Here is a 56,741-nt window from a genome sequence, read left to right as displayed (position 1 = left end):
TGGAACAGTTTTTTGCTCGTTTCGTCTGGCTGAGCTCTCGACAGGTTCTTGATATTGAGGGATTAGGCGATTCGAACTGGCGGCTATTACATCAAGCACACCATTTTGAACACATTTTCTCCTGGCTGGCGTTAACCAAAGAGCAGCTCCAGAGTACGCCAGGATTTAATTCTGCACGCGGTTTACAGCTATGGCACCGCTTTGAGTTCGCACGCCAGCAGCCGTTTACGCGATGGATGAGTGCGTTCGGGGTGCCACTGCCGACAACTGCTATAAAAGCGCTTAATGAACGTTCCTGGCGAGAATTACGCGATAAAGATGCGGGAAGCTGGCATCAGCTTCCCGGTATCGGCCCGGAAAAAGCGCAAAGGCTGGTCGCGTTTTTTCATGATCCCGTGATCGTGAACCTTGCGGTATGGCTAGGTGAGCAAGGCGTTAAGGGATTTTAGAGCGACCCTGTTTTGGCCTTTCGCCAAGGGGTGTTTTTATCCGCTGAGCTAAACGTTTCACGCAGTTGGTCGTAATCGAAAATATGGCGACCGCCATCCATAACCGGGAGCAATGTGGGTTCCTGGTAGCAGGTTTCCAGCACAGAACTGCAGTTTTCAACGCCTGTGGAGATGCCAAGCCAGCTGAGCATTAGCCCATAGTTATTTGCTGTGGACCAGAAGCCTGGAACCCACCCTAACTGGCGTTTTTGGCTGGCGAGAGCAGGCTGACTATACCAAATATACTGCGGAACCTCGTAAGCCTCTTTGCTTGGATTACGGGAGCCATGCATATAAATAGATTCCAACTGCGGGTTTTTTTCTAGCCCGTGGTCGGAGAAATAGAGAATTGAAGACGCGCTGCTTTGCAAACGTTTCGCAACCTCGCCGATAAAGTAATCGGTATAGCGGATCGCATTGTTATAGCAATCTTCGTATTTATCGCCGGTATTAATAACGTTTGCTGATTCAGGGTAGCGATCACACGCCATTTCATGACTGCCGTTGATGTGCAGCACGATGAATTTCTTACCGGGCTTTTTCAGCGCATCATCGAGGGCGGGCAACAGCTCGGTGTCATATTGTGTATTAATCCACTGCGCTTTTCGGCTGGCTGAGGCAATGGCAACAATATAGTTATTGCTCTTTCCTGAGTTCCCTTGCGCGCTAATCCATTCAGTGTGATAGCCCGCTTTATGCGCAACATTAACAATGTTATCTGCCAGTTTATCGACGGTAAAGTTATCGGGATCGGCTTTGCTAAGGATCATGGGGACAGCCAGTACAGTGGCTGAAGCAGGGGCTATAGCATGAGCAAAGATCAGCGCATTGTGCTTAAAGGCCGACTCGACAGGCGTTGTATCCTGGTTGAATCCGTAAAGCTGCATATTGCTGCGGCGCGCTGATTCACCGACGATCACCACATAGTTTTCGATACCGGTCTGATGGTATTGCAGGGCGGGATAATGGACATTGTATTGACTGATTTTGTCAGCCAACGCGCTGTCCCGGTGAGCAATAATGAACTCTGAGCCTGTGTAAAACGGCGTGTTTGTCAGGATTCGCGAACTAAGTGGATAGTAGACCTCGAGGTCTTTGCGCTTTTTCAGCCAGCTAGCCGTTGAGTACCAGCCCATGTAACCAACCAGCAATATTATGCTTATCGTTTTTGCCCGATCTGAAAGGTTTTCACTTAGCGATTTAATGGCGTAGAAGGTGATAATAAAATAGGCAACGATCACCGGAAGGCTACTGAGATATAAGCCTGACATACTTTTTGCTTCAGCAACGTGAGTTGCCAGAATGCTCATGGCAAAAACAGTGTTGAACTCGCTCTGGTAAACGTTCCAGGTACTGAATGCAATCCCAAAATTGAGCGTCAGCAGGGCGGTAAGAATGAAGGCAATAATTTTACCTGGAAGGTAGCGATAGATAGCCGAAGCGCCGAGCAACAGAAGGCTATTACAAATCGCAATGCGTACCACAAAACGTGCAGGTTGCGTAAAGTACACTGGCCATATTTGTATGAGCACGGAGATTAGCAGCAGGATTAAAAAATGGCTGCTGAGCTTTTTATCTATGGTGAGAACAGAGGCTTTGGCAAATGACATTGGTTCTTAACGCAAATTTCCAGGGCGGTTACAGAGCGGTATTGTATTCGTTTTTAGATATATTATAAGCCCACGAAAAGTGCTTTTTTTCTGCCCGTTGTCCTTACGTTAAGAACTCAGTGCGAGTCGTGGGTGTAGTGAAAAACAGGCAGCCCGAGTTTTAAACGCAGCGCCAACAGTCGCGCGGTAAAACCGAAAAGCAATGTCGCGATGACAACGACATCATGGCTTGAAACATAATGCTGCAAGGCGATATACAACACTGCTGATGCGAAGGAAATCCCGGCATAAAGCTCTTTCTGGAACACCAGTGGAATGCGTTTACAGAACATATCGCGCAACACGCCGCCAAATACGCCCGTTACGACAGCGGCGATGGTGGCGATGATTGGACCTTCTCCCATATCCAGCGCGATTTGTGCGCCAATAATGGAAAACACAATTAGACCTAATGCGTCCAGTACCAGAAACAGACGTCGTAGATGAGGCATGACAGGGGCTGCAATGGTGGTCAGCACAGCAGCGACGGCAACGATCACCACATATTCAGGATGTTTGACCCAGCCGAGTGGGTAGTGCCCCAATAAGATATCGCGAACAGATCCGCCGCCCAGTGCCGTTGCGGTTGCGATAATGATCACTCCGAAAGTGTCCATACGTCGACGTCCGGCAGCCAAGGCGCCAGTCATCGCCTCGGCTGTGATACCAACCAGATAAAGAATATGTAACAGCATTATCGCCTCCAGAAAAACTGGCGGCAGAGTAGCCTTTTGTGGGGGAGATCACGATTGAGATTTTCTAAGGCGAAGCTATTTGGCTTAGTTAAACTAATTTATTGATTGGGTTTTTGTTGCACTAAATAAGGATTGTTATGAGTGAAGGTGGTTTTCATCCATGAGAAAAAATAATGGGTAGCTCGCGGTGAGCTACCCATACGATTACTCGATGTTCTGAATCTGCTCGCGCATCTGCTCAATCAGCACTTTCAGTTCAATCGCGGAAGTCGTGACTTCAGCATTGATTGATTTGGAGGCCAACGTGTTCGATTCGCGGTTAAATTCCTGCATCATAAAATCGAGGCGACGGCCCACAGCTTCTTTTTTCTTCAGAATGTTGTAGGTCTCTTTCACGTGAGCTTCCAGACGGTCCAGCTCTTCAGCCACGTCAACGCGCTGCGCCATCAGGACCAGTTCTTGCTCCAGGCGGGTATTTTCAAGCTGGACTTCGGCGTCTTCCAGTCTGGCGAGCAGGCGTTCGCGCTGCCACTGCAGAACTTCAGGCATATGAGCACGGACTTTCAGGACTTCTGCGCTAACGCCTTCAAGACGCTGTTCAATCATCGCTTTAAGCGCCTGACCTTCAGTTTCACGGGCGATAATGAAGTCATCCAGAGCGCCATCCAGCGCACCCATAATTTCTGTGGTGATGGCATCCAGATCTTGCTCTCTCGCAGCCATCACACCCGGCCAGCGCAGGATATCAACAGGGTTAACTTCACCTTCGTCACTCTGCATCTTGACCCAGTTCGCGGCATTTACCAGCTGCTTAGCCAGTTTTTCATTGAGGATCAGCTCCCCTTGTGCGCTCGCATCGGGTTCAAAACGCAGGTTACATTCCACTTTACCGCGCGTCAGGCGAGCACGAATGCGTTCGCGGACGACCGGCTCAAGGCTACGGAATTGCTCCGGCATACGGAAATAGGTTTCCAGATAGCGCTGGTTTACCGAGCGCATTTCCCAGGTAGCGCTACCCCAGCTACCCTTGATTTCACGCCGGGCGTAGGCGGTCATACTGCGAATCATAGACATGTCCGTTTTTGGAGGTGAGATGGGGGGATTATAGCTTTCGGGGCTTTGTCAGGATAGGAATAAGCGCGTTTAATCCGTATAATGCGCAGCCACATTCGTTTCAAGCCGGAGATATCATCATGCGTCCAGCAGGCCGTAGCGCCAATCAGGTGCGCCCCGTCACCCTGACCCGTAACTATACAATTCACGCTGAAGGCTCCGTACTTGTTGAATTCGGTGACACCAAAGTGCTGTGCACCGCCTCTATCGACGAAGGCGTTCCGCGTTTTCTGAAAGGCCAGGGGCAAGGCTGGATCACTGCTGAATATGGCATGCTTCCTCGTGCAACCCACACCCGTAACGCTCGCGAAGCGGCAAAAGGGAAACAGGGCGGTCGTACGATGGAAATTCAGCGTCTGATTGCTCGCGCACTGCGCGCAGCCGTTGACCTCAAAACTCTCGGCGAATTTACCATTACCCTGGACTGCGACGTGATTCAGGCCGATGGCGGTACGCGTACCGCGTCTATTACCGGCGCGTGTGTGGCGTTAGCCGATGCGTTGAACAAACTGGTTGCCGCAGGAAAGCTCAAAACCAACCCAATGAAAGGGATGGTTGCCGCAGTCTCCGTTGGGATTGTGAAGGGTGAAGCCCTTTGCGATCTCGAGTACGTTGAAGACTCAGCAGCAGAAACCGACATGAACGTGGTGATGACCGAAGACGGTCGTATTATTGAAGTGCAGGGCACGGCAGAAGGCGAGCCGTTCACCCACGAAGAACTTCTTACCTTGCTGGCGTTAGCCCGAGGGGGAATCGAATCCATTGTCGCGGCGCAGAAAGCGGCGTTAGAAAATTGATTTAAGGGCGACGTTGTCGCCCTTTTTTTTGTCCGTAGAAAAGTTAATGAGGAGCAAATCCATGAAACCCTATCAGCGCCAGTTTATTGAGTTTGCGCTTAACAAGCAGGTACTTAAGTTCGGCGAATTTACGCTGAAATCCGGGCGCAAAAGCCCCTATTTCTTCAATGCCGGCCTGTTTAATACCGGGCGCGATCTGGCCTTGTTAGGCCGCTTCTACGCCGAAGCGTTGGTGGATTCCGGGATTGATTTCGATTTGTTGTTTGGTCCGGCTTACAAGGGTATTCCGATTGCGACAACCACCGCGGTAGCGTTAGCTGAGCACCACGATCGCGATGTGCCGTACTGCTTTAACCGCAAAGAAGCTAAAACGCACGGCGAAGGTGGCAATCTGGTCGGTAGCGAGCTGCAAGGGCGAGTAATGCTGGTGGACGATGTGATCACCGCCGGAACTGCAATCCGTGAATCCATGGAGATTATTCAGGCTAATGGCGCGACGCTTGCGGGAGTATTAATCTCTCTGGACCGTCAGGAACGTGGTCGCGGCGAAATTTCAGCGATTCAGGAAGTTGAACGCGATTACAGCTGCACAGTGGCATCGATTATCACCCTGAAAGACTTGATTGCTTATCTGGAAGAAAAACCTGAGATGGCGGATCACCTGGCGTCAGTGCGGGCGTATCGGGAAGAGTTTGGCGTTTGACTGAATTGCCCGGTGGCGCTGCGCTTACCGGGCCTACGATTCACGTAGGCCGGATAAGGCGTCGCCGCCTTCCGGCAAAAATATTACTGTAACTGAGCGGCAACTAACGGCCAGCGGGTGTCAAAATCATCCGTTGGGCGATATTTAAACTCGCTGCGTACAAAGCGCGAGAGCATACCTTCGCAAAAAGCCAGAAGCTGCCCGGCCAGTAAGGTTTCGTCAGTGACATATCCTTCGCCTTCACGCATTTTCTTTTCACGCAGAACCTGGCGCAGCTGGGCTTCGATGCGTTCAAAAAGCTGATTGATGCGCCCCTGAAGCTTGTCCTGCTCAAACATCAGCGCGTGACCCGTCAAAATGCGGGTCAAACCCGGATTACGCTCACCAAAGCCCAGAATCAACAGCACAATCAGACGTAAGCGCGAGGTGGTGTCTTTCTCGTCTTTTAAAATCAGATTGATACGGGTGATCAGACTGTCTTCGATAAATTCGATCAGGCTATCAAACATCCGCGTTTTGCTGGGGAAATGACGATACAGCGCCGCTTCTGACACGCCCACAGAGGCCGCCAGTTTTGCGGTGGTGATGCGTTGACTACCATCACTGGATTCAAGCATCAGAGCCAGAGACTGAAGTATTTCTTCGCGACGATTCCTTTTCGCGGTTTGTTTTTCTGCCATGTTACAAAATACCCCTGAAAATAAGCGCTTTACGGCTGGCATCCACGCAGCGACCGCAAACTGTCGTTTGCGGTATGTTATCGCGTTATGACGCTGTGAGATGCGTATCGTGGGCTTATTTGCGCCCTGAATGGCCGAAGCCGCCTTCGCCGCGATCGGTGGCGTCAAAATCTTCCACCAGATTAAATTCAGCCTGAACTACCGGCACAAAGACCATCTGTGCGATACGTTCGCCTGGCTCAATGGTGAAGCTATCTTGACCACGGTTCCAGACAGAAACCATCAGTTGGCCCTGGTAATCAGAATCGATAAGTCCAACCAAATTTCCCAGCACCACGCCATGCTTATGGCCCAGACCTGAGCGCGGCAGGATGACAGCGGCCAGTGACGAGTCGGCAATGTGAATCGCAAGACCAGTCGGGATAAGCGTGGTAGCGCCAGGAGCCAATTCTACGGCATCGTCGAGACAGGCGCGCAGGTCAAGACCCGCAGAACCGGTTGTGGCATAAGTTGGTAGCGGGAATTGCTGACCAACACGCGGGTCCAGAATCTTAACGTCGATTTTTTTCATCATAACGGGTAACGATCTCGTCCAGTAATTGTTGGCCCAGGAGTTCCTTGCGCTCAAGCGGTAAGACTTTATCTCCATCCTGCCAGAAAAGGTGCAGAGCATTGCTGTCGCTGTTAAATCCTTGCGCCGCCAGCGAAACATCGTTCGCGCAAATCAAATCGAGATTTTTGCTGATGCGTTTTTGACGGGCATATTCTTCCACATTATTCGTTTCAGCGGCAAATCCAACGACGTAAGGTCGATGGCTTTTTAGTGAGGCAACACCGGCAACAACATCGGGGTTTTTCACCATTTTTATTGTTAATTCATCGCCTTGCTTTTTGATTTTCGCATCGGCAATGGTTTCTGCACGGTAATCAGCAACGGCCGCACAGCCGATAAATATTTGCTGTTTCTGAGCGTGAGCCTGAACAGCGGCTTCCATTTCCAGCGCCGTCGTCACATCAATACGCTGCACCAACGCTGGTGTCGGTAACGAGACCGGCCCGCTTACCAGCGTGACCGTTGCCCCGCGTTTCGCCGCTGCCGCAGCAATGGCAAAGCCCATTTTACCGGAGCTGTGGTTGGTGATGTAACGCACGGGATCCAGTGGTTCGCGCGTTGGCCCCGCCGTAATCATGATGTTGAGATGTTGCAGGTCGTTGACAGGGGCGAAATGGGCGGCGGCCATATCGACGATGGCAAGGGGGTCCAGCATACGGCCGGGGCCAATGTCGCCACAGGCCTGGCTGCCGCTATCCGGGCCCCAGATCAGCAGACCGCGAGAGGAAAGAATCTCAAGATTATGCTGAGTGGCTGCGTTGCGGTACATCTGCTGATTCATCGCCGGGACAACCGCGACCGGGGCAGGTGTAGCCAGGCAAATGGTGGAGACCAGGTCGTTCGCCATTCCAGCCGCGACGCGCGCGATTAAATCCGCCGTTGCGGGGGCAAGGATAACCAGGTCGGCCCATTTCCCTAACTCAATATGGCCCATCGCGGCTTCGGCAGCAGGGTCAAGCAGGCTGTCAGATACCGGATATCCCGAAACGGCCTGCAGGCTCAGTGGCGTGATAAAGGCTTTGCCGCCTTCGGTTATTGCGACCCGCACGTCGGCCCCGCGTTCGCGCAAACGGCGCACCAGATCCGGCGCTTTATAGGCAGCAATGCCGCCGCTCACGCCGAGGACGATTTTTTTACCGGCCAGGCTCATCATGATTCTTTCCTGTTGGGTTTCACCAGAGAGCGGGCATTTTATCACAATCCAAAAAGTGGCGTGATTTTGTGCGTGCTTCACTTTGCGAGGCGTTACGCAAGAACGAAAGGTGCCTGTCGAACGACAAGGATTCCTGTGTCAGCATGATCGAAAAGCAGGGAGAAGGGATATGGATTTCACGTTGCCGCTATTACTACCGCGAGAAAAAATGCTGCAATACGGCATTACATCACTGACCGATGCCGAGCTGCTGGCGCTTTTTCTACGTACCGGTACGCCAGGGAAGAGTGTGTTTGTGTTGTCACAAGAGCTTTTGCAGCATTTTGGCTCGCTGTACGGTTTGCTGACTGCTGAACTGCCAGAATTTAAGCATGTCGAAGGAATTGGTGTCGCCAAGTATGCTCAGCTTAAAGGGATAGCCGAGCTGGCAAGGCGCTACCACAGCGTGCGTATGCTGGAGGATAATCCCCTGTTAAGCCCTGAAATGACGAGGGATTTCTTGCAAAGCCAGCTCTCTGATGCGGAGCGTGAGATCTTTATGGTGATCTTTCTTGATAACCAAAATCGGGTGCTAAAACACAGCCGTCTGTTTTCCGGCACATTGAGTCACGTAGAGGTTCATCCGCGAGAAATTGTGCGTGAAGCGATAAAAGTGAATGCAGCCGCCGTGATCCTCGCGCATAATCACCCCTCGGGTTGCGCTAAACCGAGTCAAGCTGACAAAGAGATCACTGAACGTATCATCAAATGCTGTCAATTCATGGACATTCGTGTGCTTGACCATTTAGTTATCGGTCGTGGAGAGTATGTTTCTTTTGCCGAACATGGTTGGATTTAGACCATTTCGCGCGATCCATCGGGATCTTTGTCTGTTCGGGACTTGAGCACATCGTCGAGTCAGCGTATACTACGCCACCTTTGAGAATCTCGGGTTTGGCATTTGGGCCTGGCAATCGAGAGTTCGCTTAGAACCGCGATGACCGGGCTGTAAAGCCTGACGAGGCGCCGATACCCCATACGAAGCTCGAGCTAATTTGATTTTTGGAGAATAGACATGTCCCGAGTCTGCCAAGTTACTGGCAAGCGTCCGGTGACCGGTAACAACCGTTCCCACGCACTGAACGCGACTAAACGCCGTTTCCTGCCGAACCTGCACTCTCACCGTTTCTGGGTTGAGAGCGAGAAGCGTTTTGTCACCCTGCGTGTATCTGCTAAAGGTATGCGTGTTATTGATAAGAAAGGCATCGATACAGTTCTGTCCGAACTGCGTGCCCGTGGCGAAAAGTACTAAGTACTTAACGAGGAAATAAATCATGGCTAAAGGTATTCGTGAGAAAATCAAGCTGGTTTCTTCTGCTGGTACAGGTCACTTCTACACCACCACGAAGAACAAGCGTACTAAACCGGAAAAACTGGAACTGAAAAAGTTCGATCCAGTTGTCCGTCAGCACGTACTGTACAAAGAAGCTAAAATTAAATAATTTTAGAGTTCTTTGAAGAAAAACCCCGCAATCGCGGGGTTTTTTGCATTCTGTGTATCTCAATGGAGGAAACATGCCTGAATTACCTGAGGTAGAAACCAGCCGTCGCGGGATAGAGCCGCATCTGGTAGGCGCAACCATTCTTCATGCTATCGTTCGCAATGGTCGCCTGCGCTGGCCTGTTTCCGATGAGATCCACGCTCTCAGTGATAAGCCCGTGCTCAGCGTGCAGCGTCGCGCCAAGTACCTGCTGCTGGAATTGCCCGACGGCTGGATTATCATCCACCTGGGAATGTCCGGAAGCCTGCGTATCCTCACGCAAGAGTTACCCGCTGAGAAACACGACCACGTCGATTTGGTGATGAGCAACGGTAAAGTGTTGCGTTACACCGATCCGCGACGCTTTGGCGCATGGCTGTGGACTAAAGAACTCGAAGGGCACAGCGTTCTGGCTCATCTGGGTCCTGAGCCGCTCAGCCCGGCGTTTAACGCTGAATACCTGAAGGCGAAGTGCGCTAAGAAGAAAACACCAATCAAGCCCTGGCTGATGGATAACAAACTGGTGGTGGGCGTCGGTAACATTTATGCCAGCGAATCACTTTTTGCCGCCGGTATCCACCCTGACAGGCTTGCCTCTTCGCTCTCTGACAGCGAGTGTGAGCTGCTGGTAAAAGTGATTAAAGCGGTCCTGTTGCGCTCAATTGAGCAAGGGGGAACCACGCTGAAGGATTTCCTGCAAAGCGACGGGAAACCGGGCTATTTTGCCCAGGAATTGCAGGTGTATGGTCGAAAAGGGGAGCCGTGCCGGGTGTGTGGTACGCCGATTGTGGCGTCGAAACATGCGCAGCGGGCGACATTTTACTGCCGCCAGTGCCAGAAGTAAGTTACTTGAGCTTATTTATCAACGCCTGATGGACGTTTGCAGGCAGGAAGTGCGTCACATCCCCCTCGTGGCGCGCCACCTCTTTCACCAGTGACGATGAAATAAACGACCACTCTTTCGACGGCATCAGGAACACACTTTCGAGTTCCGGCATCAGATGACGGTTCATGTGCGCCAGCTGCATTTCATATTCAAAATCAGCGACGGCACGCAGCCCGCGAATCAAGATATTGGCCTGCTGTGCGCGGGCGAAGTTGGCCATCAGATCGCTAAATCCCATCACTTCTACATTCGGCAGATGTGCAATGGCAGCGGTTGCCAACGCGACGCGTTCATCCAAATCAAACATCGGTTTTTTACTTGGGCTGGCGGCAATGGCCAGAATCACCCGGTCGAACATACTGGCCGCGCGGGTGACGATATCAAGATGACCATTGGTAATCGGATCGAAGGTACCCGGATAAATCGCTTTTGTGCTCATGGCTCACGCTTTCTCTGAGTAGCCGCGGTTCAATGCCCACAGCTCGGTGTATTTATTGAAAGTATACTGTGCATTCACCACCGCCAGTAACCAGCCCTGTTTGCCATCCAGAATGCCTGCGCGCAATATCAGCGTCTTCAGAAATGCCCCCAGTGTGTGAGCGAAGATTCCTGCCAGCGACGCCTTCTTGCCGCGCTGGTGGCGTTCCTGTGCCCATGCGGTTGCATAGCTGAGCTGTTTGCGCTGGAAGCTGGCAAAGTCCCGGCAGGTGAGGTGGCGCAAATCGCCTTGCAGGTTAATTACCTCGGCGTGCGCGCAGTCCAGCGATTCATGCACCAGATTGCTGTTGTACTGATAACGTTCACGCTCATAAAGACGCATTACCCGATCGGGATACCAGCCGCTGTGGCGCATAAAGCGCCCGAGGAAATAGTTACGACGAGCGATGCTGTAAACAGCTCCGGGCTGTGGTGACGTCAGAACGGACTGAAGGGATTGCTGTAATTCCGGTGTCACGCGCTCGTCGGTATCGATCATCAGCACATAGTCACCGGTGGCAAAAGATTGCGCGCGCTGGCGCTGAATGCCATAGCCTTGCCAGTCCGTATCGACAAAAACCTTTGCACCTGCGGTGCGTGCGACGTCAACGGTGTGGTCGCGGCTTCCTGAATCGAGGAGGACGATTTCGTCGGCCCAGGCAACAGAGGCCAGGCACTCCGGAAGCAGGTCAGCGGCGTTTTTGGCGATCATCACGACCGACAGACGCTTTGACATTAATGGCTCCGCTGAGGCAGATAAGGTTGCAGAAGTTGCAGCAGACGGGTCAGTGCGCCCTGATTCTGATGCAGTACTTCGACGGCATGGCGGCCGTACCACAGGCGGTAATCTTCGTCGGTGAGCAGAGTCGACACTTCTTTCACCACCGAATCCGCGTCAGTTACGGTAATTAAGCCATCGGCTTGCTGCAATTTAGCGCAGATATCTTTGAAGTTAAATGTGTGTGGCCCCATCAGCACTGGAATGGCGTGTGCGGCCGGCTCCAGCGGGTTGTGACCACCGCGCTCAACCAGGCTTCCACCCACGAAGGCCAGATCGGCAATTCCGTACAACAGCATCAGTTCGCCCATCGTATCGCCAATCACCACCTGAGTGCTGCCGGACGGGATCTCACCGCTGCTGCGCAGGATGAAGCTAAATCCGGCTTTCTGCACCATTTCACGCGCGTCTTTGAAGCGCTCCGGATGGCGAGGAACCAGAATCAGCAGCAAATCGGGGAATTTCTCCAGCAGCTTACGATGCGCCTGCAGGATAATCTCTTCTTCGCCGTCGTGAGTACTGGTGGCAATCCAGACCTGGCGGCGTGGAGCCCACTGGCGGCGCAGCGTGACGGCGCGGGCAGCGAGTTCTGGCGTGACGGAAATATCAAATTTCAGACTGCCGGTGACGGCGAGTTGGTTGCGCTTCAGTCCCAGCGAGATGAATCGCGCGCCGTCTTCTTCGTTCTGGGCGGCAATCAACGTAATTTTAGACAACAAGCGACGCATAAAACTGCCCAGCTTGCCATACCCTTTAGCCGAACGTTCCGACAGGCGCGCGTTGGCGACAACCAGCGGAATTTTACGGGCATGCAGAGCGGAAATCATATTCGGCCACAGTTCGGTTTCCATCACGATCACCAGCTTCGGGCGCACGGTGTTAAGGAAACGGTTCATGGCGCAGGGTAAATCGTAGGGTAGGTAGACGTGATGCACGTCTTTACCGAAGGCCGACATGGCACGTTCTGAGCCGGTTGGGGTCATTGTTGTGACGGTAATCGGCAATGAAGGATAGCGGTGGCGCAATGCGCGGACCAGTGGGATCGCCGCCAGCGTTTCGCCGACAGAAACGGAATGCAGCAAAATACCGTCCGGGGCGACTTTATTGCGGCAGTAGCCATAGCGTTCAGCCCAGCGTTTTCGATACGCAGGCGCTTTACGGCTACGAAGCAGCAGTCGCAGCCACACCAGTGGCTGAATAATGTAGAGCAGGGCGGTATACAACAATTCCAAGCGATTATCCGTTTTTTAGTTTCGGCGGGCAAATTCTAAGCATTTAGGCGGGTTAAAGCTATCTCTTTGGCGTTTTTGCTCGCCCGGTTGACTGTGTTACGTTCATTTAGGGCAAAAAAAACGGGCAATTGCTTGCCCGTTTTATCTCTTGCGGATTAACGCTCCGCTTCAGGAAGCGCATTCAGATGATAGGTCACACGCTCCGACAGGCCGCGAATATCACCGCCGGTGATGAAGAAGCTGTCGTCTTTTTGATTCGGGTTGTTGACCGAATAGCCCAGCATTTTGTTGATAAGCGTCGCCACCTGGAAGTGGTTTAACGGCATTTGCGGGCTAATCGCATTCATCGAATACGCCGGATCGTTACTGAAATAGAGGAATGGCACCTGCGCAATCGGCATTTCGACAACGGAGTGGCCGAACAGCCCACCGTCACCCACACGTTCGCCGTGATCTGAGGTGATAAAGACCAGTACCGGCAATTTGGACTTAGCCATCGTCGTACGGATTGCGGAGGCTAACTCTTTGTCGTAAAGGCGAACGGCATCGTCGTACTCATTTTTCTTCTGTGCGACGTCATCGCTCAGGCGTGGCGTGGAGAATTTCGCAAAGCCCTGCGGAATGTTGCGCTCGTAAGGGATATGCGGTGCGCGGCTGTTGAGCACCATCAGGAACGGCTTGTCCCAGTCCAGCGTGGCTTTTTCGACGGAAGGCGTCAGGACCACATCTGCACCGACATCTGGAGCCGGGCGAATCTGCGTATCCTCCCACAGATCAATATCGTGTATGCCAATCCAGTTACTCAGCCCTTCCAGACCTTGCGCCGAGATGAATGCGGTCTGATAGCCCTGTTTTTTCGCATTGGCAAAGATATTGGTCGATTTCGATTTATACGCGCCGTAGTTATCCGGTTCGCGCAGGTTATTCACCAGCATCGGAATGGCAACGCGCGTTGACACGGCGTTAGAGACAATCAGGCGACCGGTGCCCTGATACTGTTGCATCAGCGCTTTCAGTTCAGGCGTGGTATCACGCTCGTAGCCCAGAGCACTGACGTGATGCGGGTTCAGACTTTCGCCAATCGCCAGGATTATTGAGTACTTTCCTGCGTGCGTGCCTTCTACCGGCGTGACCTGATACGGTTCGTAATGCGTGACGCTCTGGTTTTCGCCAGAAAGGGCTTCCGGGATCAGGCGCATGGCGCTAAAGCTCATCGCAGACAAACCGTTACGCAGCAGAGAATGACGCAGATCAGGGTTGAATTTATACATCTGCCCGTCGACCGCTTTGTAAAACTGACCCGCGAACATGACCATAATAGCCAGTAGACACGGCATCGCGAGCCATTTGTGCCACTGCGGGGCCATTCGGCGGGTAAAGACCAGTGCAAATACCACTGCAACGATCATGATCGCAAAGTAGATGCCCAGCGAACCGAGGCTGTCGGTGATCCCACTGGCGATGTCTTTGGTTTCAACAAAAGCCAGCCAGACTTCGCTCGGGCCGTAGAATTGACCGTAAAACTGGTAATAGACCGCTTCTGAGATCTGCACAATAAATGTGACTGCCAGCAGAAGCCGCGTGAGGAAGAAACGTGCGCTCACGGCCGCTAACAGCGAAATGATCAGATAAAGCGAGATGTCCCCAGCCTTCGGTTGGTAAACGTGGTCTTTTAATAAAATGATGATTTCGGAAAGCGAAAACAGCACCAGGAAAGCCAGCGTCAACACCAGCGTGCGCATCACATTGCGGCGCGGTGTGAGTGATGATGTAGATGTTTTGAACATGTTCAGACTCAATCCAACTCAGAACTTTTTAGTCAGCGGACGAATGGCTTTACCCAATCCGAAGCGCAGTGCGCGAACCAGTGTGGGGCGATTGTGCAATCCTTTACGCCAGATATCCTCAAACAGGGCATACCAGCGTGCGGCAACCGCTTCACGGGAATAGACCTGCAGACGTTTATCACCCTGCTCACGCATCTGACGATACAGCTCAGGAGAATTTTTTAAGCGCATAATCGCCTCAAACGCTTCGTCAGGGTTTTTGGCAATCAGGTAATCCAGCTCGCTTTCGCGAATGGCGCGGTAAGAGGGTTCGTCGTCACAGACCATCACCGTTTTTCCCAGCCAGCTGTTAATCAGCTTGCTGGCAGGTTTACGGGCGAGTTTATGGTCATGCGATTTACGGAAGCTGATACACACATCGACGTCCTGATAGTTCGTCCAGTTATCAAACGAAATTCGCAGTTCAATGCCCTGCTCTGCCAGGCGTTGCTTGAAATTGCCTTCACGATACTCTGACGGGAAACTGTCGACGCGACCAAAGAAAGCGACGGTTTTCACGGTTTCATCGGTACGCTCGCGCGGCTTAACGCCTGGCTGCGGCCAGTAAGGCACAAAAATTCGGTTGCTGTGGCCGTCGACTTCTGGATTTTGATCGACCACGACATCTGCGCCAACGACAGGTGGACGGTCAGCGCGAGCGACTACGGTCACTCCACGCCACGGTTTAACGCGTGAGCCAAAATCATCGTTGTGCATCAGATTGATGGCATCAGCCCGGCACTCTGAGCCGAATGAACACTCAATGTCATCGCCATAATAATGCTTCAGTGCCAGCGTGGTCTGGAAAGTCCATCCACCACGGCCACCGCAGTAAAAACGCTCAGGAATGCTATCCGGGTTTACGCGGTTATCCAGCAACGTTTGAAAATCTGCGTAGTTTTTAGCAATAAAATCGGCGCGTGAAACTGCGTGTAGTTTGAGTTTGCTCATAATATCCGTTAGCCGAGAATTTTTTTAAGACGAAAATAGCGACGTCCCAGACGCCAGCGTTGACGTAGCCCGCGTGCATTTTGCCAGATCATCGTCCAGATACCGCGATCAAAAAGCTCTTGCGTGATTTCACGCTTTTTCGCGATGTCTTCGATATTGTTGATGCTGTGCAGGATGCCGAGGCCCTCTTTGGCAATTTGCCAGTGGCAGGCTGGGACGCGCTTCACCTGTTCCGGATGGCGCAGATTAATGGCCTCCAGCATTTCCAGTATTTTCATATAGTGGCGAGATGAGCGCATCCGCGTATCGTCAGTACCCGGTGTATGGGAAACCGAGGCCGAGTGGATCAGATAATCATAAAAAACTTCATCCACATACTGCACGCGTTTGGCGGTCAGCAGTACCTCTGTCGTCCACGGGATATCCTGGTGGCGTAGACCGTGTTCGAAGGTAAAACCCTGCTCTTTGATAAAGGCATGGCGATAAATATTCAGCCAGGTCACATGCAGGAACTTGCGTGATTCCAGCGCCATTTGCAGCCACGTTGGGCCATCCAGAACACCCGTGGACGCCAGCTTGTCAGACGGAAAAATCTTTTTCGACGGACGACCGTCATCGTATATATAGGTTCCGTTGCAGGTGGCGACGTCCAGATCGCCCGCATAGGCGATCTCCAGCAAACGCGGATACATTCCCGGATAGATAACATCGTCGATGTCAGGGAACGCGACATATTCCCCTTTCGCGACTGCCAGACCCGTATTACGCGCAGCAGAAACACCGCCGTTGGGCTGGTCAATCACCTGAAAGTCGCTGAATTCACTGGCGTAGCGCGCGATAATTTCCGCAGAACCATCAGTGGAACCGTCATTCACCACGATCAGTTCGAGGCTTTCCAGGTTCTGTTTCTTAATGCTGTCAAAAAAAGCGCTCAGGAAGGGTTCGCCGTTATAAACAGCGACGATGAGGCTTAATTGAGGCGTTCCAGACATGCTTGCTCCGTATTATTCCGCAGTATAGCCGCGATCAACGTGTTCAACCGTAGCGTGCGATGGCATTTCGACAGCCGGCTGGCTAAAGAGTTCGGATGGAAATGAGTGCGCCGATGCCATTAGCATCGGCGCAAGGAAATTATGCTCAGGAATTCGGTTCTTTTGTTTTTTCAGTACGCAGTGCGCACATCCCGATCAGTAGCCCGGTCAAAAGCATATATTGCTCCAGATAGTGGTCTTTCAGGTTGTGGTCGACCATGGTTCTGGAGAAGAAACCAATCGTGAACAGCAGCAAGAACATCCCCAACATGGTATTGCCATGGCGGAACTCACGCCAGCCAACGTACCAGCAGCCCGCCAGCAGAATCAGCCAGCCAGCAATGCCGGCAAACCCGTTCTGAATACCAAACTCAATTAAGCCATAGTGGCTATGGGGAATATTGATCCGGTTATCCTGAGTATCGCGGCGCAGTACGTAACGAAACGCTTCTTTGCGTGGGCCCATGCCAGCAGGATGTTCAGCGACCAGTTTCCAGCCCTGATGGAAGTAGCTGGCGCGGCAGCCATTGGAATGGTTCATTGGGCGACCTTCGTCGTTACGCGGTAAGGTCCCATTGGTTTTGTTATAGCAAAAACTGGTGAAAGGCGCATTCCAGCCAGTCACCGCATCGCTTTCCAGACTCTGCCAGCGGGGATCGGTTTTCCAGGATGCATAACCGAGTAATGCTGAGGCGATGAGAATGATGAATAACATCCCAGCTGTGAAAATGACCCGGCTGCGTCTCATGCTGTGCAGGCTTAACAGAATAAACGTCGAGAATAAGCTTCCGACCAGGCCGATGGTGCCCCAACGAGTATCCACTAAGGCAGTACAAATCAGGTTACAGAGCAGCATGAAGGCCAGGAACGGCGTTTTCAGACGTAAAAAACGCTGGTGCATCAAGCCGCGAGCGAGGAGTTCCGCTATCAGGAATCCGGTGATCATGTTCACCTGGAAGCTCATGCGCGTGCGGTTATAAACAATCCGCGTTTCGCCCCAGTGAATCACGCCATCGCGCCAGTAGAGCCAGACTGTATCCAGCAAATGGATGCACACGACGCCCCAGAAAAAGAGGACAATCAGCGTGAAATATCGGGAGGCTGAAATAGAAGGATACTGGCGTTGAATGGCAGGTAATAACACCAGGCCTGCGCAGAAAAGCAGCACCGGGCGCAACCATTGGCCGTCCCAGGTAGAGACCATCTCTTTAATATCAGGTGCAACAAAAAAGCCGTTTATCAGGATATAGAAAGTTAAAACCCATACCGTAATAAGAACGAACTTGATTTTTTTGAACTCAAGATTTTTTTTGGCTGAGGCTGAGCTAAAAAAGAGACCCAATGCCACTGCGATGATGGGATAGATCAGGCCATTGCGGTGGAAAGGTAGCTGGTCATTCGGAATTGGCCAGATAAAACATAAAGCCAGTACAGCCGGTACTAAAAGGCCCGTCAGGATGTTGCGAATATTTGTCATATTTATGGTACTGGTTAAGAATTTAGGCTTTTATACCGGTTAGTTAACAATGCGATACGATAATTCCACGGATTCCCGATGGGAATAAAAGCGAGAGAAAAGTACCACAGAAGCTTTAACGACAGAAGGACAATGTTTGTAAGCAAGAATAATCTGCGACTTCGTGCTGAATACTGACTTTGTGCATTCCAGTGCCTGCAACGTATATAATGCCCGGACGAGTCCGGTTTCGGCCTACTGACAGGAAATGTATGCATATTGTTCACACTGAAGCAGACGGTGGCAAAGGCGGGCAGCCTCTGCGCATTATTAACGAATCGTTAGGGCTGATTCAGCGTGGTCATCAGGTGACGATTCTTTGCCCGGATACCGCGCCGCTACACGCTTTAGCCCGTGAAGCGGGACTAACGGTGGTGACGATGCCGCTAAAGCGCAAAAACCTTAAAAACCTGCAATTGCTGCGCACCTGGTTAAAAAACAATCGGCATTCTATTGATGTCATCAATAGTCACAATTCTGCTGATACCTGGCTGGTGGCACTCGCCAATCTGACGCTCTCAAATCCGGTGCCGCTGGTGCGTACTCGCCATGCCTCAGGCGTGCCGCGCAAAAACTGGACAACCCGCTGGCTGTTTCGCACCGCCTGCGCCCATATCGTAACTACGGGCGAAGCGCTGCGCCATCAGGTTGCGGATATCGGTGTGCCAATGGCGCAAAGCACCTCAGTCCCAAGCGGCGTGGACACGCAACGTTTTCATCCCGCCGATAAACAACAGGCCCGTGAGCATTGCGGATTAACGCAGGATGATTTTTGGCTCGGCGTGGTGTCGCATCTGCGCCCAAACAAAGGCCACAGCGTGCTGCTGCGTGCGTTGGCAAAGATCGACAACCCGCGCATTAAGCTGGCCATTGTCGGCGAAGGGCCGCATAAAGCGACGCTGGAACAGGAAATCACCGGTTTAGGTTTACAGCAGCGGGTGCTGTTGGCCGGGCATCGCAGCGATCCGGAGCGTTGGTTCCCGGCGTTTGATATTGCCCTCAGCCCTTCGCACGATATGGAAGGCGTGCCTCAGGGCGTCTTGCAGTCGCTGGCTTCGCGCATTGCAACCATTGCTACCGATGCCGGTGGAACAGCGGATGCGGTGATCGACGGTAAAACCGGGTTATTGATTGCGCAGCGCGATGAATCTGCGCTGGAAGAAGCGATTGTGAAACTGTATGACGATGCAAATCTTCGCGAGACGCTGGCGCAGCAGGGATACGACTACCTGTGCGCCCATTTCACCCGCGAATGTATGCTCGATGCGATGGAGAAGGTTTTCTCCAACGCCGCTCAGCGCAGCAGATCCTGATAGAGCGACTGTAACTCTTTTGCCATTCTTTCCAGGGTATAAGGTTCAGCAGTGGCACGCGCCGCTGCTGAATAATCCCGGCCCAGTTCCCGGCCTTTAAGCCATTCACCGACCACCTGCTGGTAGCCGTTGCTGTCCAGCGCATCGCGCACCCAGCCGTTAACGCCTTCTTCGATCCACTCCGCCGCACCGCAGCCGTGGCTGGTCAGCAGCGGCAGACCACAGGCCAGCGCTTCGACGCAGACATTTGGGAAGGGATCGTAAAGCGTCGGCAGGATCAGTGCATCGGCGCTGCCATACACCTGACGCACATCGGCGACCGGCCCAAGGAAACGTACGCGAGACGCCACGCCGAGCGTCTGAGCCAGTTTTTCGAATTTGCGTGCGTGCTTATCGCGCCCGGCGATCAGCAGCCAGACGTCAGGATGCGGCACAATAGCGCGCAGCGCCGTCGCCACACCTTTGCGGCTAAAACCGGAACCGACATACGCCAGCACCGGCGCATTGTGCGGGATTCCCCACGCGTCGCGCTGCGACAGTGCACGCACGTCAGGGCTGAAATGTTGGGTATCAACGCCGTTATAAATCACCGTCAATTTATCGTCCGGCAGGGCAAACCGGCGAGCGATGTCGTCGCGCACCATCCGCGAATTGCAGATCACTTTGCGCAGCTGTGGATGGGTAAACATCTGCGTTTCGGCCTGCAAAATATAGCGATGGTAGCGGCTGAGGGACTGCGCCCAGCGCGCCAGCGGCGACAAAATGCGATTGTACTGTTCAAGCCAGGTGGCATGAACACCATCACCTGCCCGAAAAATGGTCGCACCCGGAATCCGTTCGTGGCTCTGAACAATGTCGAATTGGTCAAACTGTGCAGCGGCGGCTTCGGCAAAGCCGGATTCACGGCCCAGGCGGTTGCGAAACGGTGGATTCACCGTCAGCGTGTTCCAGCCCGCGGCGTCTTCCCACTGGCGGGCAATCAGCGTCACATCCAGCGCGGTATCCTGCGCCAGCACGTTCAGCGCGCGGGAGACAAAGCGCTCCGCGCCGCCGTTCGGGTTGTAGGTCTGTCGAACGATCGCCAGCTTCATGCAGGATATTCCAGCAGCAGCGTATCAATGGCGCTCAGGACCTGCTGAGGCGTAATCGCCGTGATGCAGTCCGACACGCCGCCATCGCCGCAGCCCGCTTTGCCGCACGGCTGACAGGTGAATCCTGCGGTGATGACGCGATAGTTCACGCCCCACGGCGCCCATTTGATCGCACCCGTCGGGCCGAAGATGGCCACGGTTGGCGTTCCGACGGCGCTGGCGAGGTGCATCGGCATCGAATCGACGCCGAAGTAAATCCGCGCGTGTTTCATCAGCGCACCCAGCTCTTTCAGGTTGAGTTGACCGCTTAAATCAAATACCGGCTGCCTGAGCGCAGCGCGCAGCTCGTCCATATACGCCGTCTCTTCTTTCGACGGTGCAGCGGAAAGGATAATCGGTAGCCCGCGCGAGGCGAGGTTGTCGATGGTCGCCGCGAGCTTTTTGATGTCCCAGGCTTTGAACATCCAGCGTGAGGTTGGGTGCACCAGAATGTAGGATTTGCTGGCAACACCGAATCCGGCCAGTTTCTCTGCGATCGAGGCTTCGGCCGCGTCGCCGGGTACAAACAACGTATGTTTATCTTCTTCGGTTTGCGGATGAATCCCAATCCGGCGCAGGGCGTCGAGGTTCACTTCCACCATATGGCGGCTGTTATCCTGAATGGCTGGGTACAGCGTGGTGAAAGACTTCACCCAGCGACGCCGCGCCAGGCCGCCGCGTTTGTCCGGCTTAAAGCCCACGGACACGCGCGGTTTCAGACGACGCGCCAGACGCGCGCCGTGCCAGTGTTCGGTCAAATTAATCAGTACGTCGTAATGACGCGCTTTCAGCGTATTGAGCAGGGCGCGATACAAGCGGAGTTGAGCAAACCAGCCTTGCTTACGCCAGTTGCGGCCAATGGTATGCACCTGGTCAATGTGCGGGTGGCTGGTGAGCATTGCCTGGGTGTCGTCATACACCAGGGCGTCAACTTCCACGTCCGGCCAGTTTTTTTTCAACACGGTAAAGACCGGCGAGGTCAGCAGGACGTCACCGTGGTGACGCAGCTTAATGATCAGCACGCGTTTTGGCGGACGCTCCGCGGAGAAAAAATCAGACATAGGCTCTCTCTGCTGCCAGCAAAGGCTCTAATTGCGCAAAAACCGCAGCGGCGTTGAGGTCGCTGAGCTGCGATGAATCTTTCGGGCGGCAGATAATTTGATTTTTTCCGTAGCCGCCGATAAGGCCCGGATCGGTTGGGCCGTAAAGCGTAATATTAGGTCGATCGAGGGCTGCCGTCAGGTGGCTCAGTCCCGTATCGACGGAAACCACGGCGGTAGCTCCTGCCAGTTGCTGTGCAACGCCATCGAGCTTCATGCGAGGCAGAACCTCGACGTGATCAAATCCTTCGGCCAGACGTTTGGCTCGCGCCTCTTCGTGCGGTGCGCCCCACGGGAGTTTTATCCGCAGGCCTGAGTTGCGAAGCATCTCGATCAATTCCCGCCAGTGAGATTCTGGCCAGTGCTTGTCGTCGCGCGTCGTGGCATGCAGGAAGATCAGGTACGGCTGGGCATCAGGTGACGTTTCATGCAAGAAATGCTGTGATATGGCGTAATCGCCCTGTGTTTCAGGTTTCGTGTAACCGAGGCTTTTCGCAAACAGCTCGCGGGTGCGCTCAACAGCGTGCTGCTGTTTAGCAATGGCGTGACGACGGTTATAGAACAGGCTCGCCAGCGGTTCGCGGGCGCTATGCCAGTCCATACCGTGCTTGACGCCGTGCGCCAGGCGTGTGACCAGCGCGGCGCTTTTGACCAGCCCCTGGGCGTCAATAATCGCATCGTAGTGCTGAGCCTGGATTGCTTCGCGAAAGGCTGTGCGCTCGGCTTTAATCGGCGCGGAAAACCACGCTTTACGCCAGCGGCGAATCGCCACCGGGATCACGCGGTCTACCGATTCATGCCAGGTGGGGATTTGCGCGAAGCCCTCTTCCACCACCCAGTCAAAACGAATGCCGGGGATGGCGCGCATCGCATCCGTCAGGGACGGCAACGTGTGCAGGACATCGCCCATCGAAGAGGTTTTTACGATCAAGACCCGCATTCGTTATCCTTCATCGTTCAACAGCAGATCGTTGAGTTCATCGAGGACACGCTGCGGCGTAATGTCGATCAGACTCTGGTGATAACCTTCTGCCGCATCGCCTTTGCGCACTTTGTGATAGCCGGTGATCAAACGAATCACCCGCGCTTTATGTGACAGCGGCGGCGTGAAGTCTGGGCTGCTGGGGCCATAGAGCGCGACCAGCGGGCGGTTCAGCGCAGCGGCGACGTGCATCAGGCCGGAATCGTTGGTGACGACCGCTTTACAGGCCGCCAACAAAATAACCGCCTGTTCCAGCTGGGTTTCGCCCGCCAGATTGCGGCACCAGGCCTGCTGTTCGTTGCTCAGCGTGGCGAGAATTTCGTTGCCCGCTTCGTGGTCTTTCGCCGAACCGAACAGTACAACCTGATAGCCTTCGTCGATCAGCTGTTTTGCCAGCTCGGCGTAGTGATAGTGCGGCCAGCGCTTTGCCGGACCGAATTCTGCACCAGGGCAGAAGCCGATCATCGGGCGCTCTGCCGACAGGCCAAATGCATTACAGGTCTGCGATTTTTCGCCGTCATGCACCTGCAGCTGCGGCCACAGCAGCGGCTGCGGCAGATCTTTCGCCGAGAGCATCACGCCTTTGTCGTACGCCAGTGCCACGTAACGCTCGACCATTAACGGCCAGGCGGCTTTATCCAGCACGCGCGCATCGTTGAGCAGACCGTAGCGCATCTCGCCACGCCAGCCGGTGCGGTGCGGCACGCCAGCAAAGAACGGCACTAAGGCAGATTTAAAGGAGTTCGGCAGGACATACGCGCGATCATAGCGTTTCTCGCGCAGGCTATGCCCGAGCTTGCGGCGTTCGCCAATTTCCAGCGCCCCGTGGCCAAGCGGCATTGGGATTGCTTCGTTGACTTCCGGCATGCGCGACAATAGCGGACGGCACCACGCGGGTGCCATCACGTCGATTATCGCCTGGGGATAGCGCGCCTTGAGCGTGCGATAGAGACTTTGCGACATCATCATGTCGCCCACCCAGGACGGGCCAATCACCAGAATTCTCATGATTATGAATCGCGGTTCAGCCAGGCCATATATTCCGTCACGCCTTCGGCAACGGTCTTGAACGGCTTGTCGTAGCCCGCAGCACGCAGGTTAGTCAGATCCGCCTGGGTGAACGCCTGGTAGCGACCTTTCAGTTTTTCCGGGAATGGAATGTATTCGAGGCTGCCTTTTTGATGGTAAGCCAGCGCCGCGTCGGCCACGGCCTGGAAAGATTCCGCGCGACCAGTGCCCAGATTGAAGATGCCGGAGACACCGTTTTCCCAGAACCACAGGTTCACTGCCGCCACGTCGCCCACGTAGACGAAATCGCGTTTGAAGCCATCGCTGCCTTCAAACAATTTCGGGCTTTCGCCGTTGTTCAACTGGGTGTTCAGGTGGAATGCCACGCTCGCCATGCTGCCTTTGTGGCCTTCGCGCGGTCCGTAGACGTTGAAGTAGCGGAAGCCGACGATCTGGGAATTCGCTTCTGGCAGAACCTGACGTACGTATTCGTCGAACAGGAATTTGGAGTAACCGTACACGTTCAGCGGCTGCTCGTATTCGCGGGATTCAATAAAGTCAGAGGTGCGGCCGCCGTAGGTCGCCGCAGAAGAGGCGTACAGGAACGGAATGTCACGCTCCAGGCAGTAGTGCAGAACCTCTTTAGAGTACTGATAGTTGTTATCCATCATGTACTTGCCGTCCCACTCGGTGGTGGATGAGCAGGCACCTTCATGGAAGATAGCTTCGATCTCGCCGAACTCTTCCCCTGCCATAATCTGGATCAGGAAGTCTTCTTTATCCATGTAGTCGGCGATGTTCAGATCGACCAGGTTCACAAACTTGGTGCCGTCTTTCAGGTTGTCTACGACCAGAATGTCGGTGATGCCTTTGTCATTGAGGGCTTTGATAATATTGCTGCCGATAAAGCCCGCGCCGCCGGTAACGATGATCATAACGGTAACCTTTGTAGTGTGGAGTTCGGGGCAATCCCGAACACTAATACTCATATCATATCATTAGTATGGCGACCCTTCAGCCATTCACCGATATGCAGCAGGGGTACACGTGATTTATGCTGCAAAAACGATAACTGATGATGCGTCATCTCGTATCGACGTATAGGTTTGGGTAATATGTGCCGAAATTTGCCGAGTCTGGAGAATTGCAATGCGTGGTGATTTTTACAAACAGTTAAACAACGACCTCGAGACCGCACGCGCGGAAGGGTTGTTCAAAGAAGAACGTATTATCACATCTGCACAGCAGGCGGACATCACCGTCGCTGACGGCAGCAAAGTGATCAACTTTTGCGCGAACAACTACTTAGGTCTTGCGAATCACCCTGAGCTGATTGCCGCTGCCAAAAACGGCATGGACACCCACGGTTTTGGTATGGCCTCCGTGCGTTTTATCTGCGGCACCCAGGACAGCCACAAACAGCTTGAGAGCAAGCTGGCGGCGTTCCTCGGGATGGAAGATGCGATTCTCTACTCTTCCTGCTTCGACGCCAACGGTGGTCTGTTCGAGACCTTGCTGGGCGCGGAAGACGCGATTATCTCTGACGCCCTCAACCATGCCTCGATCATCGACGGCGTGCGCCTGTGTAAAGCGAAGCGTTTCCGCTATGCCAACAACGACATGCAAGAGCTGGAAGCGCGTCTGAAAGAGGCGCGCGAAGCGGGTGCTCGTCATGTGCTGATCGCCACCGATGGCGTGTTCTCTATGGACGGCGTGATCGCCAACCTGAAGGGCGTGTGCGATCTGGCAGACAAATACGATGCGCTGGTGATGGTCGATGACTCTCACGCAGTCGGTTTTGTCGGCGAAAACGGGCGTGGTTCCCACGAATATTGCGACGTGATGGGCCGTGTGGACATCATTACTGGAACGCTTGGCAAAGCGCTCGGTGGCGCATCCGGCGGCTATACCGCGGCGCGCAAGGAAGTGGTCGAATGGCTGCGCCAGCGCTCCCGTCCGTATCTGTTCTCGAACTCTCTGGCCCCGGCGATTGTCTCTGCCTCCATTAAAGTGCTGGAGATGGTGGAATCAGGTGCTGAGCTGCGCGATCGCCTGTGGTCCAACGCCCGTCTGTTCCGCGAACAAATGACTGCTGCAGGCTTTACGCTGGCCGGTGCCGATCACGCGATTATCCCGGTGATGCTGGGCGACGCGGTGGTGGCGCAAAACTTTGCCCGCGAGCTGCAAAAAGAGGGGATTTACGTCACCGGGTTCTTCTTCCCGGTGGTGCCAAAAGGTCAGGCGCGTATCCGCACCCAAATGTCTGCGGCGCATTCGCCTGAACAAATTGAGCGTGCGGTGGCAGCCTTTACCCGCATCGGCAAACAACTGGGCGTGATTGCCTGAGGACGTGTGATGAAAGCGTTATCCAAACTGAAAGCGGAAGAAGGGATTTGGATGACCGACGTGCCGGAGCCGGAAGTCGGTCATAACGATCTGCTGATCAAAATCCGTAAAACCGCGATTTGCGGCACGGACGTTCACATCTACAACTGGGATCAGTGGTCGCAAAAAACCATTCCGGTTCCGATGGTTGTGGGACACGAATACGTCGGCGAAGTGGTCGGTATCGGCCAGGAAGTGAAGGGCTTTAAGATCGGCGATCGCGTCTCCGGTGAAGGGCATATCACCTGCGGTCATTGCCGTAACTGTCGCGGCGGTCGCACGCACTTGTGTCGCAACACCGTGGGCGTGGGCGTAAACCGTCCAGGCTGTTTCGCCGAATATCTGGTGATCCCGGCGTTCAACGCGTTCAAAATCCCGGATAATATCTCCGACGATCTGGCGTCTATCTTCGACCCGTTTGGCAACGCGGTTCATACGGCGTTGTCGTTCGACCTGGTTGGCGAAGACGTACTGGTATCCGGCGCGGGCCCAATTGGCATCATGGCGGCAGCGGTGGCGAAACACGTCGGTGCGCGTAACGTGGTAATTACCGATGTGAACGAATACCGTTTGTCTTTGGCGCGCAAAATGGGCGTGACCCGTGCTGTGGACGTCTCGAAAGAGAACCTGAGCGACGTGATGACCGAACTCGGCATGACCGAAGGCTTCGATGTGGGCCTGGAGATGTCCGGCGCGCCGCCAGCGTTTCGTACCATGCTCGACACCATGAACCACGGTGGCCGCATCGCCATGCTGGGTATTCCGCCGTCAGATATGTCCATCGACTGGAACAAGGTCATCTTTAAGGGCTTGTTCATCAAAGGCATTTATGGCCGTGAGATGTTTGAAACCTGGTACAAGATGGCCGCGTTGATCCAGTCTGGTCTGGACCTGACGCCGATCATCACTCACCATTTCGGTATTGATGATTTCCAGAAAGGTTTCGACGCCATGCGCTCGGGCCAGTCCGGAAAAGTGATTCTGAGCTGGGATTAATTTTGAAAGCGCCTGCGGGCGCTTTTTTTTCGACCCTTTCACACTTCTCGCATACGCAATCGGATTATTTCGATTTTTACTTCGCTTTTTTACCCACACGCTTATAAAGTTTGTTTAAGTTTCGTTTACTTTTACAGCGCCTATGTTCAAGCTTACCGTTTGTTTATTGACCTGTAACTCAGCGCGTCTGCTGCGTGAAGTCCTGCCACCGCTGCTCACCGTAGCGGATGAATTTGTCGTGGTGGATTCCGGGAGTACGGATGCCACACTGGATATCTGTCGTGAATACGGGCTTTCCACTCACTATCACCCCTATGCGATGCACGGCGCGCAGATGAATCATGCGATTGATTTAGCCAGCAACGATTGGGTGCTGTGCATGGACAGCGATGAGATCCTCGATGGCGAACTGGTCGATTTTATTCTGGCGCTCAAAGCGGGCGACGAACCTGCCGTAAACCAGGCCTGGCGCATCCCGCGCTACTGGCATGTTTTGGGGGAAGAAGTCCGGACAATTTATCCCGTCTCATCGCCGGATTTTCCGGTGCGTCTGTTTAATCGCGCTCAAGCCCGTTTCAATCACCGCCCGGTGGATGACAAAGTGGAAGGCACACTTCAGGCAATCAAAATGCCAGGACGAGTTCGCCACGACACCTTTTATAATCTTCATGAAGTCTTTAATAAGCTGAACAGCTACACCTCGCGACTGGTGAAATACCAGAACGTGCGGCCTTCTATTGGTCGTGGCGTGGTTAGCGGTATCGGTGCGTTCTTCAAATGGTATCTGTTCAGTGGTGCCTGGCGGCAGGGGAAAGTGGGGATCGTGACGGGCCTGTACGCGGCTTCGTATAGCTTCCTGAAGTATTTCAAAGCCTGGTATCAACATCAGGATGAAAAAGAGTCCGTGGCGAAAAAGCCAGCGGACTCTCATCTCACAGAATAACCCTTACGCTTTCTTACCCCAGCCTTGCCACTGGTGCTGGAAGTAAGTCACCAGCGAACTTTGGCTGACGCTCTCACCAATCACCGTGAAGAATCGGGTGGCGTAGACCGGTTCAGGCGGCTGTTTCGGTTTGCAAATCTTCACGCCGCGGAACGGGTTTTTCGGCTCTGTGCGCGGGTTGTTACCTGGTGGCGTGGAGTTATCAGGCCGTGAGGTATCCACCTGCGGTTCGTTGAGCAAATCGCTCGGGCGCACCAGTGTGATGTCCGAAGGGAGTGTCGGCAGCATTTGCTGCAACACGCGCACCGTCGATGGATGCGGATGCCCAATGGCGATCGCCGAGCCGGTGCGCTGAGCAAGTTTCACGGCGCGATTAAACTGGAAGCGAATATCGGCTTCATTCTGCGTGTCATCGAGGAACACTTTGCGCTTAATCACCTTCACGCCCGTACCTTGGGCGGCGCGCATCGACTGGCTATTACCGATGGTCATGCTGTCGAGAAAATAGAGATTGTAGCGCTCCAGCGCCTGCATCACTTTCTGCATCCCGAACAGGCTGGAGGTCATCGCGCTGCCCATATGGTTGTTCAGCCCAACCGCAAACGGCACTTTGCCATAGGCGTCACGGATAATGCGCTCGATCTCGTCGCTGCTCATGTCCGGGCGCAGGGTGTCTTTTTCCAGCGGCTGTTTGCTGAGCGGTGCCATCGGCAGGTGGATGAGGACCTCATGCCCGCTGTTGTGGGCTTTGGTCGCCATTTCACGGGCGTGAGGTGCATTGGGTAAAACGGCAACGGAAATGGCCGACGGCATCGCCAGCACCTGATTTTCGTTGTGCGGACGGTAGCCAAAATCGTCAATGACGATGGCTAATTTGCCTGCGTAAACCGGTGAAGCCAGCGCCAGTGCACTGACGACGGAGAGAACAATACGACGAAATTGAAGCAAAACTTATCTTCCCAACCACGGCTGTGGATTGACCGCCTGACCCTGGCGACGAATTTCGAAATAGAGTGACGGGCGGCCCTGACCGCCACTACTGCCCACAAGGGCGATAGGTTGTCCTGCGCGGACCTGTGTACCGACGCTGACCAGCGCGCTTTGGTTGTAGCCGTAAAGACTCATGTCGCCTTTCCCATGCTCAACCACCACCACCAGGCCGTAGCCTTGCAGCCAGTCGGCGAGGATCACGCGGCCATCGGCGATGGCTTTGACTTCGCTGCCTTCCGATGCGCCAATGACGATACCCTTCCAACGTAGCTCACCCTGCAGTTGTTCGCCATAGCGATGCAGAATAGAGCCGCGAACCGGCCAGAAAGCTTGTCCGCGTGGTGCACCCAGTCCGCCGGTACGTGAAATGAGCGAACGCTCGCTTTCCGTCGGTTTGTAGGTTGAGCCTTTGCGAGACGCTTCCTGCTGGCGATCTTTCACGGCCTGCGCGTCGCGCGCCTCTTTTTCGGCGCGCGCTTTGGCAGCCGCTTCAGCGCGGGCAATGCTGTTGCGCAGTTTGGATTCGTTGGCGCGCATTTCACCCAGCTGCGTCTGGCCTTCCTGAATCGAAGACTCCAGCCCGGAAAGGGTTTTCTTACGCTCGTTCCGCGCCTGTTCCAGCTTCGCCTGCTGCGCCTGCTGATCGTAAAGCAGAGTTTGCTGCTGGCTCTGTTTCTCTTCCAGCTCGGCTTTTTGCGAGGTGACCTCTTCGCGCGTCTGTTTAAGCTGCGCGATAGTTTCCTGACGCGCCTGGTTCAGATAGCCAAAATAAGCCTGCAGGCGCTGACCGCGCTGGCTCTCTTCTCCGCTGAGGATCAGCTGAATGCCGGTGTGTTCGCCCTGGCGAAACGCGGCGTCGAGCTGTGCCGCAAGATTGCGCTCCTGGGCATCTCGCTGCTTTTCCAGTTTGGCAATCGACGCATTCATCTCGTCGATTTGCTTATTCAGCACAGAAAGGGTGTTCTGGGTTTCGCGCAGTTTACGCGCAGCGGCGGAGATGGCTTCTTCCTGCTGCTTTAATTGTGCGAGCAGAGAGGAGCGTTGTTGTTGCTGTTGGCGTACCGCGCGCTCTTTGGCGGCGATATCGGCCTGAATCGATTTGAGCTGATCGCGATCGTCAGCGTGGGCGGATGCGGCGCACAGCAATACGCCAGCGCTGAGTGCGCTGGCGTAAAGCAGAGGCCTGACTGATAACCGTAACGGTTTCACGACCCATGTGATTGAAAAAATCGCCTTTCCCCTCATGGGGAGGGATTATTCCACGATGAACAGCGGCTTGCCAGTCATCTCTTGCGGGATTTCCATGCCCATCAGCGTCAACATGGTCGGCGCGATGTCGGAAAGCTTACCGCCCTCTACTGGTTTCAGAGATTTCTCACCCACGTAGATCAGCGGAACTGGCAGGTTGGTGTGTGCTGTATGAGCCTGACCGGTAGACGGATCGCGCATCTGTTCTGCGTTGCCGTGGTCAGCCGTAATCAGCAGCTGGCCGCCGACGGATTCCACCGCTTTGGCGACTTCGTCAACGCAGTTATCCAGAGCTTCAATCGCTTTCACTGCGGCTTCCATCACGCCGGTATGACCTACCATGTCGCCGTTCGGGTAGTTACAGATGATGGTGTCGTATTTACCGCTCTTGATCGCCGCGACCAGTTTCTCGGTCAGCTCAGCGGAGCTCATTTCCGGCTGCAGATCGTAGGTCGCCACTTTCGGGGAGTTGATCAGAATGCGATCTTCGCCTTTGAACGGCTCTTCTACACCACCGTTGAAGAAGAAGGTCACGTGCGCATACTTCTCGGTTTCGGAGATACGCAGCTGGGTTTTATCGTTCTTCGCCATCCACTCGCCGAAGGTGTTGGCGAGCGATGCGGGTGGGTACGCGCAAGGCACTTTGATGTCTGCGGCGTATTCGGTCAGCATGATGAAGTCGAGGTTCACGACTTTCTTACGAACAAAACCGTCGAAATCGCTGTTCACGAAAGCGCGGGTGATTTCACGTGCGCGGTCAGCGCGGAAGTTCATGAAGATCAGCGCATCGCCGTCTTCCATTGCCGCATCGGCCTGGCCTTCAGCACGGATAACGGTCGCTTTCACGAATTCGTCGTTTTCGTCGCGCGCGTAAGCGGCTTCCAGCCCTGCAACTGCGGTATCAAACTGGAATTCGCCTTTCGCCTGAGTCATCAGGTCGTAAGCTTGCTCAACGCGATCCCAGCGGTTGTCGCGGTCCATAGCGAAATAACGGCCAATGATGGACGCCACGCGGCCTTTGCCCAGTTCAGCAAATTTATCTTCGAACGTTTGCAGGGACGATTTCGCGCTGCGCGGCGGGGTGTCGCGACCGTCGAGGAAAGCGTGCAGATAGATTTTCTCTGCGCCGCGCTCGGCTGCCATCTCAACCATTGCCAGGATGTGATCTTCGTGGCTGTGAACGCCACCGGCAGAGAGCAGACCCATGATGTGAACGGCTTTACCGGCTTTCACCGCTTTATCCACCGCGCCAGTCAGCGTTGGGTTGCTGAAGAAAGTCCGTTCTTTAATTTCAACGTCCAGACGGGTCAGGTCCTGATAAACAATACGACCCGCGCCCAGGTTGACGTGTCCAACTTCGGAGTTGCCCATCTGACGGTCTGGCAGGCCAACTTCCAGGCCAGAAGCGTCAATCAGGGTATGCGGGCGTTTGGCCCACAGTGCATCCATGACCGGGGTTTTAGCGTTGAAAATGGCGTTATCCTGGCTGTCTTCGCGATAGCCATAACCATCCAGAATCACCAGTACCATAGGTTTTTTAGAGACCGACATTGCGACATCCTCATGCTCAAGAGACAAAAAATTTGCCTGATTTTACTACAGCTGAATCGATAAAGTAGCCACAGAAGATCAAAGAAAGCGCTGGCACAGACAGCGGCTATCCTCATTTTGACGCTTTTTTTTCGTGGCATGCCGCAGAAAATGGATTAGCTTATTCTCGCTGGCTGTATTTGCCACAACGCACAGGTATACTCCTGTCCTGGTTTTTTTAATCACTACGTCGGGAGTTGTTACCCCCCATGCAAGAAATTATGCAATTTGTTAGCCGCCACCCAGTACTGAGTATCGCGTGGATTGGTTTACTGGCCGCTGTGCTGTTCACTACGTTTAAAGGTCTTACGTCTAAAGTTAAGGTCATTACCCGTGGCGAAGCAACGCGCCTCATCAACAAAGAAGACGCGGTCGTTGTGGATCTGCGCCAACGTGATGATTTCCGTAAAGGTCACATTGCCGGTTCTATTAACCTGCTACCGACAGAAATCAAAGCTAACAATCTTGGCGAGCTGGAAAAGCATAAAGACAAACCGATTATCGTCGTTGACGGTACCGGGATGCAGGCTCAGGACCCAGCAAGCGCACTCACCAAAGCCGGCTTTGATAAAGTCTTCGTGCTGAAAGACGGCGTGTCTGGCTGGAGCGGTGAAAACCTGCCTTTAGTTCGCGGTAAATAAGAGGAACGACGTGATGGCCAATATTGAAATCTACACCAAAGCGACCTGCCCGTTTTGCCATCGTGCAAAAGCGCTGCTGAACAGCAAAGGGGTAACTTTCCAGGAACTGCCCATTGATGGTGATGCGGCAAAACGTGAAGAGATGATCAAACGTAGTGGCCGCACGACGGTTCCGCAGATTTTTATTGATGCGCAGCACATTGGCGGCTGTGATGACTTGTATGCGCTGGATGCAAGCGGCGGGCTCGATCCCCTGCTGTGATAGCGTTTTAGGACAATTAAAAAGGGTATTTCCATGTCAGAACAAAACAACAACGAAATGAGTTTCCAGATCCAGCGCATCTACACCAAAGATGTCTCTTTCGAAGCGCCAAATGCGCCGCACGTTTTCCAGAAAGATTGGCAGCCAGAGGTTAAACTTGATCTTGATACTGCATCTACCCAACTGGCAGATGACGTGTATGAAGTTGTGCTGCGTGTGACCGTTACCGCTGCGCTGGGCGAAGAAACTGCATTCCTGTGCGAAGTACAGCAGGGCGGTATCTTCTCCGTTGGCGGTATCGAAGGCAACCAGCTGGCGCATTGCCTGGGTGCATACTGCCCGAACATCCTGTTCCCGTATGCTCGCGAATGCATCACCAGCCTGGTCTCTCGCGGTACATTCCCGCAGCTGAACCTTGCGCCAGTGAACTTCGATGCGCTGTTCATGAACTATCTGCAGCAGCAAGCTGGTGAAGGTACTGACCAACATCAGGATGCCTGATGAGTACAGTTAATGCGTCAATGACTGTGATCGGTGCCGGCTCGTACGGCACCGCTCTTGCCATCACTCTGGCGAGAAATGGTCACGAAGTGGTCCTTTGGGGCCACGATCCCAAACATATCGCGACGTTGCAACACGACCGCTGCAACGTCGCGTTTCTTCCTGACGTGCCTTTCCCTGATTCGCTGCATCTCGAAAGCGATCTCTCAGTCGCGCTTGCCGCCAGCCGCAACATTCTCGTTGTTGTACCCAGCCACGTGTTTGGCCAGGTGCTGCACCAGATCAAAGCGCTGATGCGCTCCGATGCACGTATTGTGTGGGCCACGAAAGGTCTGGAAGCTGAAACGGGCCGTCTGTTGCAGGATGTCGCTCGCGAAATCCTCGGGCCGGACATTCCGCTCGCGGTGATCTCCGGGCCGACGTTCGCCAAAGAGCTGGCCGCAGGCCTGCCGACGGCGATCTCCCTGGCCTCCACCGATCAAACTTTCTCCGACGATCTACAGCATTTATTACATTGCGGTAAGAGCTTCCGCGTTTACAGCAACCCTGATTTTATCGGTGTGCAGCTGGGCGGTGCGGTGAAAAACGTTATCGCCATTGGCGCAGGAATGTCCGACGGTATCGGCTTTGGCGCGAACGCGCGTACGGCGCTGATCACTCGTGGGTTGACCGAGATGTCTCGTCTGGGGACCGCGCTGGGTGCCGATCCTGCCACCTTTATGGGGATGGCCGGTTTAGGCGATTTAGTGCTGACTTGCACCGATAACCAGTCGCGTAATCGCCGTTTCGGCATGATGCTTGGACAGGGCATGGATGTGATCGGCGCGCAGGAAAAAATCGGCCAAGTGGTTGAAGGCTACCGCAATACCAAAGAAGTTCGGGAATTGGCGCACCGTTTTGGTGTCGAAATGCCAATAACCGAGGAAATTTATCAGGTATTGTATTGCGGAAAAAATGCGCGCGAGGCAGCATTAACGCTGTTAGGTCGCTCACGCAAGGACGAGCGCAGCAGTAACTAATCGCAGGGACCCGTTGTCGCCCAACGACACGGCCAGCAGAGACTGGCCGGTCGTCTATTACGTCTGGAGTATGCAATGCCGTGTGAAGAACTGGATATCGTCTGGAACAATATTAAAGCCGAAGCCCGGGCTTTGGCCGACTGCGAGCCGATGCTGGCCAGTTTCTACCACGCGACGCTACTCAAGCATGAAAACCTCGGCAGCGCCTTGAGCTATATGCTTGCCAACAAACTGGCTTCCTCCATCATGCCCGCCATTGCCATTCGCGAAGTGGTGGAAGAGGCGTATGCCGCTGACCCTGAGATGATCGCCTCCGCCGCCTGTGATATTCAGGCTGTGCGCACGCGTGACCCCGCCGTCGATAAATACTCTACGCCGCTGCTATACCTGAAAGGCTTCCACGCCCTGCAGGCCTATCGCATCGGCCACTGGCTGTGGAATGAGGGCCGCCGCGCGCTGGCGATCTTCCTGCAAAACCAGGTTTCCGTCACCTTCCAGGTGGATATCCACCCGGCGGCGAAAATTGGCCGCGGGATCATGCTCGACCACGCCACAGGCATTGTCGTCGGGGAGACGGCGGTCATTGAAGATGACGTCTCTATCCTGCAATCCGTGACCCTTGGCGGTACCGGTAAAACCAGCGGCGATCGCCACCCTAAAATCCGTGAAGGGGTGATGATTGGCGCGGGGGCGAAAATTCTCGGTAATATCGAAGTGGGGCGTGGCGCGAAGATTGGTGCCGGTTCCGTCGTGTTGCAGCCCGTTCCGCCGCATACCACCGCCGCTGGCGTACCCGCCCGCATCGTCGGCAAGCCAGAGAGCGATAAACCGGCGATGGATATGGATCAGCACTTCAACGGTATTCACCACACCTTTGAGTATGGCGACGGGATTTAAAACACCGCCCGGTGGCGCTGCGCTTACCGGGCCGACAAACCCGTAGGTCGGGTAAGCGAAGCGCCACCCGACACTATCAGCTCCGCAATACCGCGCCAGCATATCCCAGCTGGCGCCAGGCCTCATACACCACCACCGACACCGCATTCGACAGGTTCATGCTTCGGCTGTCCGGCATCATCGGAATACGGATTTTTTGCTCAGCTGGCAGGGCGTCAAGAATGGTGGCAGGCAGGCCGCGCGTCTCCGGGCCAAACATCAGATAGTCCCCTTCCTGATAGCTCACCGCGCTGTGCGCTGGCGTGCCTTTGGTCGTCAGGGCAAACATGCGCTGCGGCTTTTCCGCTTCCACAAACGCGGCGTAATCATGATGGCGCACCACGGCGGTAAATTCGTGATAATCCAGTCCGGCGCGGCGCAGACGTTTGTCATCCCACGCGAAACCCATTGGCTCGATGATGTGCAGACGAAAACCGGTGTTAGCGCACAGGCGGATGATATTGCCGGTATTCGGCGGGATTTCTGGTTCGAATAATACGATGTTAAGCATGCAGCCCCCTGGAGCCTATCCCACTAGGCTATTTTATTTGCCAGTAAATGCGGGGGGCAGGATAGCAGATAATTCCCCTCACCCTAACCCTCTCCCACAGGGAGAGGGGACTTTCTTTTCTCCCTGTGGGAGAGGGCCGGGGTGAGGGCAACAGACAGCACTTAACCTAAGCCGCGTCCCCTTGCGCCAGCGGAGCCAGCGCCGCAGGAAGTTTACTCAGCTCCTGAACCAGCGAATCCTTACTGATCTCTCCGATAGTTTTCGCACCGGTCAGCGTCATCGCTACTTTCATCTCTTTCTCAATCAGGTTCAGGAGATTCGCCACGCCTGCCTGGCCGTGCGTCGCCAGAGCGTACAGATAGGCACGGCCCAGCAGCACGCTGTCAGCGCCAAGGGCAATCATGCGCACCACGTCCAGCCCGTTGCGGATGCCGCTGTCGGCCAGAATCGCGATATCTCCTTTCACCGCATCGGCAATGGCGGGCAGCGCACGAGCAGAGGAGAGCACGCCGTCGAGCTGGCGACCGCCGTGGTTCGACACCACAATCCCGTCTGCACCAAAGCGCACCGCATCGCGGGCGTCTTCAGGATCGAGAATGCCTTTGATCACCATCGGGCCGTCCCAGAATTCGCGGATCCACTCCAAATCTTTCCACGAGATCGACGGGTCGAAGTTATTCGCCAGCCAGCCGATGTAATCCTCCAGCCCGGTTGGTTTGCCGAGATAAGCTGAAATATTGCCCAGATCGTGCGGGCGACCGTTGACGCCAACATCCCACGCCCACTGGGGATGCGTCACCGCCTGCCAGTAGCGGCGCAGGGCCGCGTTCGCGCCGCTCATGCCCGAGTGCGCATCGCGATAGCGAGCGCCTGGCGTGGGCATATCGACCGTAAACACCAGCGTTGAACAGCCCGCCGCTTTGGCGCGTTCCAGCGCGTTACGCATAAAGCCGCGATCGCGCAGGACGTACAGCTGGAACCACATCGGGCGCTTGATGGTCGGGGCCACTTCTTCGATAGGGCAGACGGAAACGGTCGAGAGGGTAAACGGAATGCCTTTGGCATCGGCTGCCGCGGCGGCCTGCACCTCACCGCGACGGGCGTACATACCGCACAGACCTACCGGCGCCAGAGCCACGGGCATCGAGAGTGTTTCGTTGAACAGCTTCGTTTCAAGGCTCAGATCGGACATATTCTTCAGCACGCGCTGGCGTAGTGCCACTTCGGACAAGTCTTCCACGTTGCGACGCAAGGTGTATTCGGAATACGCCCCGCCGTCGATATAGTGAAACAAGAAGGGTGGCAGGATGCGCTGCGCCGCTGCGCGATAGTCACTGGCTGCAGAAATAATCATGCTTTGTTCTCCCTGGAATTATCATGATCGCCTGGCAGGCGGGTTATGCGCGCCTGCCGGGCCTGATCTTCATCGAATCGTTTAATGGTGGTGTGGACGAAGCCGAGGTGCGCCATCATCGCTTTACGTGCGGCTTCGGCATCACCTTGCAGAATGGCGTCGAGCACGGCCTGATGCTGCTCTGTGAGCTGGGCAAAGACCGGCGGGACGAGATACATACGCTGGCGGCTCTGTTTGACAGACGATTGCAGCAGATCGAAAAATCCGCGCATGGTTTGCAGGAGCACCACGTTATGCGAGGCCTCGGCAATGGCGAGGTGGAAACGCACGTCGGCCTGCGAGGCGATGTCCGGGTTATCGCTCTGCGTCGCCTCAAAGCAGGCCTGGAGCTTCTCTTTGTCGGCGTCCGTAGCGCGCATCGCCGCGTGCCAGGCGGTACTGGCTTCGATGGCGTGACGCGCTTCGAGGATGTCGAAACTGTAGTCCGGGTCGTTCTCCATCAGCGTTTTGAGAGGCTGAACGATGTTTTGTTCGGACCAGTCATCGTGCTGCCAGCGGACGAACGTCCCGCCGCCGCGACGGCTCAGCAACACGCCTTCGCTGACCAGTGTCGCCAGCGCTTCGCGTAAAGAATTGCGCGACACACCAAGCTGCGCCGCCAGTTGCCGTTCTGCGGGCAATTTCATGCCCGCTTCCAGCTGTTGTTCTTCAATCAGCGCCCGCACGCGAGAGGCAATCTCGTCGGACAGGCGTCTGGGCATCACTATCATGGAATCATCCAGGTTAAGACATAGGCCTGAAGCGTGGTAATCACGCCCACCATGCAGGTGAAAATCAGGCTGTGTTTGACGGTAAAGCGGAACAGGTCTGACTCTTTCCCCACCAGTCCCACCGCCGCACAGGCAATGGCGATAGATTGCGGGGAGATCATCTTCCCGGTCACGCCGCCGGTGGTGTTCGCGGCTACCAGCAGCACATCCGATACGCCAATCTGCTGGGCGGCGGTCGCCTGTAGCGCGGCAAAGAGGGCGTTAGACGAGGTATCGGAACCCGTCAGGAACACGCCCAGCCAGCCGAGGAACGGCGAGAAGAACGTAAACGCATGTCCGGTATGGGCCAGAGCTAACGCCAGCGTCGAGGACAAGCCGGAATAGTTCGAGATAAACGCGAACGCCAGCACCATCCCGATGGAGTAAATCGGCAGAGCCAGCTCTTTCAGCGTACTGGCAAAGGTCTGGATGGCGGCGGCAGGTTTCATGCGCAGCCACACCACAGAAAGAATAGCCGCAAACAGGATCGCCGTGCCGGTCGCGGAGAACCAGTCGAACTTATAGACCGCCGCATAAGGCGTCGCTTCATGAACGACCGGCGGCATACGCGCCACCATCTTGTCGAGGAACGGTACGGAGATATTAATCACCATGTCGTACAGCGCACCGCCAGGAGCGAACAAGGCTTTGAACGGTGGGACGCTCCAGAGCGTGACCGTGGCGGTCAGGAACAGGAACGGCGACCACGCGCGAACAATCTGACCGACGCTGTAATTTGTGCGCGCCAGCGTTTGATCGACCTGCGACGCGCCCATATCGCCGAAGCGGAAAGTACGCACCGGCTGCCAGCGTTTCAGGAATAGGGTCAGACAGACCAGCGACACCAGCGACGAGATGATGTCCGGAAGTTCAGGGCCGATAAAGTTGGAACTGAGATATTGGGCGATAGCAAAAGAGCCGCCCGCAACGACCACCGCAGGCCAGGTCTCTTTCACGCCGCGCCAGCCGTCCATAATCGCCATAATCCAGAACAGCACGATAATGGTCAGGAACGGCAGCTGACGGCCTACCATCTGGCCAATCTCAAAGCTGTCTAAACCTGTCACCTGCCCGGCAACAAGAATCGGAATCCCCATCGCACCGAATGCCACCGGCGCGGTGTTAACGATCAGGCACAGGCCCGCGGCATACAGCGGGTTAAAGCCGAGCCCGACCAGCAGCGCAGCGGTGATCGCCACCGGCGCACCAAAACCAGCAGCCCCTTCGAGGAACGCCCCAAAGCAGAAACCGACAATCAGCATTTGCAGACGCTGATCGGGCGTAATGGACAGAATCGACGAACGGATGATGTCAAACTGCCCGGTTTTCACCGAGATTTTATAGACGAAGACCGCCGCAATAATGATCCACGCAATCGGCCACAGGCCGTAGAAGAAGCCGTAAACCACCGAGGCCAGCGCGTGATCGACCGGCATTTTGTAGAAGAACAGTGCCACCATCAGCGCAATCGCGACGGTGTATGTCGCGGCGAGGTAGCCCTTCAGCTTGAGTTTAATCAGCGCGAAGAAGAAGAACAGGATCGGCAGCGATGCGATCAAGCTCGACAGCCAGATGTTTCCGGCCGGATCGTAGTTTTGTTGCCAGAGGCTCATTGCAGGTCTCCTGAGGACCGCACAGTCCGCTTCGCGGTGAGTCTGCGCTCATCTCGGCGTCACAGTCTGTGTAAAAGTGGTCCTGCCAATATTGTGATGTAGGGGTAATGACAATAAATGGTTAATCAAATGTTATGGATGGGCAATGATTTTGTGATTGGAATTGATGGAAGTGTGAACCAGGGGAAGATTGGTTAGGGGATTGGTTGGGCCAATTTTAAGGCGTGCGGTTTGGTGCCCTCACCCCAGCCCTCTCCCACAGGGAGTGGGGGCTCAAGGCAATCCCCTCTCCCACGTGGAGAGGGAGCTCAAGGCAATCCCCTCTCCCTGTGGGAGAGGGTTAGGGTGAGGGTAAAAACATTAGAACGCTGTCTTCGAAAACCCGGTCATTTCTTTCAGGCCCATTTCGCGGCCTAACTCGGTCATCGGGTGCACAATCACCAGACCGCGCACGCTTTTTTTCAGCTTGCCCATGTCGGCTTGTTCTTTTTTGGTGATCGCACGGCGATGCGGCAGGTCCATCAGCTTTTGCGCTTCTTTGCTCAGCTTATGGCCTTTTACGGCGCGCAGACGATCGATTTCCGCTTCCAGCGTCGCTTTCTCTTTTTCCAGCTCAGCGTATTTCTCGGCGGACTCAACCAGCGACATATCAGCCTGCTGGTGGCGGATCAGATCCAGACGGTCGCTCAGGCGTTTAATTTCGTTCTTTTCGACTTCTTTCATCACATATAGCTCTAAAAACGGGGGAATTACAGGGAAGGATACACCAATGTGCGCGGGCTTACTTCTGAAACGCTTTTTTTAAGCTGATTCGTGAAATCAGCTCAGTCAGGGAAAGGACCATTGTGGAACGCACAACTTGTTGATAACGAAGCTTTTGCATCGCATGAAGCTCAGGATCGCTGTTCTCAAAATGGGGTGCCGGAGGCAGGGCGCTTACGCAGTGTAATTCGCCAAATGGCCCGAGAATTTCATCGTCGGTAAATGTGTACTCATTACCGTCGTGATTTAACTCTTCACGCAGGGCCATCAGCAGTTCCGCATCTTCATACTCAGGCCTGCTGAGGACGCCGAGGCCATAGATCAGCTTCAGGCGCACCGACAGATCGCCCAGCGGTCCGTCGCCGTCGAGTAACGGTTCTACTGCATATTTTACCGCGTAGTCGTCTTTGCGGAACACCTGAAGTACCAGAATATTCACCGCCTCGGTGAGTAAATCGACGGCGGCAATCAGGAAACTTCGTACGGTTTTGCCAGCATTCAGACGCTCAAGCACACGGTTTTCAAAGGCCTGGGTTTGTTCCATTATTGCCTGCATATCTGACAATCTGTTGTTCGGGCGCAGGATAACCTGCGCCTGGTTCTGAATCATTTGGTTGCGTTATATGCGTTAACCGCCTCCACAACCACGTCACTATTGGCCTCAAGGCCAGAAATCTGCGCCAGCGCGGCCTGTGGGCCTTTGGCATCGATAAGCTCTGCCAGCTCAAGTGCCTGCGGATCTTGCTCGCTGCGATAGTGCATCGCACCCGCAATCCCTTTCACCAGGTTGGCGTGTGGCAGACCGTATTCCAGCGTGCCCAGCAGCGGTTTGATCAGGCGATCGCCCGCGCTTAGTTTACGCAGCGGCTGGCGTCCCACGCGCTCAACGTCATCTTTCAGATACGGGTTTTCAAAACGACCGAGGATTTTTTGAATGTATGCCGCATGTTTCTCAGCATCAAAACCGTAGCGTTTGATCAGGACCGCGCCGCTCTCTTCCATAGCACCTTTTACCACCGCGCGGATTTTCTCATCGAGAATCGCATCACGAATGGTCTGATGACCGGCCAATTTTCCGAGGTACGCGGTTATAGCATGCCCGGTGTTCAGCGTGAAGAGTTTGCGTTCCACAAATGCCATCAGGTTATCGGTTAATTCCATTCCTGGGATGTTCGGCAGTTGGCCTTTGAACTGAGTTTTATCGACAATCCACTCGCTGAAGGTTTCAACGGTCACTTCCAGCGGGTCGTTAGTGGCGGATTCTGACGGAGGAACGATGCGGTCCACGGCGGAATCAACGAAGCCCACGTGCTCTTCGACCCAGGCTTTATCTTCGTCAGCCACAGCGGCCATGACATGGCCTTTCAGCTGCGTGGTGCCGCGCACCATGTTTTCGCAGGCGATGATATTCAGCGGGGTGGTGATGCCCTGGGCCTTACGTTTTGCCAGGCCTTTCGCCACGGCGGGGGCGATGCGCTCAAGCACAACCGGACCCACTGCGGTGGTCACCAGATCGACGCTGGCGATCAAATCAACCACGTCGTCGCCAATGCTACTCACCGCATTCACGCCGGAAACGGTTTCAACCAGCTCGTTTTCTCCCACGACGTGAACCTGATAGCTATGACGGGCATTCAGAGCATCGAGCACCACTTGATTCACATCGGCGAATGTCAGCGTAATGCCCGCGTCTGCCAGCAGTTTGCCGATAAAACCACGACCAATATTACCTGCGCCAAAATGTAATGCTTTCATAGTATTAACCTTCATCAATGTTGTGACCCGAGAGGGCTGGGGTGAGGCATTTCCCTCACCCAAACCCTCTCCCAAAGGGAGAGGGAATAGACCGTACCCCATTTTACGCTCTCTCCTGGGGAGAGGGCAGGGGTGAGGACGAACGTTACTTGTTCAGCAGCGCCAGCACTTCTTCAACGCTGGTGGTCTGAGACAGACGCTCAATCACGGACTCATCGTCCAGAGCGTTGGTCAGGCTGGTAATCACCTGGATGTGCTCATTGTTGCGAGCGGCGATACCAATCACCAGGCGGGCGATGTCGTCTTCTTCTTCACCGAAGCGCACGCCTGCCGGATACTGACAGAACACCACGCCGGTTTTCAGCACGCGATCTTTCGCTTCAACCGTACCGTGCGGAACCGCGATAGATTCGCCCAGGTAGGTTGGGGTCAATTTCTCACGCTCCAGCATCGCATCCACATATTCTGGCTCGACGTAACCGCCTTTCACCAGCTGCTCACCGGCAAAGCGAATCGCTTCTTCTTTGTGGCTCGCGGTGCGACCGAGGAAGATGTTTTCAGCGCCCAGACGGAACAGGTGGCTGTCGTTCGGATCAAAGCTGTCTTTCAGGCTATCACGGACTTTTACTTCGTTGTCGGTGTGGCGCTGCGCCGCTACCAGACGCTCGGTCAGGCTAGAATACAGGCCGCTGTCGAGGAAGTTAGTCAGGGAAATATGCTGCGCCTGCGGAACCTGACGCATCGCACGTTCAGTCAGATCGCGGTGCGTGATGACCAGGTCGACATCCGGTGGCAGGCTGTTGATTGCGCTGTTGGTCACGGAGATGTGGGTCAGACCCGCATCCTGGACTTTCTTACGCAACACGCCAGCGCCCATTGCGCTTGAACCCATACCGGCATCACAGGCAACGATGATTTTGCGCACGTGGCTCAGGTCGTTAGACACTTCGCCCGCTGCCAGCGGCGTTGCTGCACCTTTGGATTCAGCTTTCATGTCATGCATACGACGGGTTGCCGCGTCGATATCGTCTTCTTCTTTCACTTTGCTGGTTTTCAGCAGAATCGCGGAAACCACGAAGGAGACAGCCATGGCTGCACAAATCGCAGCAATGTTAGCGAAGTATGCGCCTTTTGGCGTCATTGCCAGAACCGCCAGAATAGAACCCGGAGATGCAGGAGACACCAGACCGCCACCCAGCACGCTCAGGGTGAACACACCGGTCATACCGCCGAGGATAACGGCCAGAATCAGACGTGGGTTCATCAGAACATATGGGAAGTAAATTTCGTGGATACCACCCAGGAAGTGGATGATAGCCGCACCGCCAGCAGACTGTTTAGCGCTGCCGCGACCGAAGAACATATACGCCAGCAGAACACCCATACCCGGACCTGGGTTAGCTTCAATCAGGAAGAAGATGGATTTGCCCAGCTCGTGGGACTGCTGAATGCCCAGCGGTGAGAAGATACCGTGGTTGATGGCGTTGTTGAGGAACAGGATTTTCGCTGGTTCAACAAAGATAGACGCCAGCGGCAGCATGTCATGGATAACCATGAAGTTAACGCCAGCGGCCAGCACTTTTGACAGCACTTCAACCGCAGGGCCGATACCCATGAACGCCAGAATCGCCAGGATCATACCGATGATGCCAGCAGAGAAGTTGTTCACCAGCATTTCGAAGCCGGATTTGATCTTGCCATCAACCCAGACGTCAAATTTCTTAATTGCCCAGCCGCCTAATGGACCGGCAATCATTGCGCCGAGGAACATCGGCATATCCGCACCGACGATAACGCCCATGGTGGTGATAGCACCGACCACGCCGCCGCGATCGCCGCCAACCAGACGACCACCGGTATAACCGATGAGCAGTGGCAGCAGATAGGTAATCATTGGGCCGACGAGTTTCGCCAGCGTTTCGTTCGGCAACCACCCTGTCGGAATAAATAACGCAGTGATGATACCCCACGCGATAAACGCGCCGATATTTGGCATCACCATGTTGCTCAGGAAGCGACCAAAGCTTTGCACTTTGATCTTGATATCGGATGACATAAAACACCCCTTCTTCTGTTTACGCTGAGGCTTTTGGCCCGAGGTTTATTGTTAATGCGCGGCGGCAGAGGTAGCCGAGCCCTGTTCTGATGCTGTGAAATCTGGCACTGAATCGTTCAACTGTCCAGACAGCGGAATTTTGTGTGATCTCAATCACGTAAATGTAGGGGGTGGGCCTAAAATTGAAGTGATCTGCGTCACAAATGTTGTGTGTAAAAAAAATACAGGGGGGCTAAATCCATCATGATTGACCGCTTTATGTGATGAGTATCACATTTAACATTTGTGGGTTTGTTGATTGTTTGTGATCGTCTTCACAATAAATTTGAAGGCAGAATTCTCCAGGTGTGATCGTCGCCTACTTCTGTTTTGTCAATTCAGCCAGGCTGTAACTCAGCAACTCATCCTTTCACGTCATCGTCATCCCTTAGTGTTATGGAGAAAAGGCGTAATGAGGATTAATCTGCTAATGTAAACTTAAGTACATTCTTAGTCAGGATATATTTTGTCACGCTATTAAACTTGCACGGAGTTATTTTAAAAATAATACTCCACGGCTCTAAATTATATGTGCAAAAGATTTGCGCAGTAAGAAAGTTAATTTGGTTGCTTACCATTTAATATTTTTAAAGAGTTGAAGCTATTTTAGTGAGGCAAATATGTTCCTTAACTATTTCGCGCTGGGCGTATTAGTTTTCGTGTTCCTTGTCATTTTCTACGGGATCATTGCGATTCATGACATCCCCTATTTGATGGCCAAAAAGCGTAATCACCCCCATGCCGATGCCATCCATACGGCAGGCTGGGTCAGCCTGTTCACCCTCCATGTCATCTGGCCGTTCCTGTGGATTTGGGCCACGTTGTACCAGCCAGAGCGCGGATGGGGGATGCAGAATCATGGTGCACAACCCCCGCAACAACCCGATATCGATGCCCTCTCCAGACGCGTTGCCGAGCTGGAAAACCGGCTGGCCGCGGAGCACGTCCCCGCAGATAAAAATACGCCGGAGAGCTAATCATGGATCTGTTAATCATTTTGACCTACGTCGCCTTTGCGTGGGCGATCTTTAAAATATTCCGTATTCCGGTGAACCAGTGGACGCTCGCCACTGCCGCGTTGGGTGGTGTATTTATCGTCGCCGGACTCATTTTATTAATGAACTATAACCACCCTTATACTTTTACAGCGCAAAAAGCGGTCATTTCTATTCCGATCACGCCGCAGGTCACGGGTGTGGTGAGTGAAGTCACGGATAAAAATAACCAGCTCATTAAAAAAGGCGACGTGTTATTTAAACTCGATCCGGTGCGTTATCAGGCCCGAGTCGACAGATTACAGGCCGACCTGGTGACGGCAACGCACAATATCGATGTGCTGAAAGCCCAGCTTTCGGAAGCCCAGGCCAACACGACCCGCGTCTCGGCTGAGCGCGACCGTCTGTATAAGGATTATCAGCGCTACCTGAAAGGCAGCCAGGCTCGGGTCAATCCGTTCTCTGAAAGCGACATCGACAACGCGCGGCAAAACTATCTGGCGCAGGATGCGATGGTGAAAGCCTCCGTTGCCGACCAGAGCCAAATTCAAAGCCAGTTAGACAGTATGGTCAACGGCGAGCAGTCGCAGATTGTCAGCCTGCGGGCCCAGTTGACCGAGGCGAAATACAACCTCGATCAGACGATTGTTCGTGCGCCGAGCGACGGGTACGTCACCCAGGTGCTGATTCGCCCAGGGACCTATGCCGCCGCGCTGCCGCTGCGTCCGGTAATGGTCTTTATTCCTGAGCAGAAACGCCAGATTGTGGCGCAGTTCCGCCAGAATTCACTGCTGCGCCTGAAACCGGGTGACGACGCGGAAGTGGTGTTTAATGCGCTGCCAGGGCAAGTGTTCCACGGCAAGCTGAGCAGTATTTTGCCGGTGGTGCCGGGCGGTTCCTACCAGGCGCAAGGCTCGCTGCAATCCCTGACGGTCGTTCCGGGAACAGACGGAGTGCTCGCTACCATCGATCTGGACCCGAACGACGAAGTGGATGCGCTGCCGGACGGGATTTACGCGCAGGTGGCGGTCTATTCCGACCACTTCTCACATGTGTCGGTGATGAGGAAGGTGCTGCTGCGCATGACCAGCTGGATGCATTACCTTTATCTTGATCATTAAAGCCTGACGTTATTGCCCGTCGAGTAGGTCGGGTAAGCGAAGCGCCACCCGACACTAACAGATCTGCACATTTTTCATTGCCTGATCCATACTTACCCTTTTGTTGGCGTAAAGGATCAGGCAATGAAACTCATCGGCAGCTACACCAGCCCCTTCGTGCGTAAAATTTCAATTCTCCTGCTGGAAAAAGGGATCACCTTCGAGTTCGTGAACGAACAGCCCTATCAGGCAGAAACCGGCGTCGCGCAGTACAACCCGCTGGGCAAAGTCCCGGCACTGGTGACCGATGATGGCGAAACCTGGTTTGATTCTCCAATAATTGCGGAATACATCGAGCTACTCGGCATTGCCCCGGCGATGGTGCCCCGCGAGCCGAAAGCGGCCCTGATGGTGAAACAGATCGAAGCGCTGGCCGACGGCATCATGGATGCCGGGCTGGTTTCTGTTCGCGAACAAGCGCGTCCTGCCGCGCAGCAGTCCGAGGCGGAACTGGTTCGCCAGCGGGAGAAAATCAGCCGCAGCCTCGACATGTGCGAGCAGCTGCTTCAGGACGGAAAAATCAGCACCGATACGGTGAATCTGGCGACCATCGCCATCGCCTGTGCGATTGGCTATCTCAATTTCCGCCGTGTCTCACCCGGCTGGTGCGTCGATCGTCCGCTGTTGGTCAAACTGGCCGAAACCCTCTTCCAGCGGGAAAGTTTTGCCCGCACCGAACCGCCAAAGGCTTGACGCGGGTTATAACACTTCATCGTGGTACGCGGTACAATCCCCCCGCACGTTGACTCCCTCTCCCGTCGGGAGGGGGGAGGGCCTCCCAACCGCCAGGCATGTTAATGACTACTCATCGTTCCCTCTACAGCCAAATCCCCGCGACCGATCGTCTGCTGCGCGATCCTCAATTCACTCACCTGCTTGAAAAGTCCGGACATACCCTCATGGTATCCCTGTTGAACCAGATGCAGGACGAGGCTCGCCTGCATATCCAGACGCAAAATATGTTGCCGCAGTGGTGCAACGACTGGGCTCAGGAGACGGAAAAACGCCTGACAGCGCAAACCCAAAGCGCGTTGCGCCCGGTGATTAATCTGACGGGTACGGTGCTGCACACTAACTTAGGTCGGGCGCAGCAGGCGGAAGAGGCGATAGCGGCGGTCACCCAGGCGATGCGCTCACCGGTGACGCTGGAGTATGATCTGGACGGTGCCGGGCGCGGCCATCGCGATCGCGCGCTGGCGGATCTTCTGTGTCAGCTCACCGGTGCGGAGGATGCCTGCATCGTGAATAACAATGCGGCGGCGGTTCTGCTAATGCTGGCGGCCACGGCGAACGGCAAAGAGGTGGTGGTCTCGCGCGGCGAGCTGGTGGAGATCGGCGGTGCGTTCCGCATTCCAGACGTGATGCGCCAGGCGGGGTGCGTGTTGCATGAAGTCGGAACCACTAACCGCACGCACGCCAAAGATTATCGTGCGGCGGTCGGTGAAAACACCGCACTGCTGATGAAAGTGCATACCAGCAACTATCAGATTGAAGGCTTTACCAAAACGGTGGAAGAGGCAGAGTTGGCCGAGATTGGTCACGAGCTGAACGTGCCAGTGATTGCCGATTTGGGCAGCGGTTCACTGGTGGATCTCAGCCAGTACGGCCTGCCAAAAGAGCCGATGCCGCAGGAGATGATCGCCGCAGGCGTCAGCCTGGTGAGTTTCTCCGGCGACAAACTGCTCGGCGGCCCGCAGGCCGGGATTGTGGTGGGCAAACGTGAGCTGATTGCGAAGCTCCAGCAGCATCCGCTGAAACGCGCCTTGCGTGCCGATAAAATGACCCTCGCCGCGCTTGAAGCCACGCTGCGACTCTACCTCCACCCGGAAAAACTGGCCGAACGCTTACCAACGCTGCGCTTGTTGTCGCGCGATGCGGCATCCATTCGCGCTCAGGCCGAGCTGATACTGCCGCACGTTAGCGCGCATTTCGCTGATTTTGACGTGCGCATAGAACCCTGCCAGTCGCAGATTGGCAGCGGATCGCTGCCGGTTGACCGTCTGCCCAGCGCCGCGCTGACGTTCACGCCGCGCGATGGACGCGGCAGCTCGCTAGAAGCGCTTTCTGCGCGGTGGCGCGCGCTGCCTACACCTGTCATCGGGCGCATTTACGATGGTCGCCTGTGGCTGGATCTGCGCTGCCTTGAAGATGAAAATCGGTTTCTGGAGATGTTGTTGAAATGATTATTGCCACTGCCGGTCACGTTGACCACGGAAAAACCACGCTTTTACAGGCGATTACCGGCGTGAATGCCGACCGTCTGCCGGAAGAGAAAAAGCGCGGTATGACTATCGATCTTGGCTATGCCTACTGGCCGCAGCCCGATGGCCGCGTGCTCGGTTTTATCGATGTGCCAGGACACGAAAAGTTTCTCGCCAATATGCTGGCCGGGGTGGGCGGTATCGATCACGCTCTGCTGGTCGTGGCGTGTGATGACGGCGTGATGGCGCAAACTCGCGAACATCTGGCGATTTTACAATTAACGGGAAAACCGCAGCTGACGGTGGCGCTGACCAAAGCGGATCGCGTCGAAGAGAGCCGCATCAATGAGGTGCGCGACCAAATCCACGCAACCCTGCTGGATTATGGTTTTGCCGATGCGCCGGTATTTGTCACTGTCGCCACCGAAGGCCGTGGTATCGATGCATTACGCGACCATTTGCTGCAACTTTCCGCACGCGAACCGGCCAGCGATCACAGCTTTCGCCTGGCAATAGACCGGGCATTTACGGTGAAAGGGGCCGGGCTGGTGGTTACCGGAACGGCGCTCAGCGGTGAAGTGAAGGTGGGCGACAGCCTGTGGCTCACGGGGGTGAACAAACCGATGCGCGTGCGCGGTCTGCACGCCCAGAATCAGCCAGCTGACCAGGCTCATGCCGGGCAGCGTATTGCCCTGAACATCGCGGGTGATGCAGAAAAAGAACAGATCACACGCGGCGACTGGCTGCTGGCTGACGCACCGCCAGAGCCATCCGAACGCGTGATTGTTTCTTTGCAAACCCATGTGCCGCTGACCCAGTGGCAGCCGCTGCATATTCATCACGCCGCCAGCCACGTGACCGGGCGCGTCTCGCTGCTGGAAAACGACCTGGCGGAACTGGTGCTGGATACCCCTCTGTGGCTGGCGGATAACGACCGGCTGGTGCTACGCGATATCTCCGCGCGCGTCACGCTGGCGGGTGCTCGTGTGGTGACGCTTAATCCACCGCGTCGCGGGAAACGTAAGCCCGAATATCTGCAATGGCTGGCGGCGCTGGCGCTGGCGGAAGATGATGCGTCTGCGTTGGCAGTACATCTCGATCGCGGCGCAGTGAATCTGGCCGATTTTGCGTGGGGACGTCAGCTGAGCGGCGACGGTTTGCGTCAGCTCACGCAGCAGCCTGGTTTTATCCAGGCCGGTTACAGTCTGTTGAATGCGCCAGTGGCCGCCCGTTGGCAGCGCAAAGTGCTGACGACGCTGGCGACCTATCACGAGCAGCATCAGGACGAGCCAGGCCCAGGCCGGGAACGTCTGCGCCGTATGGCACTGCCGATGGAAGACGATGCGCTGGTTCTGCTGCTGATTGAGAAGATGCGCGAAAGCGGGGTGATTCACAGCCATCACGGCTGGCTGCATCTGCCCGATCACAAAGCCGGATTTACACCTGAGCAAGACGCTATCTGGCAAAAAGTTGCCCCGCTGTTTGGCGATGAGCCGTGGTGGGTGCGTGATTTAGCCAACCAAACGGCGACGGATGAAGTGGTTATGCGGCAGGTTTTACGCCACGCCGCGCAGCAGGGGCTCATAACGGCGATCGTCAAAGATCGCTATTATCGCAACGATCGCATCGTGACCTTCGCCAGTTTGATCCGCGAGCTGGATCAGGAAAAAGGATCAACCTGCGCCGCCGATTTCCGCGATCGCCTCAACGTGGGTCGCAAACTGGCGATTCAAATTCTGGAGTATTTCAACCGCATTGGATTTACGCGCCGCCGTGGGAATGACCATCTGCTGCGCGATTCACTCCTGTTCCCACAAACCGAAAAATAACCGCGCGACCGAATCCGTGATACGCGTCGTAAAGCGATGAACAGCTGGCGAGAAAATCGCCAGCTGTGACTAACCTTGTTAGACACCAACAGCAAGGAGACGGTCATGACGAACAATCCTCCCTCAACGCGTATGCAGCCTGGCGAGTATGGTTTTCCTCTCAAGCTAAAACCCCGTTACGACAACTTCATCGGCGGCGGCTGGGTTGCACCAGTCGATGGCGAATACTATTCAAACCTGACGCCCGTGACCGGGCAGCCGCTGTGCGAAATCGCCAGCTCCGGTAAGAAAGACATCGATCTGGCGCTGGATGCGGCGCATAAAGCGAAAGAGAAGTGGGCGCACACCTCCGTTCAGGATCGCGCCGCTATTCTGTTCAAAATTGCCGACCGGATGGAGCAGAATCTGGAGCTGCTGGCTGCGGCAGAAACCTGGGACAACGGCAAACCGATCCGTGAAACCACAGCAGCCGACGTTCCGCTGGCGATTGACCATTTCCGCTATTTTGCTTCCTGTATCCGCGCCCAGGAGGGCGGAATCAGTGAGGTCGACAGCGATACCGTCGCCTATCACTTCCAGGAACCTCTGGGTGTGGTGGGGCAAATCATCCCGTGGAACTTCCCGCTGCTGATGGCGAGCTGGAAAATGGCGCCTGCGCTGGCGGCCGGGAACTGTGTGGTGCTTAAACCCGCGCGCTTAACGCCGCTCTCGGTTTTACTGCTGATGGAAATCATTGGCGATCTGGTGCCTCCTGGCGTGATAAACGTGGTGAACGGCGCGGGCGGTGAAATCGGTGAATATCTCGCGACCTCAAAACGCATCGCGAAAGTGGCATTTACCGGTTCAACAGAAGTGGGCCAACAGATCATGCAGTACGCCACCCAGAACATCATTCCGGTGACGCTGGAGCTGGGCGGTAAATCGCCAAACATCTTTTTTGCTGACGTGATGGACGAAGAGGATGCCTTCTTCGATAAAGCGATGGAAGGTTTTGCACTGTTTGCCTTCAACCAGGGCGAAGTGTGTACTTGCCCAAGCCGCGCGCTGGTGCAGGAGTCAATATATGAACGCTTTATGGAACGTGCGATTCGCCGTGTGGAATCGATCCGCAGCGGCAACCCGCTGGACAACGTCACGCAGATGGGCGCGCAGGTTTCTCACGGGCAGATGGAAACCATCCTGAACTACATCGATATCGGTAAGAAAGAGGGCGCAGATGTTCTGACCGGCGGTCGGCGTAAAGTACTGGAAGGCGATCTGAAAGACGGCTATTACCTTGAGCCAACCATTCTGTTTGGCAAAAACAATATGCGCGTCTTCCAGGAGGAGATTTTTGGTCCGGTACTGGCGGTGACGACCTTTAAAACTCCGGAAGAAGCACTGGAGCTGGCCAACGATACGCAATATGGGCTGGGTGCCGGGGTCTGGAGTCGTAACGGGAACCTGGCTTACAAAATGGGGCGCGGTATTCAGGCAGGACGCGTCTGGACCAACTGTTATCACGCTTATCCGGCTCACGCTGCATTTGGCGGATATAAACAATCGGGTATCGGGCGTGAAACGCATAAGATGATGCTGGATCATTATCAACAGACAAAATGTCTGCTGGTAAGTTACTCGGATAAACCGCTCGGGCTGTTTTAATTATTCAGAGCAGGTCGCCCCTGGGATGGCCTGCTTAATTCGTTCGCGAAGACTGTTCAGCACTCCGTCCAGAATGTATTGCACCCGCCACGGCTGATATTCCCGCTTGCGGAAAATAGCCGTCAGATCGAGCCACCACTCCTCCTGATGCGAAAAGCAGGGCATTAAAATTCCCTGCTCAATTTCGCTTTTCAGGCTCTCTTTTGGCGCAAAAACAATACCGAGATGATTGCGCGCTAATTCCAGCGCCGTCTGTGTGTTATCACAAATATAATTCCCGGTTACTTTGTAGTCCCGAACTTCTTCGCTGCCGTGAACACGAAAACGCCAGATATTGGCGTCGTCAACCAGTATTGAATCCAATAAAATACAGGAGTGTTTAATTAAATCGTCCGGGCTATTAATCGGGTGTAGTTTTATATAGTCTGGCGTGGCGAATGCCGTCACAGAATATTTGGTCAACTGATAAGCAACTAAACTTTCATCTTTAGGCTGGGCGTAAGTAATTAAGATATCGCAGTCGTCGGGAAAAGTGACGCCTTCAGAGAGTTCGTTGCGATTCGGATTATAGGTTTTTAAACAAATCCGGATATCACCGATCTCTTCAAGATGGTGGATAACATGGCGAGCGAGGTAGGTGATTATCCCTGTGGGGGCATAAATTGTCACACGCCCGCTTTTCTCATGCTTGTAATCAGCAATAAAATTAATGAGTTGGGTGTTTTTATCCAGTGAGGCATTGATATAAGGTAGCAGAGCTTCGCCAAACTGAGTCAACGCCAGCTGGCGCGTTGTTCGTTCGAAGACTTTCAAGCCGACGCGCGTTTCGAAATCCGAGAGATATTTACTGACGTTGGCCTGCGCCATACCTAACAGAGCGGCGGCATCGCCGATGCTGCAGGTTGCCGCAATGACGGAGATAATTTTTAACTCACGCGGCTTAATCTGTAAGTTATTCATCGCGAACGCTCATCTATATGATTTTATATATAATATTATATAAACTGCTTCGTTGCATCGGCAAATTTGTAACCATTATTATTCGCCTCGTTTGTTAGGCATTTAATGGATACAGGGAATGATTATCAAAAAGAATTTGCTCATCACCGCGGCATTATTTTTCGCATCATCGGCAATGGCTGGTGAATTTTCACTGGGTGCGGGCGCTGTTTACAATGAATCGCCTTACAAAGGGTATAACGAGAATACCTCAGCCGTTCCAATCATTAGTTATGAAGGCGATAATTTCTACGTTCGTCAAACCACCGCAGGATGGGCATTCTGGAAAGACAGTAAGAATGAACTCAGTCTGACGGCCTCGTGGATGCCGCTGCATTTTGATCCCGATGACAACGATGACCATGCGATGAAACAGCTCGATGAGCGCAAAGCATCGGCATTTTTAGGCGGGGCATATTACCGCCATGAACGCTGGGGTAGCCTGAAGTTTGGCGTCGCGGCGGATGCAATGGACGAAAGCGGCGGCGTAGTCGGTGAGATGACCTATTTCCATCCGATCCGCATGGAACGTCTGACGCTGATTCCGGCAGTGGGCGTTTTCTACTATGACGAAAGCTTCAATGACTATTACTACGGCGTTTCTGGAAAAGAGTCTCGCCACAGCGGTCTGAACGAATATACCGCCGGTGATAGCTGGAACCCTTATGTAGCCCTGACCGCAAAATATCAGCTGACGCAGAACATTTTCCTCAATGCCAGCGCGATGTATACCGTACTTCCTGATGACGTTAAAAACAGCCCAATGATCGACCGTGAAGACAGCTTCGTGCTGATGACCGGCATGAGCTGGCGTTTCTAAACCAAAATAACCCGCTGGTGCTGCACATACCCAGCCTGCAACAGGCTGGGTATGTTTAGCGTCGTCGGGTTTTCGAGATTACCTGCAAATTTACCTGCAATCCCTCCATTTGCTTATTCTCTTTGCGTAGTCCTTTCCCGCTTTCGAATTTGAACACATCTTCCGTTCAAACAATACGTTATCGTGATCACAATTGTCTAAGTGGTGTGTATTATGTGTATAATCATGGAAGGATTGGGATGTGAAAAGTGCGGATGTCATTACCCTCCTCGTCAGACATGGCTGGAAGTGTGTAAGAACCAAGGGGAGCCATCATCAATTTCATCATCCGCAGCGTAAGGGGCTGGTCACGGTTCCTCATCCTAAAAAGGATATTAAATCTGGAACCCTTGCTCAAATTTGGCGGCAAGCGGGGATCAAACCGTAAATATGCAGGAGTCGTTATGTTTTACCCGGCTTATATTCATTCCGATAAAGATGGCAGTGCGAGCGGTTTCTTCCCCGATGTACCGGGGTGTTTTTTTGCGGGTGATACTCTTGATGATGCATTCCAGGATGCACGCAGCGCCTTAACCATTCATTTTGAAACACTGTATGAAATGGAAGAGATGCTCCCTTCGCCTGGCGCCGTAGAGGATCATCTGCAAAAGGCTCCGGAAGACTACACCGGTGGGCAGTGGCTATTAGTGGATATCAATATGAAGCAATTCGAAGGCAAAGCAGAGCGCATTAATATCACTCTGCCCCGCCGTTTATTACTGAAGATTGATTCTTTTGTCAGTGAACATCCTCAGTTCAGTAACCGAAGCGCTTTTCTGGCAGAAGCAGCACGGCGCGTGCTGCCAGGGTGAGTGCATTCAGGTGTAGAGATTCGCTGTTGCTTTTAAGATATCGGCGAAGGAGTAAATGTCATCGACAGTCGCAATAGGATGGCGTGTTTCATTCTTCTCAATATCGAAGAGACCAATATACTTTTGCGATCTGTTGAAATGGAGTCGGCATAAAGGTTTTCGGTTGTTATCGTCGACCAGAATACCGAAGTAGCTTTTAGTATCTCGCTGAGTGATTCTCGGCGCATCAAGCACGGCGCGGGTGATCGCCTTCACGATATGATAGCCCTCAAGCTCCTCCAGGGTTGTCTCGATATCCTTATCATCCTTTTGGACTTCTTCTTCCGTAGTCTGTGGTTCACTTTGCGAACCAGGCGCTGGTGGCGCAATTCCCGTAATGGCAGATTTAAGCCGTTCGTTAACTTGATCGTTAATGTACTGACTGGCCGCTTTTTTTGTCAGATTTAGGAAAGACTCTCGGACTTTTTGCGTGATTATTCCATCGTATACTCTGGATGCGAAGAACTTCACAAAGTCATCTTCAGGATTATTAAGCTGGTTATGCAGCACTTTTTTAATTTGGCTGACGTATTTCAGTTCGCCAGCGGCATTGATAATCGATTCAAGATCGAATGATGATTTTGTCAGCTTATTTAGCTCTGGAATGATATTTTCATCAATATCCAGAAGGTCAACTTCTAAAAATGGTTTTTCGTCCATTTTATTGGGGGCATCCAGGTCGGTATAAAATCGATAAACCTGGCCATTTGTTAAAATTGATATTCGTGCATTGGTAACGTGGAAGTACCTGAAAAGCTGAGATGCATGGTTGATGTTTAGGGGTTCGCCAATTTTTTTACACTCAATGAGTATTTGTACCTCATTATTTTTCATTATGGCGTAATCAATTTTCTCGCCTTTCTTCGTTCCCACATCACAGATAAACTCGGGGGTGACTTCAGAAGGATCGAAAACATCATACCCTAAGACATTGTGGATAAAGGGCATGACAAACGCAGTTTTTGTTGCCTCTTCTGTAATAATTATTCCAGTTTGCTGCTTAATTTTATTTGATAAAGCATTAAGCCTTTCTGTGAACTCCATTGTATGTCCTTATTTTTCTGGGGCTGTGTGTAATTATGGGATAACATTAAACATGCAGTTATTCAATAAGGCATGACCCTTACCGTGGGTAAAAAAACGAATCCGAGGTCATGATCACAGTTATACAGAATAATAATAAATGAACCCGGCGTTGCCAGGTTCAGGATATGCGATATATAAAATTTGTTGGTTACATGTTTTACACCTCATCCACCCATATTCGCATTTCTCCCTCTCCCCGGTTGGCCCAGCTAAACCACGGGATAAAGGTCAGCGTCTGGGCTTCTCGGGTTGTCGGAGCGCGATCATATTGCCAGAGCGGCTGTGACTCTGCTTTTAATACACGCTGCACAAACCCTTCGGCCTGAATCAGTATTTTGTGCGAGAACAACCCCTTACCTTCGAAAACGCGGAACGCGCTATCGGCAGGTAGCGACAGATTATGCAACGCTGCGCCGTTATCCGCCTCTTCCAGACAATACACCAGCGGGCCGCGTTGTAGCGCCACTTTGCCCGCCTGCTGGCGCACCTGCGGATTACCGTACAGTCGACGAACCGGCATCGGTAGCGTCAGGGTGATCGAATCCCCTTCCTGCCAGCAGCGGGTGAGGTAGCAATATCCCTGACGCACATCGCCTGTCACCGCTTCACCATTTAGCACTACCTGCGGGTCTGCGCACCAGTCCGGCAGTCGCAGCGCCAGGGTATGCTCAACTTTAACCGGCGAAGTGATATCGATCTTCACCTGCTCCTGCCACGGATAGTTGCCGCTGATGCGCAATTGCAGTTCGTTATCTCCAACCGGAACCGCCGCACTGTTGCCGACGTAGAGGTTGATAAACAGCGCATCCGTTCGCGCGGTGTAGATGTAATGGCCCAGTGAAGTCAGTACGCGGGCGATATTTGGCGGGCAGCACGCGCAGCCGAACCAGCGCTGACGGACAGGTTTGACGTGATCGTAGATGTGATTGAAGGCCAGCGTTTTAGGATGCACCTCCAGCGGGTTCACGTAGAAGAAGTGTTTGCCGTCCAGTGCCATCCCGCCCAGCACGGTGTTGTATAACGCGCGTTCCATCACGTCGGCGTACTGGCTGTCGGCTTCCATCTC

General features: G+C 54.2%; 56 protein-coding genes and 1 pseudogene (2 of these 57 cut by a window edge). 25 read left to right on the top strand and 32 right to left on the bottom strand.

From position 1 onward, the window contains the following. On the top strand, positions 1 to 449 hold the end of the coding sequence (ligB, locus tag JBO43_RS19795) for an NAD-dependent DNA ligase LigB (RefSeq protein ID WP_202674891.1). The gene continues 1,222 nt to the left of window position 1, outside the view; the window shows 449 of its 1,671 coding nt (coding positions 1,223-1,671); the start codon falls outside the window, past its left edge; it ends in the stop codon at positions 447 to 449. Here ligB and JBO43_RS19790 read toward each other — a convergent pair. The 3 genes from JBO43_RS19790 to JBO43_RS19780 form a co-directional block, all read right to left on the bottom strand. Further along, complete coding sequence (locus JBO43_RS19790) at positions 446 to 2,098, bottom strand: phosphoethanolamine transferase (protein ID WP_202674890.1); 1,653 nt, start codon at positions 2,096 to 2,098, stop codon at positions 446 to 448. The genes ligB and JBO43_RS19790 overlap by 4 nt on opposite strands. Before the next feature lie 116 nt (positions 2,099 to 2,214). Continuing rightward, complete coding sequence (locus JBO43_RS19785) at positions 2,215 to 2,832, bottom strand: trimeric intracellular cation channel family protein (protein WP_103947705.1); 618 nt, start codon at positions 2,830 to 2,832, stop codon at positions 2,215 to 2,217. Positions 2,833 to 3,036: 204 nt separating this feature from the next. Continuing rightward, a complete protein-coding gene (locus JBO43_RS19780; RefSeq protein WP_202674889.1) occupies positions 3,037 to 3,900 on the bottom strand; it encodes a YicC/YloC family endoribonuclease in 864 nt (287 codons plus the stop codon). Positions 3,901 to 4,025: 125 nt separating this feature from the next. Here JBO43_RS19780 and rph point away from each other — a divergent pair, with 125 nt between their 5' ends. Both rph and pyrE read left to right on the top strand, forming a co-directional pair. Beyond that, positions 4,026 to 4,742, top strand: coding sequence for a ribonuclease PH (gene rph, locus JBO43_RS19775; protein WP_095280146.1), 717 nt, complete (start codon positions 4,026 to 4,028; stop codon positions 4,740 to 4,742). A 61-nt stretch (positions 4,743 to 4,803) separates the two neighbouring features. Further along, a complete protein-coding gene (pyrE, locus tag JBO43_RS19770) occupies positions 4,804 to 5,445 on the top strand; it encodes an orotate phosphoribosyltransferase (RefSeq protein ID WP_103947707.1) in 642 nt (213 codons plus the stop codon). An 83-nt stretch (positions 5,446 to 5,528) separates the two neighbouring features. Here the strand turns inward: pyrE and slmA are convergent, their stop codons facing one another. The 3 genes from slmA to coaBC form a co-directional block, all read right to left on the bottom strand. After that, entirely contained in the window at positions 5,529 to 6,125 is a 597-nt protein-coding gene (gene slmA / locus JBO43_RS19765; protein WP_095280150.1) for a nucleoid occlusion factor SlmA, read from the bottom strand. A gap of 115 nt (positions 6,126 to 6,240) precedes the next feature. Next, positions 6,241 to 6,699 carry a dUTP diphosphatase gene (gene dut, locus JBO43_RS19760; RefSeq protein WP_165790643.1) on the bottom strand — a complete coding sequence of 153 codons (459 nt, stop codon included), beginning with the start codon at positions 6,697 to 6,699 and terminating at the stop codon, positions 6,241 to 6,243. Beyond that, on the bottom strand, positions 6,677 to 7,888 hold the full coding sequence (gene coaBC, locus JBO43_RS19755; protein WP_202674894.1) for a bifunctional phosphopantothenoylcysteine decarboxylase/phosphopantothenate--cysteine ligase CoaBC: 1,212 nt from the start codon (positions 7,886 to 7,888) through the stop codon (positions 6,677 to 6,679). The genes dut and coaBC overlap by 23 nt, the downstream gene beginning before the upstream one ends. Positions 7,889 to 8,060: 172 nt before the next feature. Here coaBC and radC point away from each other — a divergent pair, with 172 nt between their 5' ends. From radC to mutM, 4 genes are all read left to right on the top strand, one after another. Continuing rightward, positions 8,061 to 8,729, top strand: a complete 669-nt coding sequence (radC, locus tag JBO43_RS19750; protein WP_103947708.1) for a RadC family protein — start codon at positions 8,061 to 8,063, stop codon at positions 8,727 to 8,729. A gap of 216 nt (positions 8,730 to 8,945) precedes the next feature. Continuing rightward, positions 8,946 to 9,182 carry a 50S ribosomal protein L28 gene (gene rpmB, locus JBO43_RS19745; RefSeq protein WP_002436699.1) on the top strand — a complete coding sequence of 79 codons (237 nt, stop codon included), beginning with the start codon at positions 8,946 to 8,948 and terminating at the stop codon, positions 9,180 to 9,182. Between the two features lie 22 nt (positions 9,183 to 9,204). Next, positions 9,205 to 9,372, top strand: a complete 168-nt coding sequence (gene rpmG / locus JBO43_RS19740) for a 50S ribosomal protein L33 (RefSeq protein WP_003024094.1) — start codon at positions 9,205 to 9,207, stop codon at positions 9,370 to 9,372. A gap of 73 nt (positions 9,373 to 9,445) precedes the next feature. Next, positions 9,446 to 10,255, top strand: coding sequence for a bifunctional DNA-formamidopyrimidine glycosylase/DNA-(apurinic or apyrimidinic site) lyase (gene mutM, locus JBO43_RS19735; protein WP_202674888.1), 810 nt, complete (start codon positions 9,446 to 9,448; stop codon positions 10,253 to 10,255). A 1-nt stretch (position 10,256) separates the two neighbouring features. Here the strand turns inward: mutM and coaD are convergent, their stop codons facing one another. From coaD to JBO43_RS19700, 7 genes are all read right to left on the bottom strand, one after another. Continuing rightward, complete coding sequence (gene coaD, locus JBO43_RS19730) at positions 10,257 to 10,736, bottom strand: pantetheine-phosphate adenylyltransferase (protein ID WP_202674887.1); 480 nt, start codon at positions 10,734 to 10,736, stop codon at positions 10,257 to 10,259. A gap of 3 nt (positions 10,737 to 10,739) precedes the next feature. Next, positions 10,740 to 11,510 (bottom strand): glycosyltransferase family 2 protein, encoded by a 771-nt coding sequence (locus JBO43_RS19725; RefSeq protein ID WP_095280158.1) that lies wholly within the window; start codon positions 11,508 to 11,510, stop codon positions 10,740 to 10,742. After that, on the bottom strand, positions 11,510 to 12,784 hold the full coding sequence (gene waaA / locus JBO43_RS19720) for a lipid IV(A) 3-deoxy-D-manno-octulosonic acid transferase (RefSeq protein ID WP_095280159.1): 1,275 nt from the start codon (positions 12,782 to 12,784) through the stop codon (positions 11,510 to 11,512). The genes JBO43_RS19725 and waaA overlap by 1 nt, the downstream gene beginning before the upstream one ends. Positions 12,785 to 12,939: 155 nt before the next feature. Beyond that, positions 12,940 to 14,571: a sulfatase-like hydrolase/transferase gene (locus tag JBO43_RS19715; protein ID WP_202674886.1), complete on the bottom strand. Its 1,632-nt coding sequence runs from the start codon at positions 14,569 to 14,571 to the stop codon at positions 12,940 to 12,942. Positions 14,572 to 14,589: 18 nt separating this feature from the next. After that, positions 14,590 to 15,561, bottom strand: coding sequence for a glycosyltransferase family protein (locus JBO43_RS19710; RefSeq protein WP_095280162.1), 972 nt, complete (start codon positions 15,559 to 15,561; stop codon positions 14,590 to 14,592). An 8-nt stretch (positions 15,562 to 15,569) separates the two neighbouring features. Then, positions 15,570 to 16,553: a glycosyltransferase gene (locus tag JBO43_RS19705; protein WP_202674885.1), complete on the bottom strand. Its 984-nt coding sequence runs from the start codon at positions 16,551 to 16,553 to the stop codon at positions 15,570 to 15,572. Positions 16,554 to 16,698: 145 nt separating this feature from the next. Beyond that, positions 16,699 to 18,069: an O-antigen ligase family protein gene (locus JBO43_RS19700; protein WP_202674884.1), complete on the bottom strand. Its 1,371-nt coding sequence runs from the start codon at positions 18,067 to 18,069 to the stop codon at positions 16,699 to 16,701. Positions 18,070 to 18,320: 251 nt separating this feature from the next. Between JBO43_RS19700 and JBO43_RS19695 the strand changes: the two genes are divergently transcribed. Next, entirely contained in the window at positions 18,321 to 19,421 is a 1,101-nt protein-coding gene (locus JBO43_RS19695; RefSeq protein ID WP_103950285.1) for a glycosyltransferase family 4 protein, read from the top strand. Here JBO43_RS19695 and JBO43_RS19690 read toward each other — a convergent pair. The 5 genes from JBO43_RS19690 to rfaD are packed head-to-tail and all read right to left on the bottom strand — an operon-like array spanning position 19,403 to position 24,576. Beyond that, complete coding sequence (locus JBO43_RS19690; protein ID WP_202674883.1) at positions 19,403 to 20,512, bottom strand: glycosyltransferase family 4 protein; 1,110 nt, start codon at positions 20,510 to 20,512, stop codon at positions 19,403 to 19,405. The two genes, JBO43_RS19695 and JBO43_RS19690, sit on opposite strands and share 19 nt — an antisense overlap. Further along, positions 20,509 to 21,612: a putative lipopolysaccharide heptosyltransferase III gene (gene rfaQ / locus JBO43_RS19685; RefSeq protein ID WP_103947717.1), complete on the bottom strand. Its 1,104-nt coding sequence runs from the start codon at positions 21,610 to 21,612 to the stop codon at positions 20,509 to 20,511. Before rfaQ ends, JBO43_RS19690 begins: the two co-directional genes overlap by 4 nt. Continuing rightward, positions 21,605 to 22,591, bottom strand: coding sequence for a lipopolysaccharide heptosyltransferase RfaC (gene rfaC, locus JBO43_RS19680; RefSeq protein WP_202674882.1), 987 nt, complete (start codon positions 22,589 to 22,591; stop codon positions 21,605 to 21,607). Before rfaC ends, rfaQ begins: the two co-directional genes overlap by 8 nt. A 3-nt stretch (positions 22,592 to 22,594) precedes the next feature. Next, positions 22,595 to 23,641: an ADP-heptose--LPS heptosyltransferase RfaF gene (rfaF, locus tag JBO43_RS19675; protein WP_095280174.1), complete on the bottom strand. Its 1,047-nt coding sequence runs from the start codon at positions 23,639 to 23,641 to the stop codon at positions 22,595 to 22,597. Positions 23,642 to 23,643: 2 nt separating this feature from the next. Next, a complete protein-coding gene (gene rfaD / locus JBO43_RS19670) occupies positions 23,644 to 24,576 on the bottom strand; it encodes an ADP-glyceromanno-heptose 6-epimerase (RefSeq protein ID WP_103947720.1) in 933 nt (310 codons plus the stop codon). A gap of 214 nt (positions 24,577 to 24,790) precedes the next feature. On the opposite strand from rfaD, the gene kbl reads away from it, so the two are divergent. The 3 genes from kbl (at position 24,791) to JBO43_RS19655 (ending at position 27,965) form a co-directional block, all read left to right on the top strand. Further along, the gene (gene kbl, locus JBO43_RS19665) at positions 24,791 to 25,987 is read left to right on the top strand and encodes a glycine C-acetyltransferase (RefSeq protein WP_095280178.1); all 1,197 of its coding nucleotides are present in this window, start codon (positions 24,791 to 24,793) and stop codon (positions 25,985 to 25,987) included. Positions 25,988 to 25,996: 9 nt separating this feature from the next. After that, complete coding sequence (tdh, locus tag JBO43_RS19660) at positions 25,997 to 27,022, top strand: L-threonine 3-dehydrogenase (protein ID WP_095280179.1); 1,026 nt, start codon at positions 25,997 to 25,999, stop codon at positions 27,020 to 27,022. A gap of 142 nt (positions 27,023 to 27,164) precedes the next feature. Further along, positions 27,165 to 27,965 (top strand): glycosyltransferase family 2 protein, encoded by an 801-nt coding sequence (locus JBO43_RS19655; protein WP_103947721.1) that lies wholly within the window; start codon positions 27,165 to 27,167, stop codon positions 27,963 to 27,965. Between the two features lie 3 nt (positions 27,966 to 27,968). Here the strand turns inward: JBO43_RS19655 and JBO43_RS19650 are convergent, their stop codons facing one another. From JBO43_RS19650 to gpmM, 3 genes are read right to left on the bottom strand one after another with little or no spacing between them, the layout of a single operon-like run. Further along, on the bottom strand, positions 27,969 to 28,913 hold the full coding sequence (locus JBO43_RS19650; protein WP_095280182.1) for a divergent polysaccharide deacetylase family protein: 945 nt from the start codon (positions 28,911 to 28,913) through the stop codon (positions 27,969 to 27,971). 3 nt (positions 28,914 to 28,916) lie between these two features. After that, positions 28,917 to 30,176, bottom strand: a complete 1,260-nt coding sequence (gene envC / locus JBO43_RS19645) for a murein hydrolase activator EnvC (protein WP_233210420.1) — start codon at positions 30,174 to 30,176, stop codon at positions 28,917 to 28,919. Between the two features lie 33 nt (positions 30,177 to 30,209). Then, positions 30,210 to 31,754, bottom strand: coding sequence for a 2,3-bisphosphoglycerate-independent phosphoglycerate mutase (gene gpmM / locus JBO43_RS19640; protein ID WP_202674881.1), 1,545 nt, complete (start codon positions 31,752 to 31,754; stop codon positions 30,210 to 30,212). A 248-nt stretch (positions 31,755 to 32,002) separates the two neighbouring features. On the opposite strand from gpmM, the gene JBO43_RS19635 reads away from it, so the two are divergent. From JBO43_RS19635 to cysE, 5 genes are all read left to right on the top strand, one after another. Then, positions 32,003 to 32,434: a rhodanese-like domain-containing protein gene (locus JBO43_RS19635; RefSeq protein ID WP_095280187.1), complete on the top strand. Its 432-nt coding sequence runs from the start codon at positions 32,003 to 32,005 to the stop codon at positions 32,432 to 32,434. 13 nt (positions 32,435 to 32,447) lie between these two features. Beyond that, a complete protein-coding gene (gene grxC / locus JBO43_RS19630) occupies positions 32,448 to 32,696 on the top strand; it encodes a glutaredoxin 3 (RefSeq protein ID WP_095280188.1) in 249 nt (82 codons plus the stop codon). 33 nt (positions 32,697 to 32,729) lie between these two features. Next, positions 32,730 to 33,197, top strand: coding sequence for a protein-export chaperone SecB (gene secB / locus JBO43_RS19625; RefSeq protein ID WP_095280190.1), 468 nt, complete (start codon positions 32,730 to 32,732; stop codon positions 33,195 to 33,197). After that, the gene (gene gpsA / locus JBO43_RS19620) at positions 33,197 to 34,216 is read left to right on the top strand and encodes an NAD(P)H-dependent glycerol-3-phosphate dehydrogenase (RefSeq protein WP_103947725.1); all 1,020 of its coding nucleotides are present in this window, start codon (positions 33,197 to 33,199) and stop codon (positions 34,214 to 34,216) included. Before secB ends, gpsA begins: the two co-directional genes overlap by 1 nt. Before the next feature lie 75 nt (positions 34,217 to 34,291). Continuing rightward, entirely contained in the window at positions 34,292 to 35,113 is an 822-nt protein-coding gene (cysE, locus tag JBO43_RS19615; protein ID WP_059180464.1) for a serine O-acetyltransferase, read from the top strand. Positions 35,114 to 35,189: 76 nt separating this feature from the next. On the opposite strand, the gene trmL is transcribed toward cysE, so the two are convergent. From trmL to JBO43_RS19575, 8 genes are all read right to left on the bottom strand, one after another. Next, on the bottom strand, positions 35,190 to 35,663 hold the full coding sequence (gene trmL, locus JBO43_RS19610) for a tRNA (uridine(34)/cytosine(34)/5-carboxymethylaminomethyluridine(34)-2'-O)-methyltransferase TrmL (RefSeq protein ID WP_100778176.1): 474 nt from the start codon (positions 35,661 to 35,663) through the stop codon (positions 35,190 to 35,192). Between the two features lie 166 nt (positions 35,664 to 35,829). Next, positions 35,830 to 37,017: an FMN-dependent L-lactate dehydrogenase LldD gene (gene lldD / locus JBO43_RS19605; protein WP_095280197.1), complete on the bottom strand. Its 1,188-nt coding sequence runs from the start codon at positions 37,015 to 37,017 to the stop codon at positions 35,830 to 35,832. Beyond that, complete coding sequence (lldR, locus tag JBO43_RS19600; RefSeq protein WP_095280199.1) at positions 37,014 to 37,787, bottom strand: transcriptional regulator LldR; 774 nt, start codon at positions 37,785 to 37,787, stop codon at positions 37,014 to 37,016. Before lldR ends, lldD begins: the two co-directional genes overlap by 4 nt. Further along, entirely contained in the window at positions 37,784 to 39,439 is a 1,656-nt protein-coding gene (gene lldP, locus JBO43_RS19595; protein WP_103947726.1) for an L-lactate permease, read from the bottom strand. Before lldP ends, lldR begins: the two co-directional genes overlap by 4 nt. A gap of 360 nt (positions 39,440 to 39,799) precedes the next feature. Further along, entirely contained in the window at positions 39,800 to 40,162 is a 363-nt protein-coding gene (locus JBO43_RS19590; RefSeq protein ID WP_095280202.1) for a YibL family ribosome-associated protein, read from the bottom strand. A 58-nt stretch (positions 40,163 to 40,220) separates the two neighbouring features. Then, on the bottom strand, positions 40,221 to 40,811 hold the full coding sequence (gene mtlR, locus JBO43_RS19585; RefSeq protein WP_095280204.1) for a mannitol operon repressor MtlR: 591 nt from the start codon (positions 40,809 to 40,811) through the stop codon (positions 40,221 to 40,223). Beyond that, positions 40,808 to 41,956 (bottom strand): mannitol-1-phosphate 5-dehydrogenase, encoded by a 1,149-nt coding sequence (mtlD, locus tag JBO43_RS19580; protein ID WP_456237260.1) that lies wholly within the window; start codon positions 41,954 to 41,956, stop codon positions 40,808 to 40,810. The genes mtlR and mtlD overlap by 4 nt, the downstream gene beginning before the upstream one ends. Positions 41,957 to 42,101: 145 nt before the next feature. After that, the gene (locus tag JBO43_RS19575; protein WP_095280206.1) at positions 42,102 to 44,012 is read right to left on the bottom strand and encodes a PTS mannitol transporter subunit IICBA; all 1,911 of its coding nucleotides are present in this window, start codon (positions 44,010 to 44,012) and stop codon (positions 42,102 to 42,104) included. 659 nt (positions 44,013 to 44,671) lie between these two features. Here JBO43_RS19575 and JBO43_RS19570 point away from each other — a divergent pair. From JBO43_RS19570 to aldB, 6 genes are all read left to right on the top strand, one after another. Next, positions 44,672 to 45,028, top strand: a complete 357-nt coding sequence (locus JBO43_RS19570) for a DUF3302 domain-containing protein (RefSeq protein WP_095280207.1) — start codon at positions 44,672 to 44,674, stop codon at positions 45,026 to 45,028. A 2-nt stretch (positions 45,029 to 45,030) separates the two neighbouring features. Further along, positions 45,031 to 46,167 carry an HlyD family secretion protein gene (locus JBO43_RS19565; RefSeq protein ID WP_202674879.1) on the top strand — a complete coding sequence of 379 codons (1,137 nt, stop codon included), beginning with the start codon at positions 45,031 to 45,033 and terminating at the stop codon, positions 46,165 to 46,167. A gap of 123 nt (positions 46,168 to 46,290) precedes the next feature. Next, positions 46,291 to 46,899, top strand: a complete 609-nt coding sequence (locus tag JBO43_RS19560) for a glutathione S-transferase (protein WP_103947728.1) — start codon at positions 46,291 to 46,293, stop codon at positions 46,897 to 46,899. Positions 46,900 to 47,003: 104 nt separating this feature from the next. Further along, entirely contained in the window at positions 47,004 to 48,389 is a 1,386-nt protein-coding gene (gene selA, locus JBO43_RS19555) for an L-seryl-tRNA(Sec) selenium transferase (protein ID WP_202674878.1), read from the top strand. Beyond that, a complete protein-coding gene (gene selB, locus JBO43_RS19550) occupies positions 48,386 to 50,236 on the top strand; it encodes a selenocysteine-specific translation elongation factor (RefSeq protein ID WP_095280215.1) in 1,851 nt (616 codons plus the stop codon). The genes selA and selB overlap by 4 nt, the downstream gene beginning before the upstream one ends. A 105-nt stretch (positions 50,237 to 50,341) precedes the next feature. Beyond that, on the top strand, positions 50,342 to 51,880 hold the full coding sequence (aldB, locus tag JBO43_RS19545; protein WP_103950319.1) for an aldehyde dehydrogenase AldB: 1,539 nt from the start codon (positions 50,342 to 50,344) through the stop codon (positions 51,878 to 51,880). Here the strand turns inward: aldB and JBO43_RS19540 are convergent. Then, positions 51,877 to 52,840, bottom strand: a pseudogene (locus JBO43_RS19540) (LysR family transcriptional regulator). The gene aldB and the pseudogene JBO43_RS19540 sit on opposite strands and share 4 nt — an antisense overlap. A 118-nt stretch (positions 52,841 to 52,958) precedes the next feature. Here JBO43_RS19540 and JBO43_RS19535 point away from each other — a divergent pair. From JBO43_RS19535 to JBO43_RS19525, 3 genes are all read left to right on the top strand, one after another. Beyond that, positions 52,959 to 53,699, top strand: a complete 741-nt coding sequence (locus JBO43_RS19535; protein WP_095280220.1) for a MipA/OmpV family protein — start codon at positions 52,959 to 52,961, stop codon at positions 53,697 to 53,699. A gap of 241 nt (positions 53,700 to 53,940) precedes the next feature. Further along, positions 53,941 to 54,126, top strand: a complete 186-nt coding sequence (locus JBO43_RS19530) for a type II toxin-antitoxin system HicA family toxin (protein ID WP_095280222.1) — start codon at positions 53,941 to 53,943, stop codon at positions 54,124 to 54,126. A gap of 16 nt (positions 54,127 to 54,142) precedes the next feature. Beyond that, on the top strand, positions 54,143 to 54,550 hold the full coding sequence (locus tag JBO43_RS19525; RefSeq protein ID WP_095280224.1) for a type II toxin-antitoxin system HicB family antitoxin: 408 nt from the start codon (positions 54,143 to 54,145) through the stop codon (positions 54,548 to 54,550). A gap of 6 nt (positions 54,551 to 54,556) precedes the next feature. Here the strand turns inward: JBO43_RS19525 and JBO43_RS19520 are convergent, their stop codons facing one another. Both JBO43_RS19520 and JBO43_RS19515 read right to left on the bottom strand, forming a co-directional pair. Next, a complete protein-coding gene (locus JBO43_RS19520; protein WP_095280226.1) occupies positions 54,557 to 55,633 on the bottom strand; it encodes a type I restriction endonuclease in 1,077 nt (358 codons plus the stop codon). Between the two features lie 199 nt (positions 55,634 to 55,832). Continuing rightward, positions 55,833 to 56,741: the end of a glycoside hydrolase family 127 protein gene (locus JBO43_RS19515; protein WP_202674877.1), read on the bottom strand. 1,047 nt of this gene lie beyond the right edge of the window; the window shows 909 of its 1,956 coding nt (coding positions 1,048-1,956); its start codon lies beyond the right edge, outside the window — the gene reads right to left on this strand; its stop codon occupies positions 55,833 to 55,835.

It is taken from the genome of Lelliottia jeotgali, from assembly GCF_016771845.1.
GTDB classification, from domain to species: Bacteria; Pseudomonadota; Gammaproteobacteria; order Enterobacterales; family Enterobacteriaceae; genus Enterobacter; species Enterobacter jeotgali.
This window is presented reverse-complemented; position numbering and strand designations above follow the sequence as displayed.

Excerpts from the sequence above, each read along its gene's own strand:
- mtlD (WP_456237260.1), bottom strand. The coding sequence starts at position 41,956 with ATGAAAGCATTACATTTTGGCGCAGGTAATATTGGTCGTGGTTTTATC.
- lldR (WP_095280199.1), bottom strand. The coding sequence starts at position 37,787 with ATGATAGTGATGCCCAGACGCCTGTCCGACGAGATTGCCTCTCGCGTG.
- JBO43_RS19790 (WP_202674890.1), bottom strand. The coding sequence starts at position 2,098 with ATGTCATTTGCCAAAGCCTCTGTTCTCACCATAGATAAAAAGCTCAGC.
- kbl (WP_095280178.1), top strand. The coding sequence starts at position 24,791 with ATGCGTGGTGATTTTTACAAACAGTTAAACAACGACCTCGAGACCGCA.
- rpmG (WP_003024094.1), top strand. The coding sequence starts at position 9,205 with ATGGCTAAAGGTATTCGTGAGAAAATCAAGCTGGTTTCTTCTGCTGGT.
- mutM (WP_202674888.1), top strand. The coding sequence starts at position 9,446 with ATGCCTGAATTACCTGAGGTAGAAACCAGCCGTCGCGGGATAGAGCCG.
- JBO43_RS19690 (WP_202674883.1), bottom strand. The coding sequence starts at position 20,512 with ATGAAGCTGGCGATCGTTCGACAGACCTACAACCCGAACGGCGGCGCG.
- grxC (WP_095280188.1), top strand. The coding sequence starts at position 32,448 with ATGGCCAATATTGAAATCTACACCAAAGCGACCTGCCCGTTTTGCCAT.
- rfaF (WP_095280174.1), bottom strand. The coding sequence starts at position 23,641 with ATGAGAATTCTGGTGATTGGCCCGTCCTGGGTGGGCGACATGATGATG.
- selB (WP_095280215.1), top strand. The coding sequence starts at position 48,386 with ATGATTATTGCCACTGCCGGTCACGTTGACCACGGAAAAACCACGCTT.
- JBO43_RS19520 (WP_095280226.1), bottom strand. The coding sequence starts at position 55,633 with ATGGAGTTCACAGAAAGGCTTAATGCTTTATCAAATAAAATTAAGCAG.
- secB (WP_095280190.1), top strand. The coding sequence starts at position 32,730 with ATGTCAGAACAAAACAACAACGAAATGAGTTTCCAGATCCAGCGCATC.
- JBO43_RS19700 (WP_202674884.1), bottom strand. The coding sequence starts at position 18,069 with ATGACAAATATTCGCAACATCCTGACGGGCCTTTTAGTACCGGCTGTA.
- aldB (WP_103950319.1), top strand. The coding sequence starts at position 50,342 with ATGACGAACAATCCTCCCTCAACGCGTATGCAGCCTGGCGAGTATGGT.
- JBO43_RS19785 (WP_103947705.1), bottom strand. The coding sequence starts at position 2,832 with ATGCTGTTACATATTCTTTATCTGGTTGGTATCACAGCCGAGGCGATG.
- JBO43_RS19655 (WP_103947721.1), top strand. The coding sequence starts at position 27,165 with ATGTTCAAGCTTACCGTTTGTTTATTGACCTGTAACTCAGCGCGTCTG.
- rfaQ (WP_103947717.1), bottom strand. The coding sequence starts at position 21,612 with ATGTCTGATTTTTTCTCCGCGGAGCGTCCGCCAAAACGCGTGCTGATC.
- lldP (WP_103947726.1), bottom strand. The coding sequence starts at position 39,439 with ATGAGCCTCTGGCAACAAAACTACGATCCGGCCGGAAACATCTGGCTG.
- dut (WP_165790643.1), bottom strand. The coding sequence starts at position 6,699 with ATGATGAAAAAAATCGACGTTAAGATTCTGGACCCGCGTGTTGGTCAG.
- JBO43_RS19525 (WP_095280224.1), top strand. The coding sequence starts at position 54,143 with ATGTTTTACCCGGCTTATATTCATTCCGATAAAGATGGCAGTGCGAGC.
- JBO43_RS19715 (WP_202674886.1), bottom strand. The coding sequence starts at position 14,571 with ATGTTCAAAACATCTACATCATCACTCACACCGCGCCGCAATGTGATG.
- coaD (WP_202674887.1), bottom strand. The coding sequence starts at position 10,736 with ATGAGCACAAAAGCGATTTATCCGGGTACCTTCGATCCGATTACCAAT.
- JBO43_RS19575 (WP_095280206.1), bottom strand. The coding sequence starts at position 44,012 with ATGTCATCCGATATCAAGATCAAAGTGCAAAGCTTTGGTCGCTTCCTG.
- JBO43_RS19725 (WP_095280158.1), bottom strand. The coding sequence starts at position 11,510 with ATGTCAAAGCGTCTGTCGGTCGTGATGATCGCCAAAAACGCCGCTGAC.
- mtlR (WP_095280204.1), bottom strand. The coding sequence starts at position 40,811 with ATGATTCAGAACCAGGCGCAGGTTATCCTGCGCCCGAACAACAGATTG.
- JBO43_RS19535 (WP_095280220.1), top strand. The coding sequence starts at position 52,959 with ATGATTATCAAAAAGAATTTGCTCATCACCGCGGCATTATTTTTCGCA.
- selA (WP_202674878.1), top strand. The coding sequence starts at position 47,004 with ATGACTACTCATCGTTCCCTCTACAGCCAAATCCCCGCGACCGATCGT.
- JBO43_RS19590 (WP_095280202.1), bottom strand. The coding sequence starts at position 40,162 with ATGAAAGAAGTCGAAAAGAACGAAATTAAACGCCTGAGCGACCGTCTG.
- coaBC (WP_202674894.1), bottom strand. The coding sequence starts at position 7,888 with ATGAGCCTGGCCGGTAAAAAAATCGTCCTCGGCGTGAGCGGCGGCATT.
- pyrE (WP_103947707.1), top strand. The coding sequence starts at position 4,804 with ATGAAACCCTATCAGCGCCAGTTTATTGAGTTTGCGCTTAACAAGCAG.
- rfaD (WP_103947720.1), bottom strand. The coding sequence starts at position 24,576 with ATGATCATCGTTACCGGCGGCGCGGGCTTTATCGGCAGCAATATTATC.
- JBO43_RS19565 (WP_202674879.1), top strand. The coding sequence starts at position 45,031 with ATGGATCTGTTAATCATTTTGACCTACGTCGCCTTTGCGTGGGCGATC.
- rfaC (WP_202674882.1), bottom strand. The coding sequence starts at position 22,591 with ATGCGGGTCTTGATCGTAAAAACCTCTTCGATGGGCGATGTCCTGCAC.
- slmA (WP_095280150.1), bottom strand. The coding sequence starts at position 6,125 with ATGGCAGAAAAACAAACCGCGAAAAGGAATCGTCGCGAAGAAATACTT.
- gpmM (WP_202674881.1), bottom strand. The coding sequence starts at position 31,754 with ATGTCGGTCTCTAAAAAACCTATGGTACTGGTGATTCTGGATGGTTAT.
- gpsA (WP_103947725.1), top strand. The coding sequence starts at position 33,197 with ATGAGTACAGTTAATGCGTCAATGACTGTGATCGGTGCCGGCTCGTAC.
- trmL (WP_100778176.1), bottom strand. The coding sequence starts at position 35,663 with ATGCTTAACATCGTATTATTCGAACCAGAAATCCCGCCGAATACCGGC.
- JBO43_RS19570 (WP_095280207.1), top strand. The coding sequence starts at position 44,672 with ATGTTCCTTAACTATTTCGCGCTGGGCGTATTAGTTTTCGTGTTCCTT.
- JBO43_RS19780 (WP_202674889.1), bottom strand. The coding sequence starts at position 3,900 with ATGATTCGCAGTATGACCGCCTACGCCCGGCGTGAAATCAAGGGTAGC.
- rpmB (WP_002436699.1), top strand. The coding sequence starts at position 8,946 with ATGTCCCGAGTCTGCCAAGTTACTGGCAAGCGTCCGGTGACCGGTAAC.
- tdh (WP_095280179.1), top strand. The coding sequence starts at position 25,997 with ATGAAAGCGTTATCCAAACTGAAAGCGGAAGAAGGGATTTGGATGACC.
- cysE (WP_059180464.1), top strand. The coding sequence starts at position 34,292 with ATGCCGTGTGAAGAACTGGATATCGTCTGGAACAATATTAAAGCCGAA.
- JBO43_RS19695 (WP_103950285.1), top strand. The coding sequence starts at position 18,321 with ATGCATATTGTTCACACTGAAGCAGACGGTGGCAAAGGCGGGCAGCCT.
- rph (WP_095280146.1), top strand. The coding sequence starts at position 4,026 with ATGCGTCCAGCAGGCCGTAGCGCCAATCAGGTGCGCCCCGTCACCCTG.
- radC (WP_103947708.1), top strand. The coding sequence starts at position 8,061 with ATGGATTTCACGTTGCCGCTATTACTACCGCGAGAAAAAATGCTGCAA.
- JBO43_RS19635 (WP_095280187.1), top strand. The coding sequence starts at position 32,003 with ATGCAAGAAATTATGCAATTTGTTAGCCGCCACCCAGTACTGAGTATC.
- JBO43_RS19710 (WP_095280162.1), bottom strand. The coding sequence starts at position 15,561 with ATGAGCAAACTCAAACTACACGCAGTTTCACGCGCCGATTTTATTGCT.
- JBO43_RS19705 (WP_202674885.1), bottom strand. The coding sequence starts at position 16,553 with ATGTCTGGAACGCCTCAATTAAGCCTCATCGTCGCTGTTTATAACGGC.
- JBO43_RS19560 (WP_103947728.1), top strand. The coding sequence starts at position 46,291 with ATGAAACTCATCGGCAGCTACACCAGCCCCTTCGTGCGTAAAATTTCA.
- lldD (WP_095280197.1), bottom strand. The coding sequence starts at position 37,017 with ATGATTATTTCTGCAGCCAGTGACTATCGCGCAGCGGCGCAGCGCATC.